46 protein-coding genes, 2 tRNA genes and 2 pseudogenes (2 of these 50 running past the window's edge) are annotated in these 57,218 nt (G+C 71.1%); 30 read left to right on the plus strand and 20 right to left on the minus strand.

Features of this window, described 5'->3' with window-relative positions; translation table 11 throughout:
• Both J2Z30_RS31510 and J2Z30_RS31515 read right to left on the minus strand, forming a co-directional pair.
• On the minus strand, positions 1-154 hold the beginning of the coding sequence (locus tag J2Z30_RS31510) for a sensor histidine kinase (RefSeq protein WP_052701472.1). The gene continues 2,192 nt to the left of window position 1, outside the view; the window shows 154 of its 2,346 coding nt (coding positions 1-154); the start codon lies at positions 152-154; its stop codon lies off the left edge, out of view.
• Between the two features lie 398 nt (positions 155-552).
• Positions 553-1,500: an AraC-like ligand-binding domain-containing protein gene (locus tag J2Z30_RS31515; protein ID WP_052701473.1), complete on the minus strand. Its 948-nt coding sequence runs from the start codon at positions 1,498-1,500 to the stop codon at positions 553-555.
• Between the two features lie 554 nt (positions 1,501-2,054).
• Here J2Z30_RS31515 and J2Z30_RS31520 point away from each other — a divergent pair.
• The gene (locus tag J2Z30_RS31520) at positions 2,055-3,248 is read left to right on the plus strand and encodes an NAD(P)/FAD-dependent oxidoreductase (protein ID WP_245388664.1); all 1,194 of its coding nucleotides are present in this window, start codon (positions 2,055-2,057) and stop codon (positions 3,246-3,248) included.
• Between the two features lie 155 nt (positions 3,249-3,403).
• Here the strand turns inward: J2Z30_RS31520 and J2Z30_RS31525 are convergent, their stop codons facing one another.
• The 3 genes from J2Z30_RS31525 to J2Z30_RS31535 form a co-directional block, all read right to left on the minus strand.
• Complete coding sequence (locus J2Z30_RS31525) at positions 3,404-3,787, minus strand: hypothetical protein (protein WP_044573059.1); 384 nt, start codon at positions 3,785-3,787, stop codon at positions 3,404-3,406.
• 269 nt (positions 3,788-4,056) lie between these two features.
• Positions 4,057-4,130 (minus strand) — tRNA-Pro (locus J2Z30_RS31530).
• 96 nt (positions 4,131-4,226) lie between these two features.
• Positions 4,227-5,156 carry a metallophosphoesterase gene (locus J2Z30_RS31535; RefSeq protein WP_209468919.1) on the minus strand — a complete coding sequence of 310 codons (930 nt, stop codon included), beginning with the start codon at positions 5,154-5,156 and terminating at the stop codon, positions 4,227-4,229.
• Between the two features lie 77 nt (positions 5,157-5,233).
• On the opposite strand from J2Z30_RS31535, the gene J2Z30_RS31540 reads away from it, so the two are divergent.
• On the plus strand, positions 5,234-5,704 hold the full coding sequence (locus tag J2Z30_RS31540; protein WP_044573064.1) for a GatB/YqeY domain-containing protein: 471 nt from the start codon (positions 5,234-5,236) through the stop codon (positions 5,702-5,704).
• Positions 5,705-5,879: 175 nt separating this feature from the next.
• Here J2Z30_RS31540 and J2Z30_RS31545 read toward each other — a convergent pair whose 3' ends face one another.
• Positions 5,880-8,135 (minus strand): transglycosylase domain-containing protein, encoded by a 2,256-nt coding sequence (locus J2Z30_RS31545; protein ID WP_044573067.1) that lies wholly within the window; start codon positions 8,133-8,135, stop codon positions 5,880-5,882.
• Positions 8,136-8,520: 385 nt separating this feature from the next.
• On the opposite strand from J2Z30_RS31545, the gene J2Z30_RS31550 reads away from it, so the two are divergent.
• Complete coding sequence (locus tag J2Z30_RS31550; RefSeq protein ID WP_020870211.1) at positions 8,521-8,856, plus strand: WhiB family transcriptional regulator; 336 nt, start codon at positions 8,521-8,523, stop codon at positions 8,854-8,856.
• A 681-nt stretch (positions 8,857-9,537) separates the two neighbouring features.
• On the opposite strand, the gene bagB is transcribed toward J2Z30_RS31550, so the two are convergent.
• Complete coding sequence (bagB, locus tag J2Z30_RS31555) at positions 9,538-10,887, minus strand: ATPase BagB (RefSeq protein ID WP_044581728.1); 1,350 nt, start codon at positions 10,885-10,887, stop codon at positions 9,538-9,540.
• A 53-nt stretch (positions 10,888-10,940) separates the two neighbouring features.
• A complete protein-coding gene (gene bagA / locus J2Z30_RS31560) occupies positions 10,941-11,918 on the minus strand; it encodes an ATPase BagA (protein ID WP_044573070.1) in 978 nt (325 codons plus the stop codon).
• Between the two features lie 72 nt (positions 11,919-11,990).
• Between bagA and sp36 the strand changes: the two genes are divergently transcribed.
• From sp36 to J2Z30_RS31580, 4 genes are all read left to right on the plus strand, one after another.
• Positions 11,991-12,146: a Sp36 family protein gene (gene sp36, locus J2Z30_RS31565; RefSeq protein ID WP_020870215.1), complete on the plus strand. Its 156-nt coding sequence runs from the start codon at positions 11,991-11,993 to the stop codon at positions 12,144-12,146.
• Positions 12,146-12,616 carry a RidA family protein gene (locus tag J2Z30_RS31570; RefSeq protein WP_044573073.1) on the plus strand — a complete coding sequence of 157 codons (471 nt, stop codon included), beginning with the start codon at positions 12,146-12,148 and terminating at the stop codon, positions 12,614-12,616. Before sp36 ends, J2Z30_RS31570 begins: the two co-directional genes overlap by 1 nt.
• Before the next feature lie 190 nt (positions 12,617-12,806).
• Positions 12,807-13,901 (plus strand): NUDIX hydrolase, encoded by a 1,095-nt coding sequence (locus tag J2Z30_RS31575; RefSeq protein WP_044573076.1) that lies wholly within the window; start codon positions 12,807-12,809, stop codon positions 13,899-13,901.
• Positions 13,898-14,728 carry an MBL fold metallo-hydrolase gene (locus J2Z30_RS31580; protein ID WP_044573078.1) on the plus strand — a complete coding sequence of 277 codons (831 nt, stop codon included), beginning with the start codon at positions 13,898-13,900 and terminating at the stop codon, positions 14,726-14,728. The genes J2Z30_RS31575 and J2Z30_RS31580 overlap by 4 nt, the downstream gene beginning before the upstream one ends.
• A gap of 242 nt (positions 14,729-14,970) precedes the next feature.
• Here the strand turns inward: J2Z30_RS31580 and J2Z30_RS31585 are convergent, their stop codons facing one another.
• The gene (locus tag J2Z30_RS31585; RefSeq protein ID WP_014061749.1) at positions 14,971-15,645 is read right to left on the minus strand and encodes a Crp/Fnr family transcriptional regulator; all 675 of its coding nucleotides are present in this window, start codon (positions 15,643-15,645) and stop codon (positions 14,971-14,973) included.
• 248 nt (positions 15,646-15,893) lie between these two features.
• Between J2Z30_RS31585 and nth the strand changes: the two genes are divergently transcribed.
• From nth to J2Z30_RS31600, 3 genes are read left to right on the plus strand one after another with little or no spacing between them, the layout of a single operon-like run.
• Positions 15,894-16,751 carry an endonuclease III gene (gene nth, locus J2Z30_RS31590; protein ID WP_044573081.1) on the plus strand — a complete coding sequence of 286 codons (858 nt, stop codon included), beginning with the start codon at positions 15,894-15,896 and terminating at the stop codon, positions 16,749-16,751.
• Positions 16,748-17,431, plus strand: a complete 684-nt coding sequence (locus tag J2Z30_RS31595) for an NUDIX hydrolase (protein WP_209468921.1) — start codon at positions 16,748-16,750, stop codon at positions 17,429-17,431. The genes nth and J2Z30_RS31595 overlap by 4 nt, the downstream gene beginning before the upstream one ends.
• 12 nt (positions 17,432-17,443) lie before the next feature.
• Positions 17,444-18,646, plus strand: coding sequence for a MarP family serine protease (locus J2Z30_RS31600; protein ID WP_044573085.1), 1,203 nt, complete (start codon positions 17,444-17,446; stop codon positions 18,644-18,646).
• A gap of 42 nt (positions 18,647-18,688) precedes the next feature.
• Here J2Z30_RS31600 and J2Z30_RS49980 read toward each other — a convergent pair whose 3' ends face one another.
• The 6 genes and pseudogenes from J2Z30_RS49980 to J2Z30_RS31625 all read right to left on the minus strand — a co-directional run.
• On the minus strand, positions 18,689-18,892 hold the full coding sequence (locus J2Z30_RS49980) for a hypothetical protein (protein WP_078956796.1): 204 nt from the start codon (positions 18,890-18,892) through the stop codon (positions 18,689-18,691).
• 143 nt (positions 18,893-19,035) lie between these two features.
• Positions 19,036-19,962, minus strand: a complete 927-nt coding sequence (locus tag J2Z30_RS31605; RefSeq protein ID WP_044573087.1) for an alpha/beta fold hydrolase — start codon at positions 19,960-19,962, stop codon at positions 19,036-19,038.
• Positions 19,959-20,420 carry a phage holin family protein gene (locus tag J2Z30_RS31610; protein ID WP_020870223.1) on the minus strand — a complete coding sequence of 154 codons (462 nt, stop codon included), beginning with the start codon at positions 20,418-20,420 and terminating at the stop codon, positions 19,959-19,961. The genes J2Z30_RS31605 and J2Z30_RS31610 overlap by 4 nt, the downstream gene beginning before the upstream one ends.
• A 193-nt stretch (positions 20,421-20,613) precedes the next feature.
• The gene (gene nhaA / locus J2Z30_RS31615; RefSeq protein WP_044573089.1) at positions 20,614-22,005 is read right to left on the minus strand and encodes a Na+/H+ antiporter NhaA; all 1,392 of its coding nucleotides are present in this window, start codon (positions 22,003-22,005) and stop codon (positions 20,614-20,616) included.
• Positions 22,006-22,284: 279 nt separating this feature from the next.
• Complete coding sequence (gene acs, locus J2Z30_RS31620; RefSeq protein WP_044581729.1) at positions 22,285-24,246, minus strand: acetate--CoA ligase; 1,962 nt, start codon at positions 24,244-24,246, stop codon at positions 22,285-22,287.
• A gap of 114 nt (positions 24,247-24,360) precedes the next feature.
• Positions 24,361-25,467: pseudogene (locus J2Z30_RS31625) on the minus strand (carbonic anhydrase); the annotation flags it as partial.
• 535 nt (positions 25,468-26,002) lie between these two features.
• On the opposite strand from J2Z30_RS31625, the gene J2Z30_RS31630 reads away from it, so the two are divergent.
• Positions 26,003-27,361, plus strand: coding sequence for a polysaccharide deacetylase family protein (locus J2Z30_RS31630; RefSeq protein WP_044573095.1), 1,359 nt, complete (start codon positions 26,003-26,005; stop codon positions 27,359-27,361).
• Here J2Z30_RS31630 and J2Z30_RS31635 read toward each other — a convergent pair.
• On the minus strand, positions 27,342-28,346 hold the full coding sequence (locus J2Z30_RS31635) for an ATP-binding protein (RefSeq protein WP_044573098.1): 1,005 nt from the start codon (positions 28,344-28,346) through the stop codon (positions 27,342-27,344). The two genes, J2Z30_RS31630 and J2Z30_RS31635, sit on opposite strands and share 20 nt — an antisense overlap.
• 102 nt (positions 28,347-28,448) lie before the next feature.
• Between J2Z30_RS31635 and J2Z30_RS31640 the strand changes: the two genes are divergently transcribed.
• On the plus strand, positions 28,449-29,276 hold the full coding sequence (locus J2Z30_RS31640; RefSeq protein WP_044573102.1) for a Fic family protein: 828 nt from the start codon (positions 28,449-28,451) through the stop codon (positions 29,274-29,276).
• Between the two features lie 382 nt (positions 29,277-29,658).
• On the opposite strand, the gene J2Z30_RS31645 is transcribed toward J2Z30_RS31640, so the two are convergent.
• Positions 29,659-30,495, minus strand: a complete 837-nt coding sequence (locus tag J2Z30_RS31645; protein ID WP_044573104.1) for an HAD family hydrolase — start codon at positions 30,493-30,495, stop codon at positions 29,659-29,661.
• A 453-nt stretch (positions 30,496-30,948) separates the two neighbouring features.
• Between J2Z30_RS31645 and ssd the strand changes: the two genes are divergently transcribed.
• From ssd to J2Z30_RS31680, 7 genes and pseudogenes are all read left to right on the plus strand, one after another.
• Positions 30,949-32,058, plus strand: coding sequence for a septum site-determining protein Ssd (gene ssd, locus J2Z30_RS31650; RefSeq protein WP_044573106.1), 1,110 nt, complete (start codon positions 30,949-30,951; stop codon positions 32,056-32,058).
• Positions 32,055-33,221, plus strand: a complete 1,167-nt coding sequence (locus tag J2Z30_RS31655; RefSeq protein WP_078956797.1) for a TadA family conjugal transfer-associated ATPase — start codon at positions 32,055-32,057, stop codon at positions 33,219-33,221. Before ssd ends, J2Z30_RS31655 begins: the two co-directional genes overlap by 4 nt.
• Positions 33,218-34,180, plus strand: coding sequence for a type II secretion system F family protein (locus tag J2Z30_RS31660; protein ID WP_044573108.1), 963 nt, complete (start codon positions 33,218-33,220; stop codon positions 34,178-34,180). The genes J2Z30_RS31655 and J2Z30_RS31660 overlap by 4 nt, the downstream gene beginning before the upstream one ends.
• Positions 34,177-34,995, plus strand: coding sequence for a type II secretion system F family protein (locus J2Z30_RS31665; RefSeq protein ID WP_044573110.1), 819 nt, complete (start codon positions 34,177-34,179; stop codon positions 34,993-34,995). Before J2Z30_RS31660 ends, J2Z30_RS31665 begins: the two co-directional genes overlap by 4 nt.
• A 187-nt stretch (positions 34,996-35,182) precedes the next feature.
• Complete coding sequence (locus J2Z30_RS31670) at positions 35,183-35,380, plus strand: DUF4244 domain-containing protein (RefSeq protein WP_044573113.1); 198 nt, start codon at positions 35,183-35,185, stop codon at positions 35,378-35,380.
• A gap of 118 nt (positions 35,381-35,498) precedes the next feature.
• On the plus strand, positions 35,499-35,996 hold the full coding sequence (locus tag J2Z30_RS31675; RefSeq protein WP_107073330.1) for a TadE family type IV pilus minor pilin: 498 nt from the start codon (positions 35,499-35,501) through the stop codon (positions 35,994-35,996).
• A gap of 86 nt (positions 35,997-36,082) precedes the next feature.
• A pseudogene (locus J2Z30_RS31680) lies at positions 36,083-36,280 on the plus strand (Rv3654c family TadE-like protein); the annotation flags it as partial.
• Between the two features lie 111 nt (positions 36,281-36,391).
• On the opposite strand, the gene sftH reads toward J2Z30_RS31680, so the two are convergent.
• Entirely contained in the window at positions 36,392-38,848 is a 2,457-nt protein-coding gene (gene sftH / locus J2Z30_RS31685; protein ID WP_078956798.1) for a DEAD/DEAH box helicase, read from the minus strand.
• A gap of 54 nt (positions 38,849-38,902) precedes the next feature.
• Between sftH and bldG the strand changes: the two genes are divergently transcribed.
• From bldG to J2Z30_RS31740, 11 genes are all read left to right on the plus strand, one after another.
• On the plus strand, positions 38,903-39,244 hold the full coding sequence (bldG, locus tag J2Z30_RS31690) for an anti-sigma factor antagonist BldG (protein WP_014061729.1): 342 nt from the start codon (positions 38,903-38,905) through the stop codon (positions 39,242-39,244).
• Positions 39,245-39,336: 92 nt separating this feature from the next.
• The gene (locus J2Z30_RS31695) at positions 39,337-39,765 is read left to right on the plus strand and encodes an ATP-binding protein (RefSeq protein WP_020870239.1); all 429 of its coding nucleotides are present in this window, start codon (positions 39,337-39,339) and stop codon (positions 39,763-39,765) included.
• 728 nt (positions 39,766-40,493) lie between these two features.
• Entirely contained in the window at positions 40,494-42,932 is a 2,439-nt protein-coding gene (locus tag J2Z30_RS31700) for a sodium-translocating pyrophosphatase (RefSeq protein ID WP_044573119.1), read from the plus strand.
• 237 nt (positions 42,933-43,169) lie between these two features.
• Positions 43,170-43,742: a small secreted protein gene (locus tag J2Z30_RS31705; protein WP_308280143.1), complete on the plus strand. Its 573-nt coding sequence runs from the start codon at positions 43,170-43,172 to the stop codon at positions 43,740-43,742.
• Between the two features lie 246 nt (positions 43,743-43,988).
• Positions 43,989-45,563 (plus strand): DUF7059 domain-containing protein, encoded by a 1,575-nt coding sequence (locus tag J2Z30_RS31710; protein ID WP_044573123.1) that lies wholly within the window; start codon positions 43,989-43,991, stop codon positions 45,561-45,563.
• A 271-nt stretch (positions 45,564-45,834) separates the two neighbouring features.
• A complete protein-coding gene (locus J2Z30_RS31715) occupies positions 45,835-46,032 on the plus strand; it encodes a hypothetical protein (RefSeq protein WP_044573125.1) in 198 nt (65 codons plus the stop codon).
• Between the two features lie 209 nt (positions 46,033-46,241).
• Positions 46,242-49,091 carry a type I DNA topoisomerase gene (gene topA, locus J2Z30_RS31720; RefSeq protein WP_044573128.1) on the plus strand — a complete coding sequence of 950 codons (2,850 nt, stop codon included), beginning with the start codon at positions 46,242-46,244 and terminating at the stop codon, positions 49,089-49,091.
• Between the two features lie 121 nt (positions 49,092-49,212).
• Positions 49,213-52,614, plus strand: coding sequence for a dTMP kinase (tmk, locus tag J2Z30_RS31725; RefSeq protein ID WP_044573132.1), 3,402 nt, complete (start codon positions 49,213-49,215; stop codon positions 52,612-52,614).
• 469 nt (positions 52,615-53,083) lie between these two features.
• A complete protein-coding gene (locus tag J2Z30_RS31730; protein WP_044573135.1) occupies positions 53,084-54,310 on the plus strand; it encodes a DNA polymerase III subunit delta' in 1,227 nt (408 codons plus the stop codon).
• Positions 54,311-54,468: 158 nt separating this feature from the next.
• Positions 54,469-56,013 (plus strand): alpha/beta hydrolase, encoded by a 1,545-nt coding sequence (locus J2Z30_RS31735; RefSeq protein WP_044573138.1) that lies wholly within the window; start codon positions 54,469-54,471, stop codon positions 56,011-56,013.
• 103 nt (positions 56,014-56,116) lie between these two features.
• A tRNA-Thr gene (locus tag J2Z30_RS31740) sits at positions 56,117-56,190 on the plus strand.
• Positions 56,191-56,248: 58 nt separating this feature from the next.
• On the opposite strand, the gene J2Z30_RS31745 is transcribed toward J2Z30_RS31740, so the two are convergent.
• Together J2Z30_RS31745 and J2Z30_RS31750 are read right to left on the minus strand one after the other, a co-directional pair.
• Positions 56,249-56,911, minus strand: coding sequence for a DUF4232 domain-containing protein (locus tag J2Z30_RS31745; protein WP_078957352.1), 663 nt, complete (start codon positions 56,909-56,911; stop codon positions 56,249-56,251).
• Positions 56,912-57,034: 123 nt separating this feature from the next.
• Positions 57,035-57,218 carry the final stretch of an ArsR/SmtB family transcription factor gene (locus J2Z30_RS31750; RefSeq protein ID WP_044573141.1) on the minus strand. The gene runs 203 nt beyond the window's last position, so the window shows 184 of its 387 coding nt (coding positions 204-387); its start codon lies off the right edge, out of view; it ends in the stop codon at positions 57,035-57,037.

Genomic DNA, 57,218 nt, shown 5'->3' on the forward strand with positions numbered 1-57,218 from the left:
GGCGCTCCTCTTGAAGGGCCACCATCGCGGTCTCGCTCTTGACCCCCACCGCTTCCACGTCCCGCACGGTCTGACGCAGATCCAGCGCCTCGTTGAACCCTTTGATCGTGTAGGTGCCCCACAGGCCGGTCAGGGCCAGGCTCGGGATGAGCACGAGGACGAGGACGCGGGCCCGGATCGACCAGGGGCCCTGACGTCCGCGTGGCCGGGGAATGGCCCGCCGGGGGGCCGCACGCTGCCTGGCCCGGCCCCGCCTTGCGCGTCTACCGGCGGTCGGCTGAGCATCGCGCCCCTGCTGGGCGGGCTGTGAGGGTGAACTCGCGGCAGGGGCTGCCTCGGCGTCAGGCGGTAAATGGGACAGCAAGTTGAATATTCCCCTGATTGGTGGAAAACCGGAGCATTCGCTGCGACGCCCAGTAAGACATCGGCGCCCAGGGTGCTGGAATCCAGGGCATCGATGTCGACGATTCACGAACAAGGGATTGTCAATTCCCGCACGACAGCGTTCCGGTCGCGAACCGGGTCGTGGCGGGCACTCGTCACATGCGCGAGTCACCTGGGCGGGGAGGTCTTCGTCCCGGATCGGCGGAGGTGCTCTCCGGCCTGGGACTGCCGGTATTCGCTGGGTGTGACATCGTAAAAATGGCGGAACATACGGGTGAAGACGGTCGGGTTCTCAATTCCGACAGACCGGGCGATCGCGGCGATGGGGCGCTGTCGACGCTGGGGGCTCGCCAGGTTCCTGCGAGCCTCCTCCATACGGGTACTACGAATGTACCGGGCCGGTGAAGTGCCACTTTCCCGAAAAACGATCTCCACATAGCGCACGGAGACCCCGAACGCCGCTGCCACCGCCTTCGCGGACAGATCCGGCTCGGCGAGGTGACGCTGTATGAAGTCACGCATGCGCAGGAGTTGAGCCTGGTGTCCGAGGAGCCCGTTCACTCCGGCCTGGTCGGTAAGTTCATCGGACCGCAGCACGGAGAACGTCAACTCGCGTAAGACGTTTCCCAGTTCGGGCAGTAAGTCCGAGTCTAACCGCTCGCCGTTGGCGTAGATCTCCTTGATCGTGGCCCGAAGGACGCGCAGAACCGGGTTCTGGGCGGCGATGCGGCGCCCGACCCGTTCCCTGCTGACCGGCGTGACCCGTGCCACGTCCGTACGCGGCAGCGTCAGTACGAGGTGATGGGCGAACTCATCTGCGCTGAGCTGGAAAGGAGCCGTGCTGTCGAGCAGAACCGCGTCCCCGCGATGCAGGTGGGACCGCACATTTCCATTGAGCGATGAACTGTCTTCCTGGGCGATCGAAAGGAGGTAGAAGTCATCCTGATTTCCGACAAGCATCCTGGGTGCGCGCACGACACGCACCGGATCGGAACCGACGTCGGTCAGGCTGAGACCTCCCAGGTCGAGTTGACGGAGCCAGCCCGTGTAGCCGGCCCCGTCCCCTGTGCGACCGACCGGGATCGCGTCGAGCTCGATCAGGGATTCGTGCAGCATCCCCCGCCAAGCGTCAACATCGGCTGACATGCCGCCGGCCAGGCAGGACTGATTCTGCGTGACAGCGGCGCCGAGCGGTGTTCCATGGGGCGTACTCAGGACACGGGGAGCAGTCCCGCCCTCGTGCGGCCGCGAGGTCCTGGGAGGCAAGCTCATCGCACGGTCTTCGTTCATAGCGGTCGGACTCTCCAGAAATGTATAGACCGGGTGCGCGGATGGTCGGTTCAGGTCGGGATCGAAAGTTCAGCATGTTCTCCACCGCTCCGCTTCCTGGGGCGGTCGCAGCGCACCCCCACGCGCCGGGTGGCCAGACCAGGAGCTGGCCCCGTCGCCTCGGCCGACGGCCGCGGCGATGGGTGCACGGAAGCAGCAAACAGGAGGTACAAATGCGGAGGGCCGCCGTACTCGGGGGCAGCATCGCGGGGCTGCTGGCCGCCCGAGTGCTTAGTGATCACGCAGATGAGGTGGTGGTCCTGGAACGGGATGACGTCGCCGTGTCGGGCGAATTCGGGGGCGGTCAGGGCCCTCGGCCCGGTGTACCGCAAGGCACCCAGATGCACGCTCTGCTGGACGCGGGCCGCCGAAGGATCGACCACTGGTTTCCCGGATTCTCCACCGAACTGGTCGCCGACGGTGCCGCACTCGCGGACACCGGTACGGACGTGCACAGTTACCTTGATGGCAGTCTCAAGGTGCTGGTAGGTGGCGTGGAGATGGTCAGCGCCACGCGGCCGTTCCTGGAGACACACCTCCGCCGCAGGGTGTTGGCGCTCGACAATCTGAGTCAGGTCAACGGTCGCGTGCAGGGACTGGCCTTCACTGGCGACCGGGTGAGCGGGGTGCGGTACGCGGGCGCGGCCGGTGACGACGTCCTATCCGCCGATCTGGTGGTCGACGCGACCGGCCGCGCCAGCCGGATCGCGGCCTGGTTGAGGGAGGGGGGCTGGCCCGAACCGGAGATGCGGCGTGTTCACGTGGACCTTGGCTATGCCACCGCGCTGTTTCGTCACCCCGAGGGACCGCATGGCGTCACACTGGCACAGTCCCTGGCGACCCTGCCGGATGGCCGATTGCGGCTGGGCACCCTTGGCCGGGTCGAGGGAGATCGGTGGATTGTCCTGGTGGCCGGGTACTCGGAAGACCGCCCGGGACGGAGCATGGAGGGGTTCCTTCGCCGCTGCGAGGAAGACCCGGCGGCACCGTTTCGCCAGCTGGCCGAGGACGGTGAGCCGATCGGAGAGCCGGTGACATACCGGCATCCGGACAATCGACGGCGCGACTTCCACCTGCTGGACCGGTTCCCTGCCGGACTCATCGCGGTCGGTGACACTCTGGCCTCATTCAACCCCATATACGGCCAGGGCATGTCCTCGGCCACGATGCACGCCTCGTGCCTGGCGGCCTGTCTCGAATCCGGGCAGTCCCTGCGGGATCCGGCATGGTCGTATTTCAAGCAGGTCCGCGCCGTCGTGGATGACGCGTGGCAGACGTCCGTCCTCAATGACCTGAAATTGCCGCATGTCACCGGACCAAGGCCGCGGGGATTCAAGGTCGCTTCCCAGCTCAGCGACCTCATCGTCAAGGCGTCGGTGACCGATCCGGTGATACACCGACGCTTCCTGCAGGTGGCGCACATGCTGTCCCCGGCGAAGACGCTGATGCGTCCCGGAACGTTGCTGCGGGCCGCGTGGGCGGTACGCAAGCAGGACACCCCAGCAGCCGATACGCCGCTCGACACCGCCGCGTGACACTTCACCGGGCGGTCGCGCCTGAGCCCACCGCCACAGTCGCGCGGGTCTGCGGCCCGGATGGCCGACCAAGCCGAGTCGCAGCCAGGGCTATCGGTGCCGTGGCGTCGATCCGACCATGCCCGGGGTGCAGAGGACGCGCTGCGGTCCGGTGGTCACCCGAAGATGAGCGCGACGTCCTTCTTCAGGCAGAACCTCATGACGGCGACCAGCTGGCGGGCGTCATCGGTGTGCCGTTGGAGAAGGGGATCGCTGCCATCGTGTTGCCGCTGGTCGATGATCGCTTCCAACCGGGGCAGTATGGCCGCGCATTGAGCGGGTGTGAGGTCGGGGGCGTCGTCGTCCGGATGGTCGAGCAGGGGCGCCAGAGTCGTGGAAACGCTGCTCCACGGGCGGTCTCCGCCGAAGCCGTACATCTCAGCGAGGGTGAATCCCTCCGCCTGGGCCAGCCACTCCCTGAACACGTTGAAGCCGGTATAGGACCAGGAGACGTCCGGACTGGTCACGTTGCCGTCTCCGGGGAAGAGTACGAGCCCCATCCTGCCCTCCTTACCCGTATTCGGGAGCACTGCTCGGAATCTGGCCCCAGGGATGGTGGCACATCGGAAGTGGGGAGACGCATGCACCGGCCGCCTGTGTCGGCAGCCACCGCGCGCCGTGGCGCACGCCCTGGGAGCCGGAGGGTCGGCTCCCGAACGGCTCCCAAGGTGGCCCGGAAACGAGTCACCCCGGAAACGAGTCACCCCGGAAACGAGTCAGGGGCCCGACCCGCTTTCGCGGATCAGGCCCCTGACCTGTGTTCCTTCAGTCGGGGTGGCGGGATTTGAACCCACGACCTCTTCGTCCCGAACGAAGCGCGCTGCCAAGCTGCGCTACACCCCGAAGCAACGAGCTCTACTTTAGCGGACCTGTGGCCAGAGACGAAATCCGGTTTTCGAGGTCCCGCAGGTCGGGGCGGTCCCGGTGGGTGGGGTGGGGTCAGGGGGCCTGGGGAGTGAGGGTGAGCAGGGTGGCTTCCGGGGGGCAGGCGAAGCGGACCGGGGTGTAGCGGTTGGTGCCGCAGCCCGCGGAGACGTGGAGGTAGGAGGTGTGGCCGCCGGCCTGGTGCTGGGAGAGGCCCTTGACCCGGCGGGCGTCGAGGTCGCAGTTGGTGACCAGGGCGCCGTAGAAGGGGACGCACAGCTGGCCGCCGTGGGTGTGGCCCGCGAGGATCAGGGGGTAGCGGTCCGCGGCGAAGGCGTCGAGGACGCGCAGGTACGGGGCGTGGACCACGGCCAGGGAGAGGTCGGCGCCCGACTCGGGGCCGCCCGCCACCTCGGCGTAGCGGTCGCGCTTGATGTGGGGGTCGTCGAGGCCGGTGAGGGCGATCTCGATGTCCTCCAGCTTCAGCCGGCCGCGGGTGTTGGACAGCCCGACCCAGCCGGCCGCGTCGAAGGCGTCGCGGAGCTCCGTCCACGGGTTGTGGATGGCGCCGACGACCGGGGGGTTGCCGTTCAGACCGTGCTTACCGCTCGCCTTCTCCAAGAGGTAGCGGGCGGGGTTGCGCGGCCTCGGGCCGTAGTAGTCGTTCGAGCCGAAGACATACGCACCGGGGAACTGCATCAGCGGGCCCAGCGCGTCCAGGACCTCCGGCACGCCCTCCGGGTCCGAGAGGTTGTCCCCGGTGTTCACCACGAAGTCGGGGCGCAGCCCGGCCAGGGACTGGAGCCAGCGCTGCTTCTTGCGCTGGCCGCTCACCATGTGGATGTCGGAGACCTGTAGGACGCGCAGGGGGCGCATCCCGCGTGGGAGCACCGGAACGGTGATCCGCCGGAGCCTGAAGGACCGGACTTCGAAGCAGGCGGCGTAGGCGAGGCCGGCCGCGCCGACCGCCGTGATTCCCAGGGGTACTCCGTATCGCGCGCGCATGCCGTCCATGGTCGCAGAACGCCGCCGGGGGAGAAATCTTCGGGTGATTCCCGGCCAGTGCTGGCACACTCGACGCCATGACCACCACGCTCAAGTCCAGGCTGCAGGCCGATCTCACCGCGGCGATCAAGGCGCGCGACGAGCTGCGCTCCTCGACTCTCCGGCTCACCATCACCGCGATCACCAAGGAAGAGGTCGCGGGCGAGAGCGCGCGTGAGCTGTCCGACGCCGAGGTGGAGAAGATCGTCGCGCGGGAGGCCAAGAAGCGCCGTGAGGCCGCCGAGGCGTTCGAGAAGGGTGGACGCGCCGCGCAGGCCGAGCGGGAGAAGGCGGAGGGCGAGGTGCTCGCCGAGTATCTGCCGAAGCCCCTTACGGACGACGAGCTGAACGCCCTGGTGGCCGAGGCCGTGCGGGAGGCCGCGGCGGGTGGCGCGGAGGGGCCGCGGGCCATGGGCGCCGTGATGAAGATCGTGAACCCGAAGATCGCCGGGCGGGCGGAGGGCGGCCGGGTCGCCGCCGCGGTGAAGCGGCAGCTCGCGGGCGGATAGTTCCCCCCCCGCTCGAAGGGCGCCTTGTCGCGTTGTGTTATGGGGTGTGCACACGCTGTGCTCCGCATTAGGTACACACACGAGAAGTGGGTGCGCGCATAAGGTGGGCGCGCATATAAGAAGGGGGCCGGACATCTCTGTCCGGCCCCCTTCGGCGCTCGATCACAAGCCACCGCTACCGCGGAAAGTTCCAGCCACCATTCCCGTTGCCGTTCCCGCCATTCCCATTGCCGCCGCCGATCAGGTCCGGGGGCAGGGAGATGTCCGGCCACGGGTTGTCCTGGCCGCCGTTGTCGCCCTTGTCGTTGCCCTTGTCGCGGCCCGGCCTGTGGTCGCCCGGCTTCTTGCCGTCGTGGGGCTTGCGCTGGTTCGGGTCCTTGATCTGGACGTTCACGAAGTTCGGCGCCTGCTTGCCGTCCAGCGCGCCGCTCATCGCGTCCTTCCAGATCGGGCCGGGGGTGTCCGCGCCGTAGACCTTGTCGTGAGGGACGCCGCCGATGGTGATGTTCTCCATCTTGACGCCCTTGGTGCCTGGGCCGCCGACCCACACCGCACCCGCCATGTTCGGGGTGTATCCGACGAACCACGCGGCCCTGCGCTCGTCCGTCGTACCGGTCTTACCGGCGCTCGGGCGGCTCTGGAGCCCGGCCTGCTTGCCGGTGCCGTCCTCGACCACTCCGCGCAGCAGCGTGTTGATGGTGTCCGCGGTCTTCTCCGACATCGCACGGGAGCACTTCGACTGCGGGACCTTCAGCTTCTTGCCGCCGGGGCCGGTGATCGACTCGATGAAGACCGGGGAGCAGTAGACACCGCGGTTGGCGAAGGTCGCGTAGGCGTTGGCCATCGTCAGCGGCGAGAAGCCCTCGGAGCCGAGGGTGACGGAGGGCACCTGGTTGTGCTCCTGGCCGTCGGCGCGCTTCGCCCCCATCTTGTCGGCCATCTGCGTCACCGGGCAGACCCCGATGTCGCTGATCAGCTGGACGAAGTAGGTGTTGACCGACTTGGCGGTCGCCTCCTTCATCCCGTACGGGCCGACCTCCTTCTCGTTCTCGTTCTCGACCGTCGCGCCCTCGTCGTTGTTCCAGGTGCCCTTGCAGGTGGTGACCGGGCTCGGATACTTCATCTTGTACGGCGAGGAGTAGCGCTGGTACGGCTTCTTGCCCTGCTCGATGGCGGCCGCCGCGGTGATCGGCTTGAAAGTGGAGCCGACCTGGAAGCCGTAGTTCGAGCCGCCCATGGACTTGTCCGCGGACAGGTTGATCTGGGTCTCGTTCTCGCCGAAGCCGTACGGCCTCGACTGGCCCATCCCCAGCACCTTGCCGGTGCCCGGTTCGACCAGCGTCACCGCGGTGGCCACCGGGTCGGACTGGTAGACATGCTTCTTGATCGACTTCTGGACCGACTCCTGGGCCTGCGGGTCGAGCGTCGTGCGGATCGTCAGACCGCCCTGGGTCCAGCGCTTGGCGCGCGCCTCCGCGGTCTTGCCGAAGGTCGGGTCGTTGAGCAGGGTCTCGCGGACGTAGTCACAGAAGAACCCGGCGCCCTTGACGGCCGTGATGCAGCCGCTCCTGGGCATGCTGACCTTGAGGCCGAGCGGCTTCTTCTGGGCCGCGGCGGCCTGCGCCGGAGTGATGTCCTTCACCTCGGCCATGCGCCGCAGAACGGTGTCGCGGCGTGCCTTGGCGGACTGCGGGGCGTTGATCGGGTCGTAGCGGCTGGGCGACTGGACGAGACCGGCCAGCAGCGCCGCCTGCTCCAGCTTCAGATCCTTGGCGGACTTGCTGAAGTAGCGCTGGGAGGCCGCCTCGATGCCGTACGCCTGCTGCCCGAAGAAGGTGATGTTCAGGTAGTTCTCGAGGATCCGCTTCTTGCCCAGTTCCTTCTCGACCTTGATCGCGTACTTCAGTTCCTTGATCTTGCGGCCGATGGACTGCCGGGTGGCCTGGGCGACCTTCTCCTTGTCGTCGCCCGCCTCCTCGACGAACACGTTCTTCACATACTGCTGGGTCAGCGTGGAGGCGCCCTGGGAGACCCCGCCGTCCTGCGCGTTGCTGTTGACCGCGCGCAGCACGCCCTTGAGGTCGACCGCCCCGTGCTCGTAGAAACGGGCGTCCTCGATCGCGACGATCGCCTGCCGCATGTACGAGGAGATGTCGTTCAGCTTCACGATCGTCCGGTCGCGGGAGTAGACCTTTGCGATCTCCCCACCCTTGGCGTCCAGGATCGTGGTCCGCTGGCTGAGCGGCGGTGTCTTGAGATTGGCCGGAATTCCGTCGAACTCCTCGACCGTTCCCTTGGCCGCGAGGCCGAGCGCCCCGACGGCGGGAAGCGCGAGCCCGGCCATCACGGCACCGGCCAGCGCGCTGACGCCGAGGAACTTGGCGGCCTGTTGAGCGGCGGACAGCCCTCCGCTCGAGCGCGTGTTTCCCATAGGACGCAGCCTACGTCTCGAATCGCCGGACAGGGGACCGGGTGTTCGCATAAGCTGTTTCACGCCAGTCACAGCTGTGTGGCTGAGCCACACCTCCACCCTCACTCAAGTGAGTGATGAGACCTGCCCGGATTGCGGCCCCTGTCCTGAGCTGCCCGCTGTTCGGTGCGTGAACTGCCCTGATTTGCACTAGTAATCGCAAATGTCGCCAGCTCACTCCGTTGGGTGATCTGCCGCGTACCCATAGTCCGTTCGGACCATCCAAGATTGGGCCTGCAGGGGGTGTTGCGCTGTGTCTCGCTTCCGTAACGTCCTCAACTGGCGACGGTGAATATGCCGTTTGTCGCCGTGGGGGAGCTCCGATTCGGGAGAGGACGGCGCCAGCATGGGCTGGGTAACCGACTGGAGTGCGCAGGCCGCCTGCCGCACTACTGATCCAGATGAACTGTTCGTCCAGGGCGCGGCACAGAACAGGGCCAAAGCGGTCTGCACCGGATGCCCGGTGCGCACCGAGTGCCTTGCGGATGCCTTGGACAACCGCGTGGAGTTCGGTGTGTGGGGAGGGATGACCGAGCGCGAGCGGCGAGCACTGCTGCGCCGCCGGCCGACGGTGACCTCCTGGCGCAGGCTCCTGGAGACCGCGCGCATCGAGTACGAGCGCAGCGCGGGGATTCTGCCCTTCGACGACGAGGACTACGAGCGCTTCGCCGCGGTCGGATAGGCCGAACGGCGGTCCACCGGTGGTCGGCTGACAGCCTGCCGGGCTGACGGCCCGCTGGGTTGACTTGGGTTGACTTGGGTTGAACTGGGTTGACCTGGGTTGATGCCTGCCGGTGTGAGCGTCTCGCCTCACATCACCTCACCCACCTCTCGTCTCGGCACGAGTGGGGGTGCGAGTACGGGCGCGCCTCGTCAGGGGCGGGTACGGGTACGCGCACGCCTCCGAGCACGACCGCGGCGCTGGTCGCGGTCGGCCGTGGGGGCGCGTGTGACACGGCCCGGGTGACATGGCTTCCTGTGGCATGGCCTGGTCTGACATGGCCTGGTGTGACATGGCTAACAGGTCGTCGCGGACCGGGGGTTGCTCCGTCGCCCAGGCCACTGGTGCCGCCTTCGGCTACCGGTGAGGCCCTCGGCCGACGGTGACTGTGGCCTGCCTGCGTGCCTGCGTGCCTGCGTGCCGGGCGTGGGTCTGCCTGTGCGCGCCGTAGGCCGCCAGCCAGCCGCGCAGCCGTATCCGCCGGAGCCTTGAGGCCCCGAAGCCCGAGGCCCAGCCGTGGCGCCCGTGCGCCATGCTCTCCATCACCGCTGGCGCTGTTCGCAATGCGTGCTGTCTGTCGTGCTGTCGTGCTGTTACGTCTCCATCCATGCGCGGGCGGCCGACCGCCCGGCGGGCACCGACTCAGCCCGCCGCGCGACTGGTCCGCTCCGGCGGGACCGCGAGGCGTTCGCCGATCGCCCGCAGCCCTGCCAAGTCGTGTACGTCGCCAGGGAGTGCGGCCACTTGGGCCACCGGAACCTCGGGGTGGAGCGCCGTGAAGCGGTCGTGTGTGCGCTGCTCGCGTCCGAGCACCTGCATACGCTCCGCGTGCAGCCGAAGCAGTCCCGCGGCGAGCCGCTCCGCCGACGAGTCCGCCGACGTGGGGGAGACGTCGGGGTCCACTGCCGAGGAGTTCCGCGCTTGAGCATTCCCTGAGGGGGGATCGACAAATCCGCCGTCGGCAAGATTTTCTGCCCCGGCGCCGTTCTTGGCCGGATCGCTTCCCTCCGCGGCGTTCGCGAGCGCATCGTCCGGATCCAAGGGATCGACCGCCAGGGTCAGGATCTCCGCGGCGGCCAACGCACGTTCCGCCGACAGTTGTTCGGCCCCGCTGCCGTGGACCCGGTTCAGCACCAGTCCGGCCAGCGGCATCTGGTCCGCGGCCAGCCGTTCCACGAAGTACGCGGCTTCCCGCAGGGCGTCCCGCTCGGGCGCGGCCACCACGAGGAAGGCCGTACCCGGAGCCTGCAGGAGCCGGTAGGTGGCCTCCGCGCGAGTGCGGAATCCGCCGAACATGGTGTCCATCGCGGCAGCAAACGTCTGAACGTCGCGCATCAGCTGCCCGCCGAGCACCTTGCTGACCGTGCCCGTCATCATCGAGACGCCCACGTTCAGGAACTTCATCCCGGCCTTGCCGCCCACCTTGGCCGGGGCCATCAGGACCTTGATGAACTTCCCGTCCAGAAAGGAGCCGAGACGTTTCGGCGCGTCCAGGAAGTCCAGCGCCGACCGGCTGGGCGGGGTGTCGACGATGATCAGATCCCATTCGTCGCGGGCCCGGAGCTGGCCGAGCTTCTCCATGGCCATGTACTCCTGCGTGCCCGCGAAACCGGCCGAGAGCGACTGGTAGAAGGGGTTCGCGAGGATCGCCCGGCCGCGCTCGGGGTCGGCGTGCGCCTCCACGAACTCGTCGAACGTCCGCTTCATGTCGAGCATCATGGCGTGCAGTTCGCCGCCGTTCCCGCCGCCGATGCCCTCCACCCGGCGCGGGATGTTGTCCAGTGCGTCGATGCCCATGGACTGCGCGAGCCGGCGGGCCGGGTCGATGGTGAGGACGACGGCCTTACGCCCGCGCTCGGCGGCCCGTACGCCCAGGGCGGCGGCGGTGGTGGTCTTACCGACGCCACCGGAGCCGCAGCACACCACGATGCGGGTCTGCGGATCGTCCAGCAGGACGTCGATGTCCAGCCGGGGTGCCACGTCCATGCTCATGCCGCCTCCTGCGTACGACTCGTTGTCCGTGGCGCCCTTACGGCGGGCGCCGCTCACGCCGGCCACTGCTTGCGCAGATCCGCCGCGAGCCGGTACAGCCCGGCCAGGTCGATGCCGTCCGTGAGCAGCTCCAACTCGTGCAGCGGCAGACCCAGGCCGGTCAGCTCGGCGCGCTGCGCCCGCTCCAGCGCCACCCGCTCGGCGTGCTCGCGCGCCTGCTCCAGCAGCGGGTCGACCAGCCGCTCGGCCATGCCGCCGCGGCGCGCACCGCCCAGGCCCGCCAGGGAGAGCGCCTTGGCGACGGCCGTGCGCTGCCCGTTGGCGGCCACCTCGACGGCCTCGTGGTCGAGGATCGCGGGGCGGACCATGTTGATGATGACCCCGCCCGTCGGAAGGCCGTCGGCGCGCAGCTCGGCGATGCCGTCCGCGGTCTCCTGGACCGGCATCTCCTCCAGCAGGGTCACCATGTGGACCGCGGTCTGGGGGGACTTCAGGACGCGCATCACGGCCTGGGCCTGATTGTGTATCGGGCCGGTCCTGGCCAGCCCGGCCACCTCGTGGTTGACGTTCAGGAAGCGGGTGATGCGGCCGGTGGGCGGCGCGTCCATGACCACGGAGTCGTAGACGAAGCGGCCGTCCTTGCCCTTGCGGCGCACCGCCTCGCACGCCTTGCCGGTCAGCAGGACGTCCCGCAGCCCCGGGGCGATGGTGGTCGCGAAGTCGATCGCGCCGAGCTTCTTGAGGGCGCGTCCGGCCGAGCCCAGTTTGTAGAACATATGGAGGTAGTCCAGAAGTGCGAACTCCGGATCGATCGCCAGGGCGTGCACCTCCCCGCCGCCCGGTGCGGTGGCGATCTTCCGCTCCTCGTAGGGCAGCGGCCCCGTCTCGAAGAGCTGCGCGATGCCCTGGCGGCCCTCGACCTCCACCAGCAGGGTTTGCCTGCCATCGGCCGCGAGGGCCAGCGCGAGTGCGGCGGCGACCGTGGTCTTGCCGGTTCCGCCCTTACCACTGATGACATGGAGCCTGCTCACAGTGGGGAGCCTAACCAGTCGCCCCTCGCCCTACGCACCAGGGCCCGGCGGAGAGGCATTACAGTCGGCCCCATGACCAAGTGGGAATACGCGACCGTACCGCTGCTCGTGCACGCCACGAAGCAGATTCTGGACACCTGGGGCGAGGACGGCTGGGAGCTGGTCCAGGTGGTCCCCGGCCCGAACCCGGAGCAGCTGGTGGCCTATCTGAAGCGGGAGAAGGGCTGATGGCGGGCGGCACGGTCGAGGGCAGGCTCGCCGGGCTCGGTCTGACGCTGCCCGCGGTCGCGGCACCCCTGGCCTCCTATGTGCCCGCGCTCCGCACCGGCCCGTACGTCTACACCTCGGGCCAGCTGCCGCTGGTCGAGGGGAAGCTGGGCGTGACCGGCAAGGTCGGCGCCGAGGTCACCCCCGAGGAGGCCAAGGACCTGGCGCGTATCTGTGCGCTGAACGCGCTGGCCGCCGTGAAGTCGGTCGTCGGCGACCTCGACCGGATCGTGCGGGTCGTGAAGGTCGTCGGCTTCGTCGCCTCCGCGCCGGACTTCACCGGCCAGCCGGGTGTCATCAACGGTGCGAGCGAGCTGCTGGGCGAGGCCCTGGGCGACGCGGGCGTACACGCGCGCAGCGCGGTGGGCGTGGCGGTGCTGCCCCTGGACGCGCCGGTCGAGGTCGAGATCCAGGTCGAGGTCGCGGACTGAGCGGACGCCGGGTCGCGGACTAGCGGACGCCGGGTCGCGGACCGGCGAACGGTCCCACCGACGGGCCGGTGGGCGCATGCGCAGGCGTACGTGGACGCGGACCGGTGTGACGGCCGGTGCGCGGACCGGCCCCGGCGTGGCGCCGCGGGGGCCACTCGAACATCAGCCCGTAAGCGCATAGCATCCGGCCATGTCCACTACGAATGGCCAGTGGTACCCACCCGAGTGGCCAGAGCGGATCCGGCTCCTGTCGGCCGGTGAGCTCACACCGGTGGCACCGCGCCGGGCCGCCACCGTCCTGCTGCTGCGGGACGGACCGTACGGAGCGGCCGGGCAGGGCGCACCACAGGACGCGCAGGACGTGCAGGGCGGGGACGGGGAGCACACACCGGACGAGCCCGACGCGGCGGAGCAGCCGGGCACGGCGCGGGAGTCCGCGGGGGCGCCGGAGGCGCCGGAGCCCGCAGAGGCCGCGGAAGGCCCTGAAGCGCCCCCAGAAGGCCTGCAGGACGCGGCGGGAGAGGCCGCCGGTCTCGCCGTCTACATGCTGCGCAGACGCGCCTCCATGGCCTTCGCCGGAGGCGCGTACGCCTATCCGGGCGGGGCCGTGGACCCGCGCGACGAGCGGATGGTCACCTGGGCCGGGCCCTCGCGGGCCCAGTGGGCGCGGCGGCTTGGCCTGGACCCGAGCGAGGGGACGCAGGCGCAGGCCATCGTGTGCGCGGCGGTCCGCGAGACCTTCGAGGAGGCGGGGGTGCTGCTCGCGGGCCCGACGCCGCACACCGTGGTCGCGGACACGACGGGGGACGACTGGGAGGCGGACCGCGCGGCGCTGGTCGCCCGGGATCTGTCCTTCGCGGAGTTCCTGGACCGCCGGGGGCTCGTACTCCGTTCGGACCTGCTGAGCTGCTGGGCGCGCTGGATCACCCCGGAGTTCGAACCGCGCCGCTACGACACCTGGTTCTTCGTGGCTGCGCTGCCGCGGGGGCAGCGCACCCGTAATGCCTCCACGGAGGCGGACCGGACCGTCTGGATCCGTCCCGGTGACGCGGCCGACGGCTACGACCGGGGCGAGCTGCTGATGATGCCGCCCACGATCGCGACGCTGCGCCAGCTCGCGGCGTACGGCTCGGTCGCCGACGCGCTGGCCGCCGCGACGGACCGGGACCTGACGCCGGTCCTGGCCCGCGCGCGGGTGGAGAACGGGGAGCTGGTGCTGAGCTGGCCGGGCCATGATGAGTTCACCAAGCACATCCCGGGAGCCACGGGGGGACCCTCCGCATGACGTACGCATCCGCTCTGCCCGGCCAGCCGCGCGGGGGCACCATCGGCGGCCCGGCCACCGACCGGGCCGTCTGCGTCCTGGCGCCGAACGCCTCGCCCATGACCCTGGACGGCACCAACACCTGGATCGTCGCCGAGCCCGACTCCGACCTCGCCGTCGTCATCGACCCAGGGCCGCTGGACGACGCCCACCTCAAGGAGGTCATCGCGACCGCCGAGCGGGCGGGCAGGCGGGTCGCGCTGACGCTGCTCACCCATGGCCACCCGGACCACGCGGAGGGCGCGGCGCGCTTCGCCGAGCTGACGCGGACGTCCGTAAGGGCGCTGGATCCGGCGCTGCGGCTGGGGGACGAGGGGCTGGAGCTGGGCGACGTCATAACCACCGGCGGTCTGGAGCTGCGGGTGGTGCCCACGCCCGGCCACACCGCCGACTCGCTGTCCTTCCACCTTCCGGCCGATGGCGCGGTCCTTACGGGCGACACGGTGCTCGGGCGGGGCACGACCGTCGTCGCGCATCCGGACGGGCGGCTCGGCGACTACCTGGACTCGCTGCGGCGGCTGCGCTCGCTGGCGGTGGACGACGGGGTGGACACCGTCCTGCCGGGCCACGGCCCGGTGCTGAACGACGCCCGTGGCGCCGTGGAGTACTACCTCGCGCATCGCGCCAACCGGCTCGCGCAGGTGGAGACGGCGGTCGAGGACGGGTACCGGACGCCCTCGGAGGTCGTGGCGCATGTGTACGCGGACGTGGACCGGTCCCTGTGGCCGGCGGCGGAGCTGTCGGTCCGGGCCCAGCTGGACTATCTGCGCGACCACGGGCTGATCTGAGGCCGGCGCCTTCCCGAGCCCCGTGGGCCCGCGGCCTGTGGGGCCGGCCGTTCACAAGCGCCGGCCGTTCACAAGCGCCGGCCGTTCACAAGCGCCGTAGGTTCACAAGCGCCGTAGGTTCACAAGCGCCGTAGGTTCACAAGCGCCGTAGGTTCATGAGCGCCGTAGGTTCATGAGCGCCGTAAGGGGCCCGCCGGAATCCGGCGGGCCCCTTACGGTCGGTCTTCGCGTTCTGTCCGGCGTCAGCGGGAGCGCTTGGCCAGCCGCTCGACGTCCAGCAGGATCACCGCGCGCGCCTCCAGCCGCAGCCAGCCGCGGCCCGCGAAGTCGGCGAGCGCCTTGTTGACGGTCTCGCGGGAGGCGCCGACCAGCTGGGCCAGCTCCTCCTGGGTCAGGTCGTGGACGACGTGGATGCCTTCCTCCGACTGCACGCCGAAGCGGCGCGACAGGTCCAGCAGGGCCCTGGCGACCCGGCCGGGAACGTCGGAGAAGACCAGGTCGGACATCTGGTCGTTGGTCTTGCGCAGGCGCCGGGCGACCGCGCGCAGCAGCGCGGAGGCGACCTCGGGCCGGGCGTTCAGCCATGGCTGGAGATCGCCGTGGCCAAGGCCGAGCAGCTTGACTTCGGTGAGGGCGGTGGCGGTGGCGGTACGCGGGCCCGGGTCGAAGAGCGACAGCTCGCCGATCAGCTCGCCGGGACCGAGCACGGCCAGCATGTTCTCGCGGCCGTCGGGAGAGGTGCGGTGGAGCTTCACCTTGCCCTCGGTGACCACGTACAGGCGGTCGCCGGGGTCCCCTTCGTGGAAGAGCGCGTCACCCCGCGCGAGGGTGACCTCTCCCATGGAGGCGCGCAGCTCAGCGGCCTGCTCGTCATCGAGCGCCGCGAAGAGCGGGGCGCGCCGCAGAACGTCGTCCACGAGTCTCTCCTTGTCGACATGCACAGGGGACCGACGTCCCCATGATGCCGGACGGTAAAACAGTGCGATCAATCACAAGTTTGACGCACTGGCCTGCCGAGCTGTGCGGCAGGGGTCCGATTGGGGGCCTCTTCGCGGTGGCCGGGCCGGATGTCAGTGGGTGGGCTTAGGCTGGCCGAGTGTCCAATACGCCGGTGAGAGCACAGGGCAAGGGGGCCGGACGGGTGACCGCATCTCGTAATTCCGCTGTGGGCGAACAAGAGTCCGCTGGCTCGACAGAAGCCTCGAAACCACATAAATCGGTCAAGGGCTCGAAGGGCGCCCGTCCCGAGTCCCGTCCCGAGTCCCGGCTCGCCCTCGTCCGCCGCGCCCGCCGCATCAACCGCGAGCTCGCCGAGGTGTATCCGTACGCCCATCCCGAGCTGGACTTCGAGAACTCGTTCCAGCTGCTGGTGGCCACGGTCCTGTCGGCCCAGACCACCGATCTGCGGGTCAACCAGACCACCCCCGCGCTCTTCGCCGCGTATCCGACGCCCGAGGACATGGCCGCCGCCGACCCGGAGGCCCTGGAGCAGCTGATCCGGCCCACCGGCTTCTTCCGCGCCAAGGCCAAATCGCTGCTCGGCCTGTCCGCCGCCCTCCGCGACCACTTCGGCGGCGAGGTCCCGGGCCGGCTCGAGGACCTGGTCACCCTGCCCGGTGTCGGCCGTAAGACGGCCAATGTGGTGCTCGGCAATGCCTTCGGGGTGCCGGGCCTGACCGTGGACACCCACTTCGGGCGGCTGGTGCGGCGCTGGAAGTGGACCGCCCAGGAGGACCCCGAGAAGGTCGAGGCCGAGATCGCCGCGCTCTTCCCCAAGAGCGAGTGGACGATGCTCTCGCACCGCATCATCTTCCACGGCCGCCGCGTCTGCCATGCCCGCAAGCCCGCGTGCGGCGCCTGCCCGATCGCCCCGCTCTGCCCGGCGTACGGGGAGGGCGAGACCGACCCGGACAAGGCGAAGAAGCTGCTGAAGTACGAGATGGGCGGCCAGCCGGGCCAGCGCCTGCGCCCGCCGTCCGACTACCCCGGCCGTCCCGCCGCCCCCCTGGGGGCCGCCGAGTGACGAGCACGTACGGGGATGTGGAGGTCAGCGCCCAGGGGCTGCCCGAGTGGCTGCTCCCGGTGGCCCGGCTGGCCGAGACGATCGAGCCGCGCCAGCTGAGCCGGTTTCTGCCGCCCGCGCAGGGCGGAGGCCGCCCCTCCGCCGTGCTGGTGCTCTTCGGCGAGGGCCCCGGCGGCCCGGAGCTGCTGCTCATGGAGCGCTCCGGCTCGCTGCGCTCGCACGCCGGCCAGCCCTCCTTCCCCGGCGGCGCCCTCGACCCGGAGGACGGCGATCCGGAGGAGGAGGGCCCGCTGCGCGCGGCGCTGCGCGAGGCCGAGGAGGAGACCGGCCTCGACCCTTCGGGGGTCCAGGTCTTCGCGGTGCTGCCGCGGCTCTACATCCCGGTGAGCGGCTTCGTCGTCACCCCGGTGCTGGGCTGGTGGCGCCGGCCCACCGCGGTCGGGCCGGTGGACCCGGCCGAGACGGCCCGGGTCTTCACGGTCCCCGTGGCGGATCTCACGGACCCGGCGAACCGGGCCACCACCGTCCACCCCAGCGGTCACCGGGGGCCCGCCTTCCTGGTGGGATCCGCTCTGGTCTGGGGTTTCACCGCGGGAGTGATCGATCGCATCCTGCATTACGCGGGGTGGGAGCGACCGTGGGACCGAGCCAAGCGCGTCCCACTCGACTGGCGCGCGTGAGACGGTGTTCCGGTGAATGTGCTGGACATCCTGCTGCTGCTCGCCGCCGTGTGGTTCGCGATCGTCGGCTACCGCCAGGGTTTCGTCGTCGGCGTGCTGTCGGTGACGGGGTTCATCGGAGGTGGGTTGATCGCGATCTATCTGCTGCCGCTCATATGGGACGGCACCACCGACGACAAGGCATCCCCCGGCACCGTCGGTGCCGTGGTGGCGATCGTCCTGGTGATCGTGTGCGCCTCGGTCGGCCAGGCTGCCACCACTCACCTGGGGAACAAGCTGCGGCGGTACATCACCTGGTCACCGGCGCGCGCCCTGGACGCGACGGGCGGGGCGCTGGTGAACGTCCTCGCGATGCTGCTGGTTGCCTGGCTGATCGGCTCCCTGGTGGCCCAGACCTCGCTCCCCACCCTGGGCAGGGAGGTCCGCGACTCCAAGGTGCTGCTCGGGGTGTCCCGCGTCGTTCCGGACGAGGCGAACACCTGGTTCACCGACTTCTCCTCCGTGCTCGCGCAGAACGGCTTCCCGCAGGTCTTCTCGCCCTTCGCCAACGAGCCGATCACCACGGTGCCGCAGCCCGACCCCACGCTCGCCCAGTCCCCGGTGGCCACCCGGGCGCAGGAGAGCATCGTCAAGGTGGTCGGCACCGCCCCCAGCTGCGGCAAGGTCCTCGAGGGCAGCGGCTTCGTGTTCGCCCCGAACCGGGTCATGACCAACGCCCATGTCGTCGGCGGCGTCAGCGACCCGACCGTGCAGATAGGCGGCGAGGGCCGGCTCTACGACGCCAAGGTCGTGCTCTACGACTGGAAGCGCGATATCGCGGTCCTCGATGTGCCCTCGCTGCAGGCCCCGGCGCTGCAGTTCGCGCAGGACGACGCGCACTCCGGTGATGGCGCGATCGTCGCCGGCTTCCCGGAGAACGGCGCCTTCGATGTGCGCGCCGCCCGGGTCCGCGGCCGTATCGAGGCCAATGGCCCCGACATCTACCGCCGCTCCACCGTGCACCGCGATGTGTACTCGCTGTACGCGACGGTGCGGCAGGGCAACTCCGGCGGTCCGCTGCTCACCCCGCAGGGGCGGGTGTACGGCGTGGTCTTCGCCAAGTCCCTCGACGACGCCGACACCGGATACGCGCTGACGGCGGACGAGGTGAGCGAGGACATCCAGAAGGGGCGCACGGCCGACCAGCCGGTGGACAGCCAGGGGTGTGCCCTCTAGTTTCCGGTGTCGCCGTGGCCCCGGGCCGCGCCCGGGATACTGCTAGCGGCCGCGTGGATGGCGCAGTCGCGCCGAGACCCACCGGGCCCGGCGGCGGATGATGCGGGGAATCCCGATGTTCGGGTCATGGCCTTGGGTAGGCCCGGAGCCGCCCCGCTCGGAAACACTCAGCGCGGCATTGGCAGTAGCGGCGGCCTCGGGGCCGCGGCTGTTTGGTGCGTCACGGTAGTCGTGCGTCCAGCCCATACCTCGGTGTGTGCCCCTGACCCAAGGTCCGTAATCGCCGCTGGCTGCGGCAATTGGCCTATGCTCCAGGCAATTGGCTGTTCGAAAAACAGATGTTCGCCCGCGCGTGGGAACGTGGTCGGAATGCGTACGTCCGATGACGCTCAGCGGTCGGGTTCGGGGTCCTTCAGCCAGTTGATCAGCTCGGTGGTGAAGGCCCGGGGGTCCTCCTCGTGCGGGAAGTGGCCGAGCCCGTCGAAGAGCCGCCAGCGGTAGGGGGCCTCGACATACTCACCGGAGCCCGCCGCGCTGCGAGCGCGCGTCACCGGGTCGAGTGACCCGTGCAGATGCAGGGTCGGCACCCGCACCGGCCGCTTCATCCGCCGGTTGAACTGGAAACCGTCCGGCCGCGCCAGCGACCGCACCATCCAGCGGTACGGCTCGATCGAGCAGTGCGCGGTCGAGGGGATGCACATCGCCCGCCGGTAGACCTCGACCGCCTCGTCCTCGGGCAGCCGCGGTCCGGACCAGTCCCGGATCAGCCGCCCCACGGCCGCCGCGTCGTCCGCGACCAGCTGGCGCTCGGGCAGCCAGGGCCGCTGGAAGCCCCAGATATGGGAGCTGGCGGCGCTCTGTTTGACGTCCGCGACCATCGCCGAGCGCCAGCGGCGGGGATGCGGCATCGAGGCCACCGCGAGCCGCCGCACCAGCTTCGGCCGCATCACGGCGGCCGTCCACGCCAGGTATCCGCCCAGGTCATGGCCGACGAGTGCGGCGTCCGGCTCGCCCAGCGAGCGGATCACACCGGTGATGTCGAGGGCGAGGTTGGCCGGGTCGTAGCCCCGGGGCGTACGGTCGCTGCCGCCCACCCCGCGCAGATCCATCGCGACCGCGCGGTAGCCGGCGTCGGCGAGCGCGGGCAACTGGTGCCGCCAGGTCCACCAGAACTGCGGAAAGCCGTGCAACAGCAGCACCAGCGGGCCGTCACCCAGCTCGGCGATGTGGAAGCGCGCGCCGTTGGCCGCGACATCCCGGTGGGTCCAGGGGCCGTCGAGTCGTACGACCGACGCGGAGGTATCAGGGACGGTCATGCCGACGAGCGTGTCACATCCCGCGCCGGGCGTCCGCCATTGCTCCCGGCACGCGGATGCGGCTTGACGCTCCCCAGTACGGCGGCCGTCTCCTTGGACGAGGAAATCGACCGCTTCGGCGCCTTGACCTTCTTGAACTTCAGCAGCGCCAGCAGACCCAGGATCCCGGCGAACAGCCAGTAGATCCCGCCCACGATCAGGAAGCACCAGGCCAGGCCGAGGCCGGTCCACGAACGCATGCCGTAGGCGAGGGCGAAACTCAGCACCGGCAGCGAGAACAGCAGCAGCACCCCGGCCGCCATCCCCGCGCCGCTGCCGACCGCGGCCTTCTTGGCCCCCACCCGGAGCTCGGCCTTGGCCAGCGCGATCTCGTCGTGCACCAGCGCCGACAGCTCGGTGGTCGCCGTCGCCACCAGCTGGCCGAGGCTGCGGTTGCCGCCGTCGTCGGCTGCGCTCATCGCCATCTCCCTCTGCTCTTGTGCGTCTTACCGCTCGTGTCTTGTGCGTCTTGCGCTCGTGCTGCGTCGTTCGTGCTTGGTATGTCGTCGGTGCTTGCTACGTCGTCGGTGCTTGGTACGTCGTCAGTGCTTGGTACGTCGTCGGTGCTTGCTACGTCTTCTGCGCATTTCTGCGGGTGTCAAGCCTCTCAGATCATGCCGGACCATCGTCGCCGGAGTCGTTCGCGGCAGCCACTTCGGCAAGCCGTCGGTGCTCGGCGGCCTTTGCCTCGTGAATGGCGGCCATCCGCAGGTGGTACGCGGGGCTGTCGAGCTCATAGATATCCGGGATGCCGTCCATGTCCTCGTCCCGCTCCTCCTCCTGACACAGCCGCTGGTACTTGGCGTTGCGCAGTTTGAGGAGGATCCCGGCGAACAGGGCGGCGGTCAGCGAGCCGATGAGAACCGCCGCCTTGACCTCCTCGGTGAGCGTGGGATCGCCGGGGAAGGCGAGTTCGTCGATGAGGAGGGAGACGGTGAAGCCGATTCCGGCGAGGGCGGCCACGGCGAAGACATCGGCCCAGGCCAGGTCTTCGTTCAGCTCGGCCCTGGTGAAGCGGGCGGCGCACCAGGAGCCGCCGAAGACGCCGACGGCCTTGCCCACGACGAGGCCGAGGACGACGCCGAGGGTCTCCGGGCGGGTGAAGACATCCGCCACGGCGCCGCCGGAGAGCGGCACCCCGGCCGCGAACAGCGCGAACAGCGGCACCGCCACCCCCGCCGACACCGGTCGCACCCGGTGCTCGACGCGTTCGGCGGGGGACCGCTCCTCACCCTCCCGTACGGTGCAGCGCAGCATCAGGCCCATCGCGACGCCGGCGATGGTGGCATGCACACCGCTGGCGTGCATCAGCGCCCAGATCACCACGGCGAGCGGGACGTATATCCAGGCTGTCCGGACGCCCTTGCGGTGCAGCAGCCAGAAGAGGGCGAGCGCGGCGACCGACAGGATCAGGGCGACGAAGTTGATGTGCTGGGTGAAGAAGATCGCGATGATGAGGATCGCGCCGAGGTCGTCGACGACCGCGAGGGTGAGCAGGAAGGCGCGCAGCGCGGCGGGCAGCGCGGTGCCGATCACGGCGAGGACGGCGAGCGCGAAGGCGATATCGGTGGCGGTCGGCACGGCCCAGCCCTTGAGGCTTCCGCCGCCGCTCGCGCTGACGATGACATAGACGAGCGCGGGTACGACCATGCCGCAGATGGCGGCGATCACGGGCAGCGCGGCGGCCTTGGGGTCGCGCAGCTCGCCCGCCACCAGCTCGCGCTTGAGCTCGATACCGGCGACGAAGAAGAAGATCGTCAGCAGCCCGTCGGTGGCCCAGGAGGCGACCGAGAGACGCAGATGCAGCGCCTGGGGGCCGAAGGAGAAGTCCCTGATGTCGCCGTAGACGCCGCTGAGGGGGGTGTTGGCGAGGATCAGTGCCACGATGGCGGCCACCAGGAGGATCACACCGCCGACGGTCTCGGTGCGCAGCGCGTCGATGACGAACGTCCGCTCGGGCAGCGACAGGCGTCCGAGGAACTTGCGGCTGGTGGGCGCGGCCACGGGCGGGCCTCCTGGGTGGGTCGAGGTGCGGATACACGTGTGGCGTATGCCGACCAGACTTCCCGGCGCTCCTGTCCATCATCTTGTCGCATTTTCTACGCGACAGCCACCTGCGGCGGACGCGCATGACGGCCACCTGCGACAGCCACCTTCGGCGGCCACCTGCGACAGCCACCTTCGGCGGCCACCTGCGGCCCGCGACATCCGCGGCAGCCACAGCGAAGGGGCGCCCCCGCCGGGCGGGAGCGCCCCCTCGTCTGTTCGGCGCAGGTGCTGGGGTCACTCCTCGCTGGGGGTGGAGGGCAGCTTGCTCTGGATCAGCTCCATGACGGAGGAGTCGGTGAGCGTGGTGACATCGCCCAGGGCCCGGTTCTCGGCGACATCGCGCAGCAGCCGCCGCATGATCTTGCCGGAGCGGGTCTTGGGCAGCTCGGCCACCGGCAGGATCCGCTTGGGCTTGGCGATCGGGCCGAGCTGCTTGGCCACATGCGCCCGCAACTCCTCGACCAGGCTCTCGTCCTCGGCCGCGGTGCCGCGCAGGATGACGAACGCGCAGATCGCCTGGGTGGTCTGCGGGTCGGTGGCACCGACGACCGCCGCCTCGGCGACCTTGGGGTGCGAGACGAGGGCCGACTCGACCTCGGTCGTGGAGATGTTGTGGCCGGAGACCAGCATCACATCGTCGACCCGGCCGAGCAGCCAGATGTCGCCGTCGTCGTCCTTCTTGGCGCCGTCGCCCGCGAAGTAGCGCTTGTCGAAGCGGGACCAGTAGGTGTCCAGGTAGCGCTGGTCGTCGCCCCAGATGGTGCGGAGCATGGACGGCCACGGCTCGGTGAGCACCAGATAGCCGCCATGGCCGTTCGGCACCTCATTGGCCTCGTCGTCAACGACGGTGGCGGCGATGCCCGGCAGCGCGACCTGGGCCGAACCGGGCTTGGTGGCGGTGACGCCCGGCAGCGGGCTGATCATGATGCCGCCGGTCTCGGTCTGCCACCAGGTGTCGACGACGGGAGTGGTGTCCGCGCCGATGTGCTTGCGGTACCAGACCCATGCCTCGGGGTTGATGGGCTCGCCGACGGAGCCGAGGATCCGCAGCGAGGAGAGGTCGAACTTGGCCGGGATGTCGTCGCCCCACTTCATGCAGGCGCGGATCGCGGTCGGGGCGGTGTACAGGATGGTGACCCCGTACTTCTGGACGACCTCCCACCAGCGGCCCTGGTGCGGGGTGTCCGGGGTGCCCTCGTAGAGCACCTCGGTGGCGCCGTTGGAGAGCGGGCCGTAGACGATGTACGAGTGACCGGTGACCCAGCCGACGTCCGCCGTGCACCAGAAGACATCGGTCTCCGGCTTGAGGTCGAAGACGGCGTGGTGGGTGTAGGAGACCTGGGTGAGGTAGCCGCCGGAGGTGTGCAGGATGCCCTTCGGCTTACCGGTCGTGCCCGAGGTGTAGAGGATGAACAGCGGGTGCTCGGCGTCGAACGCCTCGGGGGTGTGCTGCTCCGGCTGGCGCTCCACGATCTCGTGCCACCAGACGTCGCGGCCCTCGTTCCAGTCCACCTCCTGGCCGGTGCGGCGGACGACCAGCACATTGCGCACGTTCTCGGTGCCGGGCCGGGTGAGTGCCTCGTCGACGGCGGGCTTGAGCGCGGACGGCTTGCCACGGCGGTAGCCGCCGTCGGCGGTGATGATGACCTGGGCGTCGGCGTCCTGGATGCGGGTGGCGAGAGCGTCGGCCGAGAAGCCGCCGAAGACCACCGAATGCGGGGCGCCGATGCGGGCGCAGGCCAGCATCGCGACCACGGTCTCCGGGATCATCGGCATATAGATGGCGACCCGGTCGCCCGACCGGACCCCCAACTCGGTGAGTGCGTGGGCCGCTTGGGAGACCTCCCGCTGCAGCTCGGCGTAGGTGAGGGAGCGGGTGTCGCCGGGCTCGCCCTCGAAGTGGAGCGCCACCCGGTCGCCCAGGCCGTTCTCGACATGCCGGTCGACGCAGTTGTACGCCACATTGAGCTTGCCATCGGCGAACCACTTCGCAAAGGGCGGGTTCGACCAGTCGAGTGTCTCGGTCGGCGCGGTCGCCCAGGACAGCCGACGGGCCTGCTCGGCCCAGAAGCCCAGGCGGTCCACCTTCGCCCGCTCATACGCCTCGGCCGTGACATTGGCGTTCGCGGTCAGCTCGGCGGGCGGCGCGAAGCGACGCTCCTCCCGAAGAAGGTTGGCCAGGCTCTCGTTACTCACGACATCTCCCATTCCCAGGGTGTCCGTTGTGTCCCAGGCCATAGCTCATCAGCCAACGGCACACCCTGACAAGGGCTGTCGCCGAAAATTGGTTTAGACCTTTAGTCGCGTACGTCACCGTCCCAGCTCCAGGGCACCCTGGACGGGGTCGCCGCCCCGCTCCGCCACGCCGGAACGGCCGCTTCCGGGCCGGGAGGGGGCCGCCGTGGTGGCGAGGCAGACGGGCATCGGCGCGCCGTGGTCCGCCGCGCCATGCTCCGGCGCGCCATGCTCCGCCGCGCCATGCTCCGGGCGGACGGGCAGAAACCTCCCCGTGCCCGTGTCCAGGACATACGCCTGGGCCTCCGCCACCTGGAAATACATGCCGTGCAGCGCCAGCCCGCCCTCCGCCACCCGCCGTGCCACACAGGCGTGCTCCATCAGATGGTCGAGCTGCTGTCTCACATTGACCAGCGCCAGCCGCTCCACATCGTCGGCGATCGCCCGGCTCGACAGGGCGACTTCGCCGCGCCCCAGCCGGCCGATCCGCTCCATCCGTGCCAGCGCCGGTCTGCCATGACGCAGCCAGCGCTCAAGCGGCGTCCGGTCCCCGTCGGCGGATGCGCCGGGCCCGTCGGAGGGCGCCCCGGGTCCGACGTACGCCTCGGCCCCACTGGTGGACGCCCAGGGCCGGGACGGTGTGCGGACCGGCGCCGATGAGTCGAGCAGCGCCTGCATCGCACCGCATCCGGAGTGACCGCACACCGTAATGCTGCTGATCTTCAGCACCTCCACCGCGTACTCGATCGCCGCGCCCACCGAGTCGCAGGAGTCATCGGCGCCCGGTGGTGGCACCAGATTGCCGACATTGCGCACGGTGAACAGATCTCCGGGGCCGCTGGAGGTGATCATGCTGGTCACCAGGCGGGAGTCGGCGCAGGTGAGGAACAGCTGGCTGGGCCGCTGCCCCTCCCGCGCCAGCCGGGCCAGCTCATCGCGGACCAGCGGTGCCGTATGGCGCTGGAACGCGCTCACCCCGCCGAGCAGCTGACCGCCCGCGTCGCCGCCGGCGGCGGCGCTCGCTCCGACGCCCGCGGCCGCCGGGGCCGGACGGGTGCAGTGGTGATCACGCCAAGGCGTCCACGGCCGACAGGCTCGGGCGCCGTCCGCCTCCGCGACCCGACGCGCCGCCTGTCCATCGGCCGCCGCCCGCCCGGAGCCCGCCGTCCGCCCGGAGCCCGCCGTCCACCCGGAGCCCGAAGGCCGCCGGGAGTCCGAGGGGTGGAGGAGCACTGTGAGGAGGGTGGTGACCGCGAGGGCCGCGGCGGCGGCCATGAGACCGGCCCGGAGCGGGGCACCGCAGGTCGACGCGATGCCCAGCGAGACGGAGGCGATACCCAGCGAGAGAGGAACGGCGAACCGGAAGAAGGCGGCCGAGGCGGAGAGATCTCCCTGTCTGAGGCGGGAGACCCGGTGGATCCGGTCCAAGAGCTTCAACATTCCCGTCTCCTCCGGGGCTTCGGTCGCGGATAGGCGCGCGGCCGTGGGTCACGGCGTACTGCGGTACTGACTTCCAAGCGTTGGTAAATGAATCGTAATGCCGAGTAAAGTCACTGGGAAGTCTTTTGGGGGAGAGTGGGTCGGTATTCCCCCTATGGGGTGAATAGTCATTTAAAACGCCTTGTCATCCTCTGTCTTTTTCTCCACCCATGCGAGGTTTGCTCCTATCCGGCGGATCTCCCGAGACAGAGCGCGACATGAGGAGCGAGGTGGCGGTATGAGGGCCAGAGGGGGCAGAAGGGTCAGGAGAAACGTCACTGCACTACTGGCCGCGGCGGTGGCGCTCTCCGCGCCGGTCGGTTGCTCAGAAGACTCCGCCCACACCCGTGGGCCGGGCGCTGCCGCGGGCTCGCGCCACGATCGGGACAGTCCCCAGAAGGGCCCGGGGGCACCGAAGCATCCGGACAAGGCCCCGAAGGCGGTCCGGCTCATCGGCGACGGATCGACCTCCGACACCGGCCCCCAGCCCCGACAGCCGAAGACCGAGCCGCTCGAACCTGGTGAGAAACCACCGCAGTTCGTCGTCTTCTCCTGGGACGGCGCCGGCCAGGACAAGCAGAAGCTGTTCTCCCACTTCCGCGCGGTCGGCAAGAAGTACGGCGCGACGATGACGTACTTCCTCAGCGGGGTGTACCTGCTGCCCGCGGAGAAGCGGTACCTCTACGATCCGCCCAAGCACCGGCGCGGCGCCTCGTCGATCGGCTTCAACGACGTCGAGGGCGTCAAGGCCACGGTGGAGCAGCTCCGCGGCGCCTGGCTCGACGGCAATGAGATCGGCACCCACTTCAACGGCCACTTCTGCGGACGCCGTCGCGGAGTCGGCACCTGGTCGGCGCGCCAGTGGACCAGCGAGATCCAGCAGGCCGAGTCGTTCGTCGAGAACTGGAAGACCAACGCGGGTCTGGAACACGAGAAGTCGCTTCCCTTCGACTACGACAAGGAGCTCGTCGGCGGTCGCGCGCCCTGTCTCCAGGGGCAGAAGAACCTGATCCGGGCGGCCGCAAAGCTGGGCTGGCGCTATGACGCGAGCTCACCTGGCGGGCTTCAGATCTGGCCCCGCGAGATCCATGGCATCTGGGACTTCCCGCTGCAGCAGATCCCGGTGCCGGGCCGCGCGTTCGAGACGCTCTCCATGGACTACAACTTCCTCGCCAACAAGCCGCGCAAGAAGAAGGGCAAGCGGCCCAAGCGCTCCACCTGGGGCCGTCCGATGCGCGACGGCATGCTCGCCGCCTTCGACCGGGCGTACGAGGGCAACCGGGCGCCGCTGTTCATCGGCAATCACTTCGAATCCTGGAACGGCGGAACGTATATGCGCGCCGTGGAGGACGTCATCAAGGAGGTCTGCCCGCGCAAGGGGGTCCGCTGCGTCTCCTTCAAGCAGCTGGCCGACTGGCTGGACGCGCAGAACCCCCGCGTCCTGGAGAAGCTGCGGGTGCTGGACGTCGGGATGCGGCCACCGGGTGGCTGGAAGAGCTATCTGGCCGCCGAGCGGGGGCGGACGTCCGATCGTGAAACGGCGCATGAGCGGACGTCCGGGCACCACACGCGGACGGCTAAGCGGGAGCGGGAGTAGCCGCCGAGCTCCCCTCCGGCGCGAACTCCCGCAGCCCGAAGGCGGGGTCGACCTGGGCGGCAAGGTCGGCACCCGTCCTGGCGTTCCCCCAGCTCTGCGCGTTCTTCAGGTGGAAGTGCACCATCTGACGGGTGTACCGCTGCCAGTCGCGCCGCTCGTACGAGGCGTCGACCGCGCCTTGCAGTGTCCGCAGTGCCTCGCGATTCGTCTCCTCCAGCTCCTCGAACCGGGGCGCGCGGCCCTTCTCCATCGCCCGGACCCAGTCGGAGTGCCCGAACGAGACCAGCAGGTCATCGCCCACCTCCGCCCGGAGGAAGTCCAGGTCGTCCGGGCCCTGCACCTTGTTGCCGACCACCCGGAGCGCCACATCGAAGTCGCGGGCGTACTCCTTGTACTGGCGGTAGACGGAGACGCCCTTACGCGTGGGCTCGGCCACCAGGAACGTCATGTCGAAGCGGGTGAAGAGGCCGGAGGCGAAGGAATCACTGCCCGCCGTCATGTCGACGACGATGAACTCGCCGCGCCCGTCGACCAGATGGTTCAGACAGAGCTCGATCGCGCCGACCTTGGAGTGGTAGCAGGCGACGCCGAGGTCGGATTCGGTGAAGGGGCCGGTCGCCATCAGCCGCACCGACCCGTTGTCGAGCGGCAGGGTGCGGGCGCAGGCCTGGTAGACGGGGTTGTCCTCGCCGATCCGCAGCAGCCGCGAGCCCTCACCCGGCGGGGTGGTCTTGATCATGGTCTCGGCGGAGGCGATCCGGGGGTTCGTACCGCGCAAGTAGTCCTTGATCAACGGGAGATGGGCGCCCATCGCGGGCAGTGCGGCGGCCTCCGTCTCGTCGAGTCCGAGCGCCACACCCAGATGCTGATTGATATCGGCGTCGACGGCGACGACGGGGGCGTGGGTGGCGGCGAGATGGCGGATGAACAGCGACGACAGCGTGGTCTTGCCGCTTCCACCTTTGCCTACGAAAGCGATCTTCATGTTCACCTAGCGTAGGTGAGTGATCCCGGACCATGAGGGATTTACGTGAAGAACACCACTCCAACGAGGGGCGCCCGGCGTGAGGTGCGTAGTGTCGTACTCATGAGTACGTCAGCTGATCCGCTCGCCGCTCTGGCCGCGCTGCCCGGCGTGACCGAGTCCGTGAACGCCGTACGGACGGCCGTGGACCGGGTCTATGGGCACCGGGTGATGCGCCGACGCAGCAATGAGGTCACCTCCGAGGCGGCGTTGCGCGGGGCGCGGGGCTCCGCCGCGCTGGCCGGTGCGGACTGGGCGCTGGAAGAGGTGCGCCGCCGCACCGACTTCGGGGCCGAGGGCGAGCCGCGCACGGTGGGGGCGGCGCTGCGGCTGACCGCCGAGGCGGGGCAGCTGCTGAGCATCTGGCGGCAGTCGCCGCTGCGGGTGCTGGCCCGGCTGCATCTGGTCGCGGCGGGCGGGGCGGAAGGCGACGAGAGGATCGGCCGCCCGCGGCAGTCGGGTGAGCCGGTGGACGAGCCGCTGATCGGGTCCGATCTGCCGCTGCCGGACGCGGACGAGGTCGCGGGGCGGCTCGATGGGCTGGCCCGGCTGCTGCTCGCGGGCAGCGAGGCTCCGGCGCTGGTGACGGCGGCGGTGGTGCATGGCGAACTGCTCGCCCTGCGGCCCTTTGTCTCCCGCAATGGTCTGGTGGCGCGCACGGCCGAGCGGATCGTGCTGGTCGGCAGTGGTCTCGATCCGAAGTCCATCTGCCCGGCCGAGGTGGGGTACGCGGAGCTGGGCGCCGCGTCGTACATGGCGGCGCTGGAGGGCTATGCGTCCGGGACGCCGGAGGGGATGGCGGTGTGGATCGCGCACTGCGGACGGGCGGTTGAGCTCGGGGTGCGGGAGTCCACGGCCGTCTGCGAGGCCCTGCAGCGCGGGGCGGCCTGACGCGGATGGATGTGGCCCGACGTCGGAGAGGCGCGGGCTGACGCGGGACGGGTGCGGTCTGACGTCGGACCAAGGCGGACCGGCCCCGGACAAGAGTTGCGGCGGTACCACGTGGGCACCGCCGCTGGCACATCTGCCGGGTTACCATGCGTGCAATCTCATTCGCCCATCAGGTCGGGAACTTCTGCCCGTCACCTGGTGCGGCTGGCCCGTAATCGACGGGTCGACGTCGCGTGGGTGCTCAGCATCTGTGCTCGGTCCGTGGGGCCTTGGCGTCTGGGGGTTTCCTCCCGGATACCCCTGGTCTCGCGGGCCGTCGATTCCTTTGTACTCCTGCGAGAGGCCAATCGGAACCCCTCACCGCAGATCTTTGCCGTTACCCCTAAATGCGGGCATAAAGGGCGCGGCGCCGGTTGGTGTACCACAGCAGCCCGGCGGTGGCGGCGGCCGCGCCGACGGCCGCCGCGACGGCGAGAACCGGGCGTGGTGGCATGGAGAGCGAGGGTCTGCGCTGCTTCAGCCGCACCGGGCGGTTGAACGAGAGCACCGGCCAGCCGCGCGCCGTCGCCTCGCGCCGCAGTGCCCGGTCCGGGTTGACCGTATGGGGGTGGCCGACCGCCTCCAGCATCGGGAGATCGGTCACCGAATCGCTGTAGGCGTAACAGCGCGACAAGTCGTAGCCCTCCGACTCCGCCAACTCGGCGATCGCCTCCGCCTTGGTCGGGCCATAGGCGTAGTACGCCACTTCTCCGGTGAACACTCCATCCTCGACCACCATGCGGGTGGCCACCACGCGGTCCGCGCCCAGGAGCTCGCCGATCGGCTCGACCACCTCCGCGCCGGAGGTGCTGACGATCACCACATCGCGGCCGGCGGTGTGATGCTCCTCGATGAGCGAGGCGGCCTCGTCGTAGATGATGGGGTCGATGAGGTCGTGCAGGGTCTCCGCGACGATCTCCTTGACCTGCTGGACATTCCATCCTCGGCAGAGCGCGGAGAGGTACTTGCGCATCCGCTCCATCTGCTCGTGATCGGCGCGGCCGGCGAGGAAGACAAACTGTGCATAGGCAGTACGCAGTGCGGCCCGGCGGTTGATCAGCCCACCCCGGTAGAAGGACTTGCTGAAGGTGAGAGTGCTTGACTTCGCAATGACCGTCTTGTCCAGGTCAAAGAAGGCAGCTGTCCGAGGCAAGGAGTGGTTTTCCACGACGCCGAGCATAGGGCCCACCATTCGGCGTAAGCTGAGGCGCGTGGGTTTGCCTGAGAAGGCTCTCGGGTACACCATGGAAGTCACGGATCGTTCGCGACCGTGCTAACCCGGCCCGACTCCTCCCCCCCCGAGTCGGCCGTGGGGACGACCCCCGCTCTCCCCCCCGGCGGGGGTCGTCGCATGTCCGGACGCATTTTCGGCGTTCTCATGAGATCTTGCTCCCCTCCCTCGGGCCCGTGCGGTCCCGCCTCGTCACAGCTTGAGTGGTAACCGTGCGTAATCGCTAGACTGCTCTCCGGAAGTCACTGGTTTAGGTGACTGGGATATTCACAACTGATGAGTTGTCCACGGTTTTGGACCAAGATCCCCAAGATTTCCTGGATCGCAGCACGGTGATTCTCCGCGATGCTCGCACTCGCTGTTCGCGGGAGTGAGAGCGCGTAACGGATATGGGAGGGGATCGTGACTGCATCCATCACACCGGAACGCCCTTCGGCGACCGAAGGACAGCGAAGCAGACCGCTCATCGTCACCGAGGACGAGGCGCTTCTCGATGATCTGCTGCGGCTGTGCGCGGCCGCCGGAGCGGAACCGGAAGTGGCGCATGGCGCGCTCACCCGCCGGGGCAGCTGGGAGGCCGCGCCGCTGATTCTGGTCGGCGACGACTCGGCCGCCCGGCTGTCGGACCGAGCCCGCAGACAAGGGGTGCTGCTCATCGGGCGCGATCTGGACGACCACGGCATCTGGCGGCGGGCGGTGGCGCTCGGCGCGGACAATGTGGCGTTCCTGCCCGATGCCGAGACCTGGCTGGTGGACCGGATCGCCGATGTCGCAGAAGGCGTGGGCCGGCAGGCCCTGACCGTCGGGGTCATCGGCGGCCGCGGCGGCGCGGGCGCCTCCACCCTCGCCTGCGCCCTGGCGGTCACCGCGGCCCGCTCCGGCCGGCGCACCATGCTGATCGATGCCGATCCGCTGGGCGGCGGGCTCGACGTACTGCTCGGTGGCGAGGGCGTGCAGGGGCTGAGATGGCCCGCCTTCGCCGAGTCGCGGGGGCGGGTCGCCGGAAGCGCCCTCGAGGAGTCCCTGCCCGAGCTGCACGCGCTGCGGGTGCTCAGCTGGGACCGCGGCGATTCGGTCGTCATCCCGCCGTCTGCGATGCGGGCGGTGCTGGCCGCGGCCCGACGGCGCGGCGGGGTCGTGGTGGTGGATCTGCCACGCCGCGTCGACGACGCGGCGGCCGAGGCGCTGTCCCAGATCGACCTCGGACTGCTGGTCGTCCCGGCGGAGCTGCGAGCGGTCGCGGCCGCTCACCGGGTGGCGTCCACGGTGGGCATGGTGCTGCGGGATCTCCGCGCGGTGGTGCGCGGCCCGTGTGGGCCGGAGCTCGGCGACGAGGAGATCGCGGAGCTGCTCGGGCTGCCGCTGGCCGGTCAGCTGCCACCGGAGCCCGGTATGGCGGACGCGTTCGAGGGCGGGGAACCCCCGGGCGGCAGCCCCCGTGGACCGCTCGGCCGGTTCTGCGCCGAGTTCTGGGCGCGCGCCCTCGCCGACGAGGGAGGTGTCACCGCATGAGCGCCGTATCGCCGGATCTGCTGGACGCGGTGCGGCTGCGGCTGGCCGGGAGCGGCGCGGAGCCGACACCCGCGATGGTGGCGTCGGCCCTGCGCGAGGAAGGGCGGCTGCTCGGCGACACCGAGGTGCTCGGGGTCGTGGAGGCGCTGCGCTCGGAGCTGGTCGGCTCCGGCCCTCTGGAGCCGCTGCTGGCCGCCCCGGATGTCACGGACGTCCTGGTCACCGCCCCCGACGAGGTGTGGGTGGACCGCGGCTCGGGGCTGGAGCGCACGGATGTCACCTTCGTGGACGCGGCCGCCGTACGCAGGCTCGCGCAGCGGCTCGCCGCGGTGGCCGGGCGGCGGCTGGACGACGCCCGGCCATGGGTGGACGCCCGGCTGCCGGACGGGACCCGGCTGCATGCGGTGCTCCCTCCGGTCGCGGTCGGCTCGACCTGCCTCTCGCTGCGGGTGGTGCGCCCCAGGGCGTTTTCCCTCGCGGAGCTGGAGGCGGCCGGGACGGTGCCGCCGGACGGCGCACGGCTGCTGCGGGCCATGCTGGAAGCCCGGCTGTCCTACCTGATCAGCGGCGGCACGGGCTCGGGCAAGACAACGCTGCTGAGCACCCTGCTGGGGCTGGTAGGCCCACGGGAGCGGATCGTCCTCGCCGAGGACTCGGCCGAGCTGCGGCCCGACCATCCGCATGTGGTCCGGCTGGAGACCCGCCCCGCCAACCAGGAGGGCCGGGGCCAGGTCACCCTGCGGGACCTGGTGCGGCAGGCGCTGCGCATGCGCCCCGACCGGCTGGTGGTCGGCGAGGTGAGAGGCGCCGAGGTCACGGACCTCCTGGGGGCGCTGAACACCGGTCATGAGGGTGGCTGCGGCACTGTCCACGCCAATACGGCGGCCGATGTGCCCGCGCGGCTGGAGGCGCTCGGTTCGACCGCCGGTCTGGACCGGGCCGCGCTCCACAGCCAGTTGGCGGCGGCGCTGTCGGTCGTGGTCCATCTGGTGCGCGACCGCGCCGGGCGGCGCAGGGTCGCCGAGCTGCATGTGCTGGACCGGGACCGGGCGGGCTTCGTCACGACCGTTCCCGCGGCCGTCTGGAGCCCCGAGGGCTTCGAGCGGGCGGCCGGCTGGCAGCGGCTCCAGCGGCTGTGTGCACGGGGCGGAGGCGCGGCATGACGGGCGCGGGAGCGGACCCGGGGGCGCTGACGCTCTGCGCCGCGACGCTGTGCGTGGGGGTGGCCTTATGGCTGCTCACCGGGCGGGACCGGGAGCTGCGCCGGGCCAGGCTGCTGTTGGCCGGCGGCGGACCCGTCGAGTCCGAGAGAGCCGACCCGGTGCGGCGGCTGTCCGAGACCGCCGCCTGGCTGCGGGAGCGCTGGCGGGTCAAGTACGGCGGGCGGATGGGGCGTGAGCTGCTGTGTCTGCCGGTCGGGTGTGTGATCGCACTGCTGGGCGCGTCGGTTCTGCCGCTGCTCGGGGCGGTGCTGGCCACTCCGGTCGTCGGCCGGTGGCTGCGGTCCCGGCGGGGCGAGCGGGACCGTGTGCGGCGCGCCGCCGGGGTGATCCAGCTCTGTGCCACCGTGGCGGGCGAGCTGCGGGCCGGGCGGCATCCCGGCGAGGCGCTGCTGGCGGTGGACCCGGGGCACCTGAGGGAGCGTTGGGGGCTGGTGACGGCCGCGGCGCGGTTCGGCGGGGATGTGCCGGACGCGTTGCGGAGGGTGGCCCGGCTGCCGGGCGCCGAGGGGCTGACCGGGGTCGCCGCCTGCTGGCAGGTGGCGGTCGACGAGGGAGCAGGGCTGGCGGCGGGCCTCGACCGGGTGGCGGCGGCGCTGCGCGCCGAGCGGGACCAGCGGGAGAGCCTGGACGCCAAGCTGGCGGGCGCCAAGGCCACCGCCCTCGGGCTGGCCGTACTGCCCATCGTCGGGCTGGTGCTGGGCGGCCTCATGGGCTCCGATCCGCTGCATGTGCTGCTGCATACCCCGGCCGGGCTGAGCTGTCTGCTGCTGGGCGGCCTGCTGGAGTGGGCGGGCCTGGTCTGGACCGGCCGGATGGTGCGAGCCGCGCGTGAGCCGGGGCGGCGGCGAGGGGATCCGCACCTCGGCCGAGGCCCAGCGGATCGCCGGAGTGGCCGATGAGCGCCGAGGTTGTCCACAGCCTGGGGATTTCGCTGTCCTTCCTGGCGGCGGCCCTGTGTACGGCGATGGCGATGGTCGAGGCCCGTCGGGAGCGAGGCGCCCGACGACGGCTGATGGCGCTGCTTCCGGGTGCGGAGGACGGGCGGCCGCGGCGGGCCCGGCCGTGGCGGCGGTGGCGCGCCGGGTCCGGCGCGGGCGCTCTGCCCGCCTGGGCCGCGCCGGGCGGCGCGCTGACGATCGCCGTCGTCCTCGTCGGAGGGCCGCCGGGGTGGGTGCTGGGTCTCGCCGCGGCCTGTGGCCTCTGGCGGTGGCAGCGGCACCGCCGGGCCACGGCTGGGCGGTCCGGCCCTGACCGGCACCTCGAAGCCTTCGCCGCGGGCCAGATTCCGCTGGCCGCCGATCTGCTGACGGCATGCCTGGCGGCCGGAGCGGGCCCGCGGAGGGCGGCTGAGGCGGTGGGAGGTTCGCTCGGCGGCCCGGTCGGCGAGCGGCTCGCCCGGACCGCGGCGGAGCTGCGGCTGGGCGGCGAACCGGCCCACGCGTGGGGGCGCATCGGAGCCCTGCCCGGAGCGCAGGGGCTGGCGCGCGCTCTGGAAAGCGCCGGGACAACGGGCGCTCCGGCGGTGGAGCCGGTCTCCCGGCTGGCGGCCGAATGCCGGGCCGAGCAAGGGCGGGAGGCGATGAGACGGGCCGACCGCACCGGTGTGCTGGTCAACGCGCCACTCGCGGGCTGCTTCCTCCCCGCGTTCCTGCTGGTCGGTCTGGCCCCGGTGATGATCGGGCTGGCCGGCGGCCTGATGGGCGACGGCCCCTGAGCACGGGCGGGACCACGGCGACAACACAGCGAACGACTGCCGCACCAACGACAGCGGCACGAGCGGCAGCGGCATCAACGACAGCGGCACGAGCGGCAGCTGCACGACAACAGCACGACGAACGACGACAGCACGACGAACGACAACACCGCGGTCGGTGACACCGCGGACAGGACAGGGGGCCGACATGGTGAAGCAGTGGTGGGCACGGCGGTACGCGGCGGCGCGGGTGGAGGCCGAGGCGGGCATGACCACCGCCGAGTACGCGATGGGGACGATCGCGGCATGCGGTTTCGCCGCGGTGCTCTACAAGGTGGTGACCAGCGGGGCCGTCAGCGGCGCGCTGCAGTCGGTCATCGGACGGGCGCTCGATGCGCAGTTCTGAGTCGCCGGGGACGGGGAAGCGGACGGGCTCGCGCGCCAGGAGCTGCGCGCGGGGCGTCCCGAGGGCCAGCGGCGTCCGGAGGGCCAGTGGCGCCCGGAGGGCCCGCGGCGGCGTCCCGATGGCCCTGTGTGCCCCCAGGACGGGCGCCCCGGGGGCCCGGGGCCCTGCGCGGGACAGCGGCTACGTAACGGCGGAGGCGGCCGTCGCGCTCCCGGTGCTGGCGCTGTTCGCCCTGATGCTGATCTGGGGGCTGATGGCCGCGTCCGCGCAGCTTCAGTGCGTGGACGCGGCCAGGGCCGGGGCGAGGGCGGCGGCGCGTTCGGAGCCGGAGGCGGACGCGATGGCCGCCGCCCGCTCGGCCGCCCCTGATGGGGCTCGGGTCGAGCTGTGGCGGGAGGGGGACCTGGTGCGGGTGCGGGTCCGGACCCACGCCGCCGGTCCCGGTCCGCTGGCGGTGGATCTGCGCGGAGAGGCCGCCGCGCTCGCCGAGGAGACGGTGGGCGCGGGCGACGCGATGGGCAGGGTCGGTGCGGGCGGTGCGGACGGCGTGGACGGTGCGGGCAGTGTGGACGGCGTGAGCGGTGCGGGCGGTGCGGCCCAGGAGGCGGCCCCGTGAGTCCGGGAGGCGGTCCCGTTAGGTGGGCGGACGACCGGGGGTCGGCCACCGTCTGGACCGCGCTGGCCGCGACGGCCCTGTGCGTGGTGTTCGCGACCGTGCTGGCGGCCGGGCAGGCCATGGTGGCGCGCCATCGGGCGGGCGGCGCCGCCGATCTGGCGGTGCTCGCGGCGGCGGACCACGGCCTGGAGGGGGCTCGTACGGCATGCGGTCTCGCCCGGCGGGTGGCCTCCGCCCAGGGGGCGCGCGTGGTGCGCTGTGCCCTGAGCGGTGAGATCGCGGATCTCACGGCGGAGGTGCGGACCGGCCCGTTCACCCTCCGCGTCCGGGCGCGGGCGGGGCCCGCGGGCACTTCCGTCACCGGACCGCCGTCCCCACCGGGCGGCGGAGAGCGGTCACTCGGCGGGAGGCGGCGGCTCCGGGGCGCCGGCGAGCAGGGTCGTCAGCAGGCGGATGGCGGCCTTCTTGTCCAGCGGGTCGTTGCCGTTGCCGCACTTGGGCGACTGGATGCAGGACGGGCATCCCGCCTCGCACTCGCAGACGGCGATCGCCTCGCGGGTGGCCGCCAGCCAGCGGGCGGCCGTGTGGAAGGCGCGCTCGGCGAAGCCCGCACCACCCGGGTGCCCGTCGTAGACGAAGACGGTGGGCAGCAGCGTGTCGGGGTGCAGCGGGATGGACACCCCGCCGATGTCCCAGCGGTCACAGGTGGCGAAGAGCGGCAGGATGCCGATCGAGGCGTGCTCGGCGGCGTGCAGGGCGCCGCCGAGGGCCTGGGGGTGCACCCGGGCCTCCTCGAGCTGGTCGTCGGTCACCGTCCACCACACCGCCCGGGTGCGCAGGGTGCGCGGCGGAAGGTCCAGCTTGGACTCGCCGAGGACCTCACCGGTGATCAGCTTGCGGCGCAGGAAGGAGACCACCTGGTTGGTGACCTCGACCGAGCCGAAGCACAGCCGCGCGTCCCCCCAGGGGATCTCGGTGGTGGTCTCCAGGATGGAGATCGCCGTGGTGTCGCGGGCCGTGGTCGAGTAGGGCGGAGTGGCCTCCTCCACCAGGGCGACCGAGTCGTCGAGGTCGAGCTGTTCGACGAGATAGCTCCGGCCCTGGTGGAGGTGGACGGCGCCCTCGTGGACGGTGGTGTGGGCCGCCGCAGCGTCCACGGTGCCCAGCAGCCGTCCGGTCGCCGCCTCCACGACCTGGACCGGGCTGCCGCCCGCCCCGCGGATGTCGGTGAGGTCGGCGGCGCGCTCACGGCGGGTCCAGTGCCAGGCCTTCGCCCGTCGGCGCAGCAGCTTGCGCTGCTCCAGCTGTGGCATCAGCTCCTCGGTGGCGGGCCCGAAGAGCTCCAGGTCGGGCTCGGTGAGCGGAAGCTCGGCCGCGGCCGCGCACAGGTGCGGCGCGAGGACGTAAGGGTTGTCCGGGTCCAGGACGGTGGACTCCACCGGTTGCCGGAAAAGGGCGTCCGGGTGGTGGACGAGGTAGGTGTCCAGCGGGTCGTCCCGGGCGACCAGGATCGCGAGGGCCCCCTCGCCGGTGCGCCCGGCTCGCCCCGCCTGCTGCCACAGGGAGGCGCGGGTGCCGGGATAGCCCGCCACGACCACGGCGTCCAGCCCGGCGATGTCCATCCCCAGCTCAAGGGCGGTGGTCGCGGCGAGCCCCAGCAGCTCACCGGAGTGCAGGGCCTTCTCCAGGGCGCGGCGCTCCTCGGGGAGATAGCCCCCGCGATAGGCGGCGATCCGGTCCGGCAGCGAGCGGTCCACCTCCGCGAGCCGCTCCTGGGCGATGAGCGCGATGAGCTCCGCGCCCCGCCGGGAGCGCACGAAGGTGACCGTACGGACGCCCTGGACGGCCAGGTCGGTGAGCAGGTCCGCGGACTCGGCCGTGGCCGTGCGCCGCACGGGGGCGCCCTGCTCGCCGTGGAGTTCGGTCAGCGGCGGCTCCCAGAGGGTGAAGACGACCTCGCCGCGGGGCGAGCCGTCCTCGGTGATCTCCGCCACCGGCACGCCGGTCAGCCGGCACGCGGCGACCGCCGGGTCGGAGGCGGTGGCGGAGGCGAGCAGGAACACGGGCGAGGAGCCGTAGCGGGCGCAGACGCGGCGCAGCCTGCGCAGCACCTGGGCCACATGGGAGCCGAAGACACCCCGGTAGGTGTGGCACTCGTCGATCACCACATAGCGCAGGGCGCGCAGGAAGGAGGACCATCTGGGGTGGCCGGGCAGGATGCCCCGGTGGAGCATGTCGGGGTTGGTGAGCACGTAGTTCGCGTACTGCCGGACCCACTCGCGCTCCTCGACCGGCGTGTCGCCGTCGTAGACCGCCGCCCGGATGCCGGTGCCCAGCGGGGCGGTGAGGGGGGCCAGCGCGCGGCGCTGGTCGGCGGCCAACGCCTTGGTGGGGGAGAGGTACAGGGCGGTCGCCCCCCGGCCGCTGGGCTCCTCCGAGCCGTCCAGCAGGGCGCTGAGGACGGGGGCCAGATAGGCGAGGGACTTGCCGGAGGCGGTTCCGGTGGCCACGACCACGGATTCGCCGCGCAGCGCGTGTTCGGCCGTGCGCGCCTGGTGGGCCCAGGGGCGCTCGATGCCGACCGCGCGAATGGCGTTGATCACCTCTGGCCGGATCGCCGAGGGCCAGTCGGCATGGGTTCCCGGGCGTGGGGGCAAGTGCTCCGTATGAGTGATGCGCGTACTCCGGCTCGCCCCGGTGCTCAGCCGACCGAGGACGGCCCGGGGTGAGGGGCGTATGCCCGCCTGCCGCGGGATTTGGTTGTCGGCCATCGACACCGAGTGTGTCACTGGTCTGACGGACAATGGTCTCAAGGCGTCGTGCACGCCTGCTGGTAAGTGATTGAATGCCATCGCGGCTGCCGATCCATGGGGGGCGACCGCTCGATGCAAGGTGCTGGAGGATCCGTGGACCTGTCCCTGTCGACTCGGACCGTCGACGACCGCACGGTCGTCGAGGTCGGTGGCGAGATTGATGTATACACCGCGCCCAAGCTGCGCGAGCAGCTGGTCGAGCTTGTCAACGACGGCAATTACCACCTGGTCGTCGACATGGAGGGCGTCGACTTTCTCGACTCCACCGGACTCGGCGTGCTCGTCGGCGGGCTCAAGCGAGTGCGGGCCCACGAGGGCTCGCTGCGCCTGGTTTGCAACCAGGAGCGCATTCTGAAGATCTTCCGCATCACCGGCCTGACCAAGGTGTTCCCGATTCACACCTCGGTCGAGGACGCTGTCGCGGCGACCGACTGACAAGATCGCCGAAGGAAGACACAGAAGGGGGTTCCGGGCGGCGCTCGCCCGGCCCTCCCCATACGCACGCCCATACGCCCGAGGGGGATGGCATGGCCACCGTCGAACTCCGCTTCAGCGCGCTGCCCGAGCACGTCAGGACCGCTCGTCTTGTCGCGGCGGCCGTGGCGCGCCGGGCGGGGGTGGATGAGGCCGTGCTCGACGAGGTGCGGCTCGCGGTCGGCGAGGCCTGCACACGTGCGGTCGGGCTCCACCTGAGCAATGGGGTGGAGGCACCGGTGCGGGTGATCCTGACCGAGGAGGAGAAGAAGTTCTCCATCGAGGTCGGTGACGAATCCCCGACCTCGGCCGCCCTGGCGCCCGGCTCCCATCCGGAGGCGGACGACGAGGCCGAGGGTGAGGACGAGATGGGTCTCGCCGTCATCAGCGGGCTCGTCGACGATGTCGAGGTGACGACCAGCGAGACCGGTGGAGTGATCCGGATGAGCTGGCCGACATCGCCCCAGCCTCTGGTGTCCTAGCCCAAGCCAAGGCCTTTGGTGGCCTGGACCACCGGTTCGGGTTCGGCCCGTACCGGGTCGGGGCATGTGCTCACCGGGTCGGGGCATGTCCTCGCCGGGTTGGGGCATGTGCTCGCCGGGTCGGGCCCTGCCTTCGACGGTTCAGGCCATGTTCCAGCGGGCCGGGCCGGGCCTTGTCTCGCCCTCGGGGCCCGGCGCGGGCTGAACTCGCCATGGCCGCCGAATCGGGCCCCTCGAGGGGCATCTGCCCGCCATCCCCTCGCCCGATCTTCCGGACTACCGGACCGGCCGTTTCAAGATCGCCGATCCGGCTGTCGGCGTGCCCGCGCCCGCTCGGCGGCATCGTCCCGGCGTACCCCGGGCGCACCCCACGGCGCATCTCTCGGCGCGCGCATTTTCGATCTCGGGCGTAGGCTCTGAACACCGCTTTTCTCGGTGCGGCACAACCGCCGCAAGATCGACATTGAGATCATCCACATAGATCATTTATAGAGATCACTTTACATCCGTCACCGCATTGTCGATCTTCCTTCTTCCGAAGGAATTCGTACCGCCAAGCCTATTGATCTTCGCTGGTGCGGGGGAATTCCCATTCCGGCGCCCTGTTTTGATCGTGTGACGCTCCCTACAATCCGTCCACATCTCGAGCTCAGGACGCCTGAGCGCGGCGGCTCTTCTGCGGTCGCAGAACTGCTGCGCGCCCATGTGCCAAACGTCAAGGAGGACGAATGGCGGGGCCTCTCACCCCTCATCAGCTGGACCTCACCCCAACCCTGGCCGCCGCAGAGCTGACCGACGACAACCGTGTGATCGTGCTGGTGATCGCCGCCGTCGCGATCGCGGCGCTCGCGGTCGCGGTGGTGCTGGTACGACAAGTCCTCGCGGCCGGCGAGGGCACGGACAGTATGAAGAAGATCGCCGAAGCCGTTCAGGAAGGCGCCAATGCCTATCTGGCCCGGCAGCTGCGCACCCTCGGTGGATTCGCCGTGGTGGTGTTCTTCCTGCTCATGCTGTTGCCGGCGGACGACTGGCCGCAGCGCATCGGGCGTTCGGTGTTCTTTCTGATCGGTGCGGCATTCTCGGCGGCGACCGGCTATATCGGGATGTGGCTCGCGGTGCGCAGCAATGTGCGCGTCGCCGCCGCCGCCCGTGAGGCCACCCCCGAGCCCCCCACCACACCCGTCAATGGCGATTCGGCCGCTTCCTCGCCCGGTAAGCCGAGCGTGGATCTCACGGCCGTCTCGCACAAGGCAATGAAGATCGCATTCCGCACCGGCGGTGTGGTGGGCATGTTCACCGTGGGCCTCGGACTGCTGGGCGCCTCCTGTGTGGTGCTGGTCTACGCGGCCGACGCGCCCAAGGTGCTGGAGGGCTTCGGCCTCGGCGCCGCGCTGATCGCGATGTTCATGAGGGTCGGCGGTGGCATCTTCACCAAGGCCGCCGACGTCGGCGCCGACCTTGTCGGCAAGGTCGAGAAGGGCATCCCCGAGGACGACCCGCGCAACGCCGCGACCATCGCGGACAACGTTGGCGACAACGTCGGGGACTGCGCCGGTATGGCCGCCGACCTCTTCGAGTCGTACGCCGTCACCCTGGTGGCCGCGCTGATCCTCGGCAAGGCGGCCTTCGGCGACTCCGGGCTGGCCTTCCCGCTGCTCGTCCCGGCCATCGGCGTGGTCACCGCCATGATCGGGATCTTCGCCGTGGCCCCGCGCCGCTCCGACCGCAGCGGGATGAGCGCCATCAACCGGGGCTTCTTCCTCTCCGCCCTGATCTCGATGGCACTGGTGGCGATCGCCGTCTTCGCCTATCTGCCGTCCAGCTACGCGGATCTCGACGGCGTCACCAACCGCGAGATCCTCGGCCACAGCGGTGACCCGCGGGTGCTCGCGCTCGTCGCGGTCGCCGTCGGCATCGTGCTGGCCGCGCTCATCCAGCAGCTCACGGGCTACTTCACCGAGACCACCCGGCGCCCGGTGCGGGACGTCGGCAAGACCTCGCTGACCGGCCCGGCCACGGTGGTGCTCTCCGGTATCTCGCTGGGGCTGGAGTCCGCCGTCTACTCGGCGGTGCTGATCGGGCTGAGCGTCTACGGCGCGTTCCTGCTCGGCGGCACTTCGATCATGCTGGCGCTGTTCGCCGTGGCGCTCGCCGGTACCGGTCTGCTCACCACGGTCGGCGTGATCGTCGCCATGGACACCTTCGGCCCGGTCTCCGACAACGCCCAGGGCATCGCCGAGATGTCCGGCGATGTCGAGGGCGCGGGCGCGCAGGTGCTCACCGACCTGGACGCGGTCGGCAACACCACCAAGGCGATCACCAAGGGCATCGCCATCGCGACGGCGGTGCTCGCGGCGGCCGCGCTCTTCGGCTCGTACCGCGACGCCATCGCCGAGGCGGTGAGCGACGTGCACACCTCCGTGGCCGGGGAGATGAATCTGAACCTGGACATCTCGCAGCCCAACAACCTCGTGGGCCTCGTCCTCGGCGCCGCCGTCGTCTTCCTCTTCTCCGGGCTGGCGATCAACGCGGTGTCGCGGTCGGCCGGTGCGGTGGTCTTCGAGGTGCGGCGGCAGTTCCGCGAGAAGCCCGGGATCATGGACTACAGCGAGACGCCGGAGTACGGCCGAGTCGTCGACATCTGCACCAAGGACGCGCTGCGCGAGCTGGCCACACCGGGTCTGCTCGCCGTCATGGCGCCGATCGCCGTCGGCTTCACCTTCGGGGTCGGCGCGCTCGGCTCCTTCCTGGCGGGCGCGATCGGCACCGGCACGCTGATGGCCGTCTTCCTCGCCAACTCCGGCGGCGCCTGGGACAACGCCAAGAAGCTGGTCGAGGACGGTCACCACGGCGGCAAGGGGAGCGAGGCCCATGCCGCGACGGTGATCGGCGACACGGTCGGGGATCCCTTCAAGGACACCGCCGGTCCCGCGATCAATCCGCTGCTGAAGGTGATGAACCTGGTGGCGCTGCTGATCGCCCCCGCGGTGGTCAAGTTCTCCTACGGGGACGACGCCAGCCCGGGGCTGCGTGCGGCCGTCGCGGTGATCGCCGTCGTGATCATCGTGACCGCCGTCTACATCTCCAAGCGGCGCGGAATCGTCGTAGGTGACGAAGACAACTCCGAGCGCGTGGCGAAGTCAGCCGACGCGGCGGTGGTGTCCTAGCCCGGAAGGGGTCAGGGGGCCGGGAGAGCCCCCGCGACATGCGGGCGGGCGGTGTGCGACGGCACATCGTCCGCCCGCTTCCCTGTCCGCGGTGCGCCATCCGCTCGATGAGGCCATGTCCACAATGAGCGTGGTGCAAATGCTCTCAAAAATGTTTATACGGGACGCTCTTCCGGTGGGCTTGGCCGGATGGACGTGTATGTTCCGGGGCCGAGAGCCATGGAAGGGACCAATCCGGTGAACAAGAAGCTTGTGGCTGCACTGTCCGGCGGTGCGGCACTCGTACTGGCGCTGACAGGCTGCGGGGGCGGCGACGACGACAAGAAGGTCAACGACTGGGCCAAGTCGGTCTGTGACGAGGTGCAGCCTCAGCTGAAGAAGATCCAGGGCGCCAACACCGCGATCCAGGGTGCCGCCGACGAGCAGGACTCCAAGAAGCTGCAGCAGACCGACTCCAAGGCGTTCCAGGAGATCTCCGAGTCCTACGGGGCCCTCGCCAAGGCCGTGAACAAGGCGGGCCCGCCGCCCGTGGACAACGGCGACAAGACTCAGAAGCAGGCGGTCAAGGAGCTCAACGCCACCTCGGGGTCGTACACGAAGCTGAAGTCGGCCATCGACAAGCTGGACACCTCGGACAAGTCCAAGTTCGCCCAGGGGCTCGCGGGCGTCGCCGATGAGCTCGACAAGCTCAGCAAGTCGGGTGACCAGGCCCTGCAGAAGCTCCAGGAGGGCAAGGTCGGCTCGGCGATGGCCAAGCAGCCCGGCTGCCAGAAGCCGAAGACGGCCGGCGGCGCCACGACGCAGTCGTAGCCGGCCCTCGCTGGTCCTCGTAGCCCTCGTAGCCCTCGTAGCCCTCGTAGCCCTCGTAGTCCTCACAGGCCTCCCGGGCGGTTCCCGTAGTCCTTACGTGGACCGCCCGGGAGTTCTCGCGCCAGGGGGCCAACGCCGCCCTCTGACGCACCCTTTGTCGGCCCGTCACCCGGGTCGGCGCGGGCGATGTCGTCCCGATGCCGACTGCCGTCGCCCGCTGTCGGCGGTTGCCCCGACAATGGGGGCGTGAGTACGCACCAGCCCTCGTTCCGCCTTCCCACCGCCGACCCCGAGCGCACCGCCCGCCTGCGCGAGGCGCTGTCGGCCGCCTCCTTCACCGCCGACGGTCTGCTGGACCTGTTCGGCCCGTCCGCCTACACGGCCCTGGCGCGCGGGGAGACCGTCCCGGCGCTGCGCGCCACCCGGAGCGGGAGCGGCCCGCTGGAGACCCTGGTGCGGCTCTTCCTGTTGCAGTGCCCCGTGGCGTACGGGCGGGCGGCCGCGGCCCTCCCGGTCGAGGACTGCCTCGCCGACGGCTGGCTGGTGCGCGAGGGCGACGAGGTGCGCGCGAGTGTGGACGTGCGGCCTTACGGCGGGCCCGAGGGCCAGGACTGGTGGATCGTCTCCGACCTGGGCTGCGCGGTCGGCGGCGCGGCGGGGATCGGTGGGCCGGGCGGGGCGCGCGGCCGTGAGGACCGTTCCCGGCTCGTCCTCGGGGTCGGCGGAGCGTCCACCACGCTCGCAGGTCTCACCGTCCCCGCGCCCGTGGACCGGGTCCTCGACCTCGGCACCGGTTCCGGCATCCAGGCGCTGTACGCGGGCCGCCACGCCTCCCGCGTGACCGCCACGGACCGCAATCCGCGCGCCCTGGCCATCGCCCGGCTGACCCTCGCCCTGTCCGGTGCGCCGGAGCCGGATCTGCGGGAGGGGTCGCTGTTCGAGCCGGTCCGGGACGAGACGTACGACCTGATCGTCTCCAACCCGCCCTTTGTGATCTCCCCGCGCTCCCCGGAGGGCAGCGAGCTGGTCTACCGGGAGGGCGGGATGTCCGGGGACGATCTGTGCCGCACCCTCGTCCAGCGGTCCGCCGGGCATCTCGCCGACGGCGGCTGGTGTCAGCTGCTCGCGAACTGGCAGCACGTCGAGGGCGAGGACTGGCGCGAGCGGCTGGCCTCCTGGGTCCCGCCCGGCTGTGACGCGTGGATCGTGCAGCGCGAGGTGCAGGACGTCACCCAGTACGCCGAGCTGTGGCTGCGCGACGCCGGTGAGCACCTGGCCGGCCCCGAGGCGTACGCGGCGCGTTACGACGCGTGGCTGGACGAGTTCGAGGCGCGGAAGACCACGGCCGTCGGCTTCGGCTGGATCACCCTGCGCAAGTCCGGTGCCGACCGGCCCTCGGTGACCGTGGAGGAGTGGCCCCATCCGGTCGAGCAGCCGCTGGGGGCCGAGATCATGGCCCACTTCGACCGGCAGGACTTCCTGCGCACGCATGACGACGCGGCGCTGCTGACCGCCCGCTTCCGGCTGGCCGACGACGTCGTCCAGGAACAGGTGGGTCCGCCCGGGGCCGAGGACCCCGAGCATGTGGTGCTCAGGCAGCACCGGGGGATGCGGCGCGCGACGAAGGTGGACACGGTCGGGGCGGGCTTCGCGGGTGTGTGCGACGGCACACTGAGCGCGGGCCGGATCCTGGACGCCATCGCCCAGTTGCTCGGTGAGGATCCGGTGGTGCTGCGCGACCGCACCCCGGAGTCGATCCGGCTCCTGGTCGAGCAGGGCTTTCTGCGAGCGGGGGGCGACGACGGCATAGAGATGTCATGACGGGCATAGAGATGTCATGAAGGCATAGGGACGCCACGACCGCCGTAGGGGCCGGATGGGAACGCGCCGCGCGTGTCCTGGGGGCGTACGCCGGTGGTACAGCGCCCTCTATCGCGCCCCCGTATGGCAGGAAGCTGTCGCGGGGGCGCCGGAGGGGCCGCCCCGGGGCGGGGTGCGGACGGGGCCCGGCGAGGCGACGCGCGCGCGAGGCGACGCCCGCTGTTCACCCGGGGTTCGCGCCCACGCCTCCCGCGCGTGCCACGCTCCCGCCATGGAGAGCGGACCTGCGATCTTCGCCGGAACGGCATTCGTGTTGTTCGGCGCCGCGCTGCTGCTGTGGACGGCGGCGCGCCTGAGGCTGCGTGTGCCGGTCGCACACGGTGTGAGTCCTGTCGCTTCCGCGGTGCTCTCCCTTCTCTTCGGCATCGCCGCGCTGAGCGGCGGAATCTGGTGTCTGGGTTACGCCTGACAGGGCCTTCCACGCTGCCTCGTGCCGGTCCGGGCGGCAGACAGGACGGTTGTCGGGTTACCGTTCGAGTGGCGTTGCGGGCTTTTTCCGTTTGACACGGGGGCGGGATGTACCGTCACACTCCGCAGCGTCACCGTAGAGGGAGGCCGTGAGCGTTACCTACGCGGCACTGCCCGTTCACCGAGAGTCGACCGGAGAGAAGAGCGAAGTTGTCCCCGACCACCAGCGAGACCGCGCAGGGCGGCCGCCGACTCGTCATCGTCGAGTCGCCTGCCAAGGCGAAGACGATCAAGGGCTACCTCGGTCCGGGCTACGTGGTCGAGGCCAGCGTCGGGCACATCCGGGACCTGCCGAACGGTGCGGCCGAGGTTCCCGACAAGTACACCGGCGAGGTCCGGCGCCTCGGCGTGGATGTCGAGCACGACTTCCAGCCCGTCTATGTGGTCAACGCTGACAAGAAGAGCCAGGTCAAGAAGCTCAAGGAGCTGCTCGCCGACTCCGACGAGCTCTTCCTGGCCACCGATGAGGACCGTGAGGGCGAGGCCATCGCCTGGCACCTCCAGGAGGTGCTCAAGCCCAAGGTCCCGGTGCGCCGGATGGTCTTCCACGAGATCACCAAGGACGCCATCCGGGCCGCCGTGGCCAACCCGCGCGAGCTGAACCAGCGCCTGGTCGACGCCCAGGAGACCCGCCGTATCCTCGACCGCCTCTACGGCTACGAGGTCTCGCCGGTCCTGTGGAAGAAGGTCATGCGCGGCCTGTCGGCTGGCCGGGTCCAGTCGGTCGCCACCCGTCTCGTCGTCGAGCGGGAGCGCGATCGCATCGCCTTCCGCTCCGCCGAGTACTGGGACCTCACCGGGACCTTCGCCACCGGCCGGGCGGGTGACGTCAGCGACCCCGGCACCTTCGGTGCCCGCCTTACGGCCGTCAACGGCCTTCGGGTCGCCCAGGGGCGCGATTTCACCTCGCTCGGGCAGCTCAAGGACGGCCTCAACGTCCTCCACCTGGACGAGGCGGGCGCCCGCTCGCTGGCCGCGGCCCTCGCCGACACCGCCTTCACGGTGCGCTCGGTCGAGTCCAAGCCGTACCGCCGCTCGCCGTACGCGCCGTTCCGCACCACGACCCTGCAGCAGGAGGCCAGCCGCAAGCTGGGCTTCGGTGCCAAGGCCACCATGCAGGTCGCGCAGAAGCTGTACGAAAACGGCTACATCACCTATATGCGTACGGACTCCACCGTCCTGTCGGACACGGCGGTGGCGGCGGCTCGGGCGCAGGTCACCCAGCTGTACGGGGCCGACTACCTGCCCGACAAGCCGCGCACCTACGCGGGCAAGGTCAAGAACGCCCAGGAGGCGCACGAGGCCATCCGCCCCTCGGGAGACCGTTTCCGCACCCCGGCGGAGACCGGCCTCACCGGCGACCAGTTCCGGCTCTATGAGCTGATCTGGAAGCGGACCGTCGCCTCCCAGATGAAGGACGCGGTCGGCAACTCGGTCACCGTCAAGATCGGCGGGCAGGCGAGCGACGGCCGGGACGCCGAGTTCTCCGCCTCCGGTAAGACGATCACCTTCCACGGCTTCATGAAGGCCTATGTGGAGGGCGCCGACGACCCGAACGCCGAGCTCGACGACCGCGAGCGCCGGCTGCCGCAGGTCACCGAGGGCGACCGGCTCACCGCCGAGGAGATCACCGCCGACGGCCACGCGACCAAGCCCCCGGCCCGCTACACCGAGGCGTCGCTGGTCAAGGAGCTGGAAGAGCGCGAGATCGGCCGCCCGTCGACCTACGCCACGATCCTGGGCACCATCCTCGACCGCGGCTACGTCTTCAAGAAGGGCACCGCGCTCGTGCCCTCCTTCCTGAGCTTCGCCGTGGTCAACCTGCTGGAGAAGCACTTCGGCCGGCTGGTCGACTACGACTTCACCGCCAAGATGGAGGACGACCTCGACCGCATCGCGCGCGGCGAGGCCGAGGCAGTGCCGTGGCTGAAGCGCTTCTACTTCGGCGAGGGCGCCCAGGCCGGTGCCGCCGAGGCCGGGAACGGCGACGGCGACCACCTCGGCGGCCTCAAGGAGCTGGTCACCGACCTGGGCGCGATCGACGCCCGGGAGATCTCGTCCTTCCCCGTGGGCGACGGCATCGTGCTGCGCGTCGGCCGCTACGGGCCGTACGTGGAGCGTCCCTCGGAGGTCGAGGGCGGTACCGGCCAGCGCGCCGACGTTCCCGACGACCTGCCGCCGGACGAGCTGACCGTGGAGCTCGCGGAGGAGCTGCTCGCCAAGCCGAGCGGTGAGTTCGAGCTGGGTTCCGACCCCGAGACCGGGCGCATGATCGTCGCCAAGGACGGCCGCTACGGCCCGTACGTCACCGAGGTGCTCCCCGAGGACACCCCCAAGAGCGGTAAGAACGCCATCAAGCCGCGCACGGCCTCCCTGCTGAAGTCGATGTCCCTGGACACGGTGACCCTGGAGGACGCGCTCAAACTGATGTCGCTGCCGCGTGTGGTCGGCATCGACCCCGAGGGCGTGGAGATCACCGCGCAGAACGGCCGCTACGGCCCGTACCTGAAGAAGGGCACGGACTCGCGGTCGCTGGAGACCGAGGAGCAGCTCTTCGCCATCACGCTCGAGCAGGCGCTGGCGATCTACGCCCAGCCCAAGCAGCGTGGCCGGGCCGCGGCCAAGCCGCCGCTGAAGGAGCTGGGCACCGACCCGGTCAGCGAGCGGCCCGTGGTGGTCAAGGACGGCCGCTTCGGTCCGTACGTCACGGACGGCGAGACCAACGCGACGCTGCGCCGTGACGACGACGTGGAGACCATCACGCCCGAGCGCGGCTTCGAGCTGCTCGCCGAGAAGCGCGCCAAGGGCCCGGCCAAGAAGACCGCCAAGAAGACGGCGGCGAAGAAGACCGCGGCCAAGAAGACGACGGCGAAGAAGACGGCCGCCAAGAAGACCGCGGCGACGAAGACGGCCGCTAAGAAGACGACCGCCAAGACTGCCGCCAAGAAGACGGCGGCCAAGAAGACGGCGGCCGAGAGATCGTCGGCCAACGCCGAGTAGCCGGCCGACGGCGGGCGGGAAAGCGGAGGAAGGCGGAGCAATCCGCACGCCATCCACGGCTCACCGCCCGTTTGTTCGGCCGGGGGGCCGTCGATTCATGCGATCCGGATAGGCTGGCGGGATGACGCGAGAGCAGCCAACGGACGTGACCGCCACCTCCGGTGCCCTTGCCGCGGACTCCCGCGAGCGGGCCGTACGAGCCCTGCTGCGCTATCAGCCGATGCGACGGCTGTGGAGCGCTCAACTCGTCGGTGGTACCGGGGACGTGCTCGCCGTACTGGTACTGGTGCTGCTGACGCTCCAGGCATCGGTGGCGGCCGACTCCTTCGGCGGCGGGTATCGCGGTGCGGCCTTCGCGGTGGCGGTGGTGCTCGGCGTACGGCTCTTCGCGACCGTGCTGTTCGGCGCGGTGCTCCTCGGGCCGCTCGCCGCGCTGATCGGCCCCTCCGGGCCGCTGGACCGCCGCTGGACCATGGTCGGCGCGGACGGTCTGCGGCTGGTGCTGCTCCTCATCGCGCCGCTGTGGATCGACTGGGCCCCGGCCGACGCCGTCGCCTGGCTGCTCATCACCACCTTCGTCGTCGGCGTCGTGGAGCGCTTCTGGACCGTCGCCAAGGACGGCGCGGCCCCCTCGCTGCTCCCGGCGCCGCCCGCCGAGGGCGCCGCCGTGCGGCCGCTGCCCGACCACCTGGACGCGCTGCGCCGGCTCTCGCTCCGTACGAACTTCGTGACGCTGCCGATCGCGGCCGCCGCGCTGCTCGTCGTCACGCTGATCGGCAGGCTGCTGGGCACCGGCGTGGAGTGGTTCCACACCCACCAGGCCGCCCTCGGCTCGTATGTCGGCGCCGGACTCTTCGCCGCGTCGATCTCGATCCTCACCTTCGTCGAACTGCCCGGCGCGCAGACCAGCCGCACCCGCTCCCCCCTGGAGGGGTTGCGCCGCCCCCGTGCCGCCTCTGGCTCCGGCGCCGACAAGGGCCGCACCGGAGCCGTTCCGCTGCTGGTGCTCGCCTGCGCCGGGGTGGCGGGCGCGATCGCCGCGGCCGTGGGCGTCGCCCCGCTGCAGGCCATGGACCTCGGCGGCGGGCCGGTCGGCTTCGCCCTGTTCGTCCTCGTCCTGACCGGCGGTCCGGCGATGGGCATCCGCTGGGCCCCGAAGGTCCTCCCGGGCCTTTCGCGGCGCCGGCTGCTGGCGCTGTCGGTCGCGCTGACCGGGCTCGCGCTGCTCACGGTGGGCCTGGTGCACGACACCACCACCGTCGTGCTGATCGCCCTGATCGCGGGCGTGTCGGCGGGTGTCGCCGCCCACACCGGCCACTCCCTGCTGGACCAGGAGTCCGAGGAGACCCGCCGGCCCCGGATGACCGAGCATGTGCAGGCCGTCGTGCGCGTCGGCGTCGGGCTCGGCGCGGTCGCCGCGCCGCTGCTCGCCGCCGTCATCGGACCGCACCGGCTCGGCAGCGGTGACTTCGTCTTCGCCCACGGTGGCGCGGCCTTCACCCTGATGCTGGTGGGCGCGCTGCTGCTGCCCGTCGCCGCGCTGGTCCTCGGCCGGACCGACGACCGGCAGGGCGTGCCGCTGCGGCGCGATCTGCGGGAGGCACTGCTCGGCGGGGGCGGCGCGGGCGAGGGCCCGGCCGCCACGGGCTTCTTCATCGCCGTCGAGGGCGGCGATGGCTCGGGCAAGTCCACGCAGGTGGAGGCGCTGGCCGAGTGGATCAGGGCCAAGGGGCACGAGGTCGTGGTGACCCGTGAGCCGGGCGCCACCGCGATTGGCAAGCGGCTGCGCTCGATCCTGCTCGACGTCTCGTCCGCCGGGATCTCGCACCGCGCCGAGGCGCTGCTGTACGCGGCGGACCGCGCCGAGCACGTCGACACCGTGGTCCGCCCGGCGCTGGAGCGCGGCGCGGTCGTCATCTCGGACCGCTACATCGACTCGTCCGTCGCCTACCAGGGCGCGGGGCGCGACCTCGCCGCGACCGAGATCGCCCGCATCTCGCGCTGGGCGACGAACGGCCTGGTGCCGCATCTGACGGTGCTGCTGGACGTCTCGCCGGAGACCGCGCGCGAACGCTTCACCGAGGCCCCGGACCGGCTCGAGTCCGAGCCCGCCGAGTTCCACCAGCGGGTACGGGCCGGATTCCTGGCCCTCGCCGCCGCCGACCCGGCCCGCTACATCGTCGTCGACGCCGGGCAGCTGCCGGAGGCGGTCACCTCCGTGGTGCGCCACCGCCTGGACCAGATGCTGCCGCTGTCCGAGGCGGAGGTGAAGGCCCAGGAGGAGGCACGTAAGGCCGCCGAGGAGGAGGCTCGTCGGCGCGCTGAGGAAGAGGCCGCCCGTAAGGCCGAGGAGGAACGGCTGGAGCGCGAGCGCCAGGAGGCGCTCGCCAAGGCCCGCGCCGAGGAGGAGGAGCGCAAGCGGCTCGAGCTGGAGGAGGCCCGTCGGCGCGAGGCCGAGCGGCAGGCGGAGGCGGCCCGCCAGCGGGCCGAGGACGCGCGCCGCAGGGCCGAGGAGGACCGCAAGCGCATCGAGGCCGAGGACCGCGCCCGCGCCGCGGAGGAGGAGCGGCGCCGCCTCCAGGAGGAGGCGGACGCGCTGCGCCGGGCCGAGGCCGAGGCGCGCCGCCAGGAAGAGCAGCGCAAGGCCGAGGAGGCGCTGCTGAGGGCGGAGCAGGCACGGCTGGCGGCGGACGCGGCGTCCTCCGGGGCGGACGCGCCGACCGTCTCCGGGGCGGATGCGCCGACCGTGGAGACCGAGACCCCGGCCCCGCCGCCCGAGGACGAGGACGGCCCCCGGGGCACCGGCGGCGCCCGGGGCGCGGCGGGCTCCGGCGCGGACGACTCGCACCCACACTCGCACTCGCGCTCGCACCCGGACACGACGGAGACGGTCCAGACACCGAGGTTCGACCCCCCGCGGGCGGGGTACGGCGGCGAGTCCGGCCGTCCCGGCACCGGATCGGCGGCGGCCGATGAGACCGCGGTGCTGCCACCCGTGCCTCCCGCGTCGCCTGTACCGCCCCAGAAGCCCCAGAACGGCCCGGATGCCGACGAGACCGCTGTGCTGCCGCCCGTACGGCCCCAGGACGGCCCGGAGCGCCGGGGCGGCCCGGACGCCGAGGAGACGACCGCCCTGCCCCAGCCGCCCGCCGAGCCGCCCACGAACGCGGCCGACGAGACGGCCGTCCTGCCGCCCGTACGGGACGAGCGCTCCGCCGACCCGGCGGACCGGGTCCCGCCGTGGCTGTTCCGCCCGGACGAGGGCCAGGGTCAGGGCCAGGGCCAGGAGCACGGCCAGGAGCACGGCCAGGGGAACGAGCGCACGCGCGAGATGCCGCAGTACGGCCAGGGCCAGGGCCAGGGCCAGCAGGGGTATGACCAGGGTCAGGCGCAGGGCGAGGCGGAACCGCCGCGTCGGCGCCGCCGCCCCGAGTGGGCCGAGGAGACCCCCCTGGACGACCTCCCGTCCCTGGCCGACGAACTGCTCGGCCCCCGCGACGACGAGGACGGCCGCCGCCGCTGACGGAGGTCCGCTGATGGTCCGTTTCGGGCGCTGCCGCCGATGGCCGCGCCCGGCTGAGGCAGGGCGCCGAAGGGACATCGGCGCTGGGCGCTGACTTTTCCGGCCTTCCGGCCTTCCGGCCTTCCGGCCTTCCGGCCTTCCAGGGAGTCCTGAGGGTGCAGTCGTGCCCTTCGGCGTATGAGCGGCCCCGGGGCGGAGCTGCACCCTCCAGCCCCTCCGGCGTTTGAGGAGCGGGGTCCAGGGGCGGCGCCCCGGTTCGGGAAGGGGCGGGGCGGGGGAAGACGAACCGTCCCCGCGTCGCAGCCGATGGCCGTGTCCGGCTGTCGGCGGGGTGGCTGCGTCAGCGCGCCGACGGCGGGTGGCCGCCGGAGACCCGCCGACCGGATGGCGTCGGCGGTGGGTGACGCGTTCGGGTGTCGGTGGGGTGGACCACAATGGGGTGCCGTAGGGACGAACGGCGGAGGCAGCCATGACGGTGTGGGACGACCTGGTCGGGCAGGACCGAGTGGCGGTCCAGCTGTCGGCTGCCGCGCGGGATGCGGACGCCCTGGTCACGGCGGTCAGTGAGGCGGGCGGCGGCCCCGTCGGGGAGCCCATGGCGTCGTCCAAGATGACTCACGCCTGGCTGTTCACCGGCCCGCCCGGCTCGGGCCGGGCCACCGCCGCCCGCGCCTTCGCCGCCGCGCTGCAGTGCGTCAGCCCGGACCGGGCGCTCGGCGGCGCCCCCGGCTGCGGCTTCTGCGATGGCTGTCACACCGCCCTGGTCGGCACCCACGCCGATGTGGAGGTGGTCCGTACGGACATGCTCACCATCGGCGTCAAGGAGACCCGTGAGCTCGTCCGCCGCGCCCAGCTCTCGCCCGCCGGAGGCCGGTGGCAGGTGATCGTCATGGAGGACGCCGACCGCCTTACCGAGGGCGCGGGCAATGTGCTCCTCAAGGCCGTCGAGGAGCCCGCGCCGCGCACCGTATGGCTGCTGTGCGCGCCCTCGCTGGAGGATGTGCTGCCGACGATCCGCTCCCGCTGCCGCCTCCTCACCCTCCGTACGCCCCCGGTGGACGCCGTGGCGGACATCCTCGTCCGGCGCGACGGCATCGACCCCGAGCTCGCCGCCTCCGCGGCCCGCGCCACCCAGGGGCATATCGGCCGCGCCCGCCGCCTGGCGACCGACGAGCGGGCCCGCGCCCGCCGCGCCGCCGTCCTGAAGCTCCCGCTGCGCGTCGACGACGTGGGCGGCTGCCTCAAGGCGGCCCAGGAGCTGGTCGACGCGGCGGCCGAGGACGCCAAGCAGGTGGCGGAGGAGGTCGACGCCAAGGAGACCGAGGAGCTGCGCGCCGCCCTGGGTGCAGCCGCCGGTACGGGCGGGCGGCTGCCGCGCGGTACGGCGGGGGCCATGAAGGACCTCCAGGACCGCCAGAAGCGCCGCGCCACCCGCACCCAGCGCGACAGCCTCGACCTCGCGCTCACCGATCTGACCGCCTTCTACCGGGATGTGCTGGCCCTCCAGCTCGGCTCCCAGGTGGCGCTCGCCAACACCGACGTACGGGACGTGCTGGAGCGGATCGCGTCGGGTTCGAAGCCCGAGCGGACGCTGCGCCGGATAGAGGCGATCACGGCCTGCCGTCAGGCGCTGGACAGCAATGTGGCGCCGCTGCTGGCGGTCGAGGCGATGACCATGGCGCTGCGGGCGGGCTGAGTCACCCGTACGGGTTCGTCACCGGACGCATGGAGCGTGTCCGAGTGGATACTCTCCGTAAGGGGGCGAACCGGTCCTATCCCATAGGAACCAGTACAGGGTGATCCGATCCGGCCGGCGCGATCCCGCGACTCGACCGCGAACCGAGGGATCAGTCCATGCACACCCGACGCAGCAGCCGCCCGCTCCGGACCCTCGGCGCCGCCCTTACGGCCGCCGCCCTGCTGTCCTCCGGCTGCTCGGCCGACGCCTCCGCGCCGCGCGCGGCGTCGCTGTCGAAGAAGGCCGTCCCCGCCGCCCTCAAGCCGTACTACGAGCAGACGCTGAGCTGGCGCCCGTGCGGCGGCGCGGACTTCGAATGCGCCACGCTCAAGGCCCCGCTCGACTACGCGAGGCCCGGCACCGGCCGGGACCTCGGGCTCGCGGTCTCCCGTAAGAAGGCCACCGGCACCGGCCGCCGCCTCGGTTCGCTCCTGGTGAACCCCGGCGGGCCCGGCGGCTCCGCGGTCGGTTATCTGCAGAGCTTCGCGGCCATCGGCTACCCGGCCCGGGTGCGCGCCCGCTACGACATGGTGGCGATGGACCCGCGCGGCGTGGCCGAGAGCGAGCCCGTCACCTGTCTGAGCGACAAGCAGATGGACACCTTCACCCAGACCGACCAGACGCCCGACGGGCGCGGTGAGACAGACCGTCTCGTCGCCGCCTACAAGAAGTTCGCTCACGGCTGCGCGACCCGCTCCGGCCGGATCCTCGGCCATGTCTCGACGGTCGAGGCGGCCCGCGACATGGATGTGCTGCGCGCCGCGCTCGGCGACCGGAAGCTGAATTACGTCGGCGCCTCCTACGGCACCTTCCTCGGCGCGACCTACGCCGACCTCTACCCCCACCGCGTCGGCCGCCTCGTCCTCGACGGCGCGCTCGACCCGGCGCTGTCCTCCCGGCGCATCAACCGCGACCAGACCGCCGGTTTCGAAACCGCCTTCACCGCCTTCGCCAAGGACTGCGTGCGCCGTACCGGCTGCCCCCTCGGCACCGGCTCCGTGTCCGCCGCCCGCGACCGGCTCGGCGCCTTCTTCGCCCGCCTCGACTCCCACCCGGCCCGCACCGGCGAGTCCCGCGCCCTTGGCGAGCCGCTCGCCACGATCGGCGTGATCTCCGCCATGTACGACGAGACCGCCTGGTCCCAGCTGCGCACCGCCCTCCGCTCCGCGATGGGCGGCCACGGCGGCGGTCTGCTCAACCTGGCCGACCTCTACTACGAGCGCGACACCGACGGCTCGTACGCCAACCTCATGTACGCCAACCCCGCCGTCAACTGCCTCGACCTCCCACCGGCCTTCCGCACCCCCGCCGAGGTCAGGAAGTCCATCCCCGACTTCCAGAAGGCATCCCCCGTCTTCGGCAAGGCCCTCGCCTGGGCGGCCCTGAACTGCGCCTACTGGCCCGTCCGCCCGACCGGCGCAGCCCACGCCCTGCACGCCAGGGGCGCCGCCCCCATCGTCGTCGTCGGCACCACTCGCGACCCCGCCACCCCCTACCCCTGGGCCCGCGCCCTCGCCACCCAGCTCTCCTCCGCCACCCTCCTCACCTACGACGGCGACGGCCATACGGCCTACGGCCGCGGCAGCAGCTGCATCGACAGCGCGATCAACACCTACCTCCTCACCGGCCGCCCACCCGCCCCCCACACCCGCTGCCACTGACCAGCCCCGCCCCAGCCCAGGCCCCACCCGGCCCCGTACGGAGCACCCTTCGAAACTGTGTAGACTTGGCGACGCCGCTGCTGCCAATCTGGCTCCGCGGCATGCCGCCTTAGCTCAGTCGGCCAGAGCGACGCACTCGTAATGCGTAGGTCAAGGGTTCGATTCCCTTAGGCGGCTCAGTGAGAAGCCCAGCCCGGACAGTGTCCGGGCTGGGCTTCTTTGGGTTTTCGGGGGGTCAGCCGTTGATGGGGGGCTTGGCGGACCAGGCGGTGAAGGAGAGGGTGCCGTTGTCGAGGTCCTGGTTGAAGGCGACCGTGCTGTGGGAGTTGCTGCCCGTCGGGGAGATCTGCAGGTACTTCGCGTGGGCGGTCCCGGCGCCGGTGGTGGTCCACACCAGGTCGGCCCAGGCGCTCTTGCCCGGGGCGAGGGCGATCGGGTGGGTGCCCGGGTCGGTGGCGAAGTAGGTGCTGCCGTGGCGGGCGGTGGTCTTGATGGCGGTGTGGCCGGCGCCCTCCAGGGCGACCCCGGCGTAGCCGCTGATCACGCAGGTCTCGTCGCCGGTGTTCGTCACCTTCAGGAAGGTGCCCCGGTGGTTCATCTCCGCCTGGGAGGTGCCGGCGGAGTCCAGGGTCCCCCGCAGTGTGCCCGGCTGGCATTCGGAGGTCGCCTGGGCCTTGTTGGCGCCCGAGCCCAGGGCCGTTGCCTGCTTGCCGGTCTTGTTGCCCGCCTGGCTGTGGATCGAGGCGTCCGACTGTGACGACTTCGAGGAGGAGCTCCCCTTGGCGTCGGACGAGGAGTCATTGCTCCCGCAGGCGGTGAGGGCGACGGCCGAGGCGGCGGCGATCAGCGCGGCCGCACCGGCCTTACGGATGCGGCGGTTGAGAATGTGGTGCGACATGACGACCCCCATGGGCTTCTGGTTTGTGCGGTTCCTGCTCACGCACCATCCATGGTGTCGGCCGCTGCTGGCGTTCTCTTAACGACCGCTGTCGATCCGCTAACGCCCGGCTAACGCCCGCCGTCACCGCTCGGGCGGGGTCCAGTCGGCCACGAGGTCCAGGAGGCCGGGGAAGCGGGCGTTGAGGTCGGCGATACGGACGTGGCTGCGGCGCTCCAGGCCGTATTGGCGCTGACGGGTGATGCCTGCCTCGCGGAGGGCCTTGAAGTGGTGAGTGAGGGAGGACTTGGGACGGTCGAGGCCGAAC

This window comes from Streptomyces iranensis (assembly GCF_017874715.1).
Classification (GTDB): Bacteria; Actinomycetota; Actinomycetes; order Streptomycetales; family Streptomycetaceae; genus Streptomyces; species Streptomyces iranensis.

What these genes read in the sequence shown, in the direction of transcription:
- J2Z30_RS31540 (WP_044573064.1), top strand. Translation starts at nt 5,234, where the DNA reads ATGACCACCACGCTCAAGTCCAGGCTGCAGGCCGATCTCACCGCGGCG.
- J2Z30_RS31655 (WP_078956797.1), top strand. Translation starts at nt 32,055, where the DNA reads ATGAGCGCCGTATCGCCGGATCTGCTGGACGCGGTGCGGCTGCGGCTG.
- J2Z30_RS31515 (WP_052701473.1), bottom strand. Translation starts at nt 1,500, where the DNA reads ATGCTGCACGAATCCCTGATCGAGCTCGACGCGATCCCGGTCGGTCGC.
- J2Z30_RS49980 (WP_078956796.1), bottom strand. Translation starts at nt 18,892, where the DNA reads ATGGGCTGGACGCACGACTACCGTGACGCACCAAACAGCCGCGGCCCC.
- sp36 (WP_020870215.1), top strand. Translation starts at nt 11,991, where the DNA reads ATGACCAAGTGGGAATACGCGACCGTACCGCTGCTCGTGCACGCCACG.
- J2Z30_RS31610 (WP_020870223.1), bottom strand. Translation starts at nt 20,420, where the DNA reads ATGAGCGCAGCCGACGACGGCGGCAACCGCAGCCTCGGCCAGCTGGTG.
- J2Z30_RS31730 (WP_044573135.1), top strand. Translation starts at nt 53,084, where the DNA reads ATGACGGTGTGGGACGACCTGGTCGGGCAGGACCGAGTGGCGGTCCAG.
- J2Z30_RS31735 (WP_044573138.1), top strand. Translation starts at nt 54,469, where the DNA reads ATGCACACCCGACGCAGCAGCCGCCCGCTCCGGACCCTCGGCGCCGCC.
- sftH (WP_078956798.1), bottom strand. Translation starts at nt 38,848, where the DNA reads ATGGCATTCAATCACTTACCAGCAGGCGTGCACGACGCCTTGAGACCA.
- J2Z30_RS31535 (WP_209468919.1), bottom strand. Translation starts at nt 5,156, where the DNA reads ATGCGCGCGCGATACGGAGTACCCCTGGGAATCACGGCGGTCGGCGCG.
- J2Z30_RS31630 (WP_044573095.1), top strand. Translation starts at nt 26,003, where the DNA reads ATGAGGGCCAGAGGGGGCAGAAGGGTCAGGAGAAACGTCACTGCACTA.
- J2Z30_RS31605 (WP_044573087.1), bottom strand. Translation starts at nt 19,962, where the DNA reads ATGACCGTCCCTGATACCTCCGCGTCGGTCGTACGACTCGACGGCCCC.
- J2Z30_RS31525 (WP_044573059.1), bottom strand. Translation starts at nt 3,787, where the DNA reads ATGGGGCTCGTACTCTTCCCCGGAGACGGCAACGTGACCAGTCCGGAC.
- J2Z30_RS31715 (WP_044573125.1), top strand. Translation starts at nt 45,835, where the DNA reads ATGGAGAGCGGACCTGCGATCTTCGCCGGAACGGCATTCGTGTTGTTC.
- tmk (WP_044573132.1), top strand. Translation starts at nt 49,213, where the DNA reads ATGACGCGAGAGCAGCCAACGGACGTGACCGCCACCTCCGGTGCCCTT.
- J2Z30_RS31580 (WP_044573078.1), top strand. Translation starts at nt 13,898, where the DNA reads ATGACGTACGCATCCGCTCTGCCCGGCCAGCCGCGCGGGGGCACCATC.
- J2Z30_RS31700 (WP_044573119.1), top strand. Translation starts at nt 40,494, where the DNA reads ATGGCGGGGCCTCTCACCCCTCATCAGCTGGACCTCACCCCAACCCTG.
- J2Z30_RS31660 (WP_044573108.1), top strand. Translation starts at nt 33,218, where the DNA reads ATGACGGGCGCGGGAGCGGACCCGGGGGCGCTGACGCTCTGCGCCGCG.
- J2Z30_RS31695 (WP_020870239.1), top strand. Translation starts at nt 39,337, where the DNA reads ATGGCCACCGTCGAACTCCGCTTCAGCGCGCTGCCCGAGCACGTCAGG.
- J2Z30_RS31545 (WP_044573067.1), bottom strand. Translation starts at nt 8,135, where the DNA reads ATGGGAAACACGCGCTCGAGCGGAGGGCTGTCCGCCGCTCAACAGGCC.
- J2Z30_RS31550 (WP_020870211.1), top strand. Translation starts at nt 8,521, where the DNA reads ATGGGCTGGGTAACCGACTGGAGTGCGCAGGCCGCCTGCCGCACTACT.
- J2Z30_RS31745 (WP_078957352.1), bottom strand. Translation starts at nt 56,911, where the DNA reads ATGTCGCACCACATTCTCAACCGCCGCATCCGTAAGGCCGGTGCGGCC.
- J2Z30_RS31645 (WP_044573104.1), bottom strand. Translation starts at nt 30,495, where the DNA reads ATGCTCGGCGTCGTGGAAAACCACTCCTTGCCTCGGACAGCTGCCTTC.
- J2Z30_RS31635 (WP_044573098.1), bottom strand. Translation starts at nt 28,346, where the DNA reads ATGAAGATCGCTTTCGTAGGCAAAGGTGGAAGCGGCAAGACCACGCTG.
- bagB (WP_044581728.1), bottom strand. Translation starts at nt 10,887, where the DNA reads ATGAGCATGGACGTGGCACCCCGGCTGGACATCGACGTCCTGCTGGAC.
- J2Z30_RS31665 (WP_044573110.1), top strand. Translation starts at nt 34,177, where the DNA reads ATGAGCGCCGAGGTTGTCCACAGCCTGGGGATTTCGCTGTCCTTCCTG.
- J2Z30_RS31640 (WP_044573102.1), top strand. Translation starts at nt 28,449, where the DNA reads ATGAGTACGTCAGCTGATCCGCTCGCCGCTCTGGCCGCGCTGCCCGGC.
- J2Z30_RS31575 (WP_044573076.1), top strand. Translation starts at nt 12,807, where the DNA reads ATGTCCACTACGAATGGCCAGTGGTACCCACCCGAGTGGCCAGAGCGG.
- J2Z30_RS31670 (WP_044573113.1), top strand. Translation starts at nt 35,183, where the DNA reads ATGGTGAAGCAGTGGTGGGCACGGCGGTACGCGGCGGCGCGGGTGGAG.
- J2Z30_RS31570 (WP_044573073.1), top strand. Translation starts at nt 12,146, where the DNA reads ATGGCGGGCGGCACGGTCGAGGGCAGGCTCGCCGGGCTCGGTCTGACG.
- J2Z30_RS31675 (WP_107073330.1), top strand. Translation starts at nt 35,499, where the DNA reads ATGGCCCTGTGTGCCCCCAGGACGGGCGCCCCGGGGGCCCGGGGCCCT.
- J2Z30_RS31520 (WP_245388664.1), top strand. Translation starts at nt 2,055, where the DNA reads ATGCACGCTCTGCTGGACGCGGGCCGCCGAAGGATCGACCACTGGTTT.